At 56.2% G+C, this 57,671-nt stretch carries 41 protein-coding genes and 1 tRNA gene (1 of these 42 running past the window's edge); 2 read left to right on the forward strand and 40 right to left on the reverse strand.

The window, feature by feature from the left end; genetic code table 11:
• Window positions 1-396: 396 nt before the first annotated feature.
• From lysS to DQG13_RS21220, 10 genes are all read right to left on the reverse strand, one after another.
• Window positions 397-1,899, reverse strand: a complete 1,503-nt coding sequence (lysS, locus tag DQG13_RS21175) for a lysine--tRNA ligase (protein ID WP_113021907.1) — start codon at window positions 1,897-1,899, stop codon at window positions 397-399.
• 108 nt (window positions 1,900-2,007) lie between these two features.
• Window positions 2,008-2,484, reverse strand: a complete 477-nt coding sequence (greA, locus tag DQG13_RS21180; RefSeq protein ID WP_113021909.1) for a transcription elongation factor GreA — start codon at window positions 2,482-2,484, stop codon at window positions 2,008-2,010.
• Window positions 2,485-2,902: 418 nt separating this feature from the next.
• The gene (dusB, locus tag DQG13_RS21185) at window positions 2,903-3,919 is read right to left on the reverse strand and encodes a tRNA dihydrouridine synthase DusB (protein WP_113021911.1); all 1,017 of its coding nucleotides are present in this window, start codon (window positions 3,917-3,919) and stop codon (window positions 2,903-2,905) included.
• The gene (locus DQG13_RS21190) at window positions 3,919-4,146 is read right to left on the reverse strand and encodes a helix-turn-helix domain-containing protein (RefSeq protein ID WP_113021913.1); all 228 of its coding nucleotides are present in this window, start codon (window positions 4,144-4,146) and stop codon (window positions 3,919-3,921) included. The genes dusB and DQG13_RS21190 overlap by 1 nt, the downstream gene beginning before the upstream one ends.
• Window positions 4,128-4,640, reverse strand: a complete 513-nt coding sequence (gene folK / locus DQG13_RS21195; protein WP_113021915.1) for a 2-amino-4-hydroxy-6-hydroxymethyldihydropteridine diphosphokinase — start codon at window positions 4,638-4,640, stop codon at window positions 4,128-4,130. Before folK ends, DQG13_RS21190 begins: the two co-directional genes overlap by 19 nt.
• Window positions 4,641-4,647: 7 nt before the next feature.
• Window positions 4,648-5,010: a dihydroneopterin aldolase gene (folB, locus tag DQG13_RS21200; RefSeq protein ID WP_113021917.1), complete on the reverse strand. Its 363-nt coding sequence runs from the start codon at window positions 5,008-5,010 to the stop codon at window positions 4,648-4,650.
• A 112-nt stretch (window positions 5,011-5,122) separates the two neighbouring features.
• Complete coding sequence (folP, locus tag DQG13_RS21205) at window positions 5,123-5,962, reverse strand: dihydropteroate synthase (protein WP_113021919.1); 840 nt, start codon at window positions 5,960-5,962, stop codon at window positions 5,123-5,125.
• The gene (locus tag DQG13_RS21210) at window positions 5,959-6,849 is read right to left on the reverse strand and encodes an aminotransferase class IV (protein WP_113021921.1); all 891 of its coding nucleotides are present in this window, start codon (window positions 6,847-6,849) and stop codon (window positions 5,959-5,961) included. Before DQG13_RS21210 ends, folP begins: the two co-directional genes overlap by 4 nt.
• Entirely contained in the window at window positions 6,850-7,434 is a 585-nt protein-coding gene (gene pabA / locus DQG13_RS21215; protein ID WP_113021923.1) for an aminodeoxychorismate/anthranilate synthase component II, read from the reverse strand.
• Window positions 7,431-9,029 carry an anthranilate synthase component I family protein gene (locus DQG13_RS21220; protein WP_113021924.1) on the reverse strand — a complete coding sequence of 533 codons (1,599 nt, stop codon included), beginning with the start codon at window positions 9,027-9,029 and terminating at the stop codon, window positions 7,431-7,433. Before DQG13_RS21220 ends, pabA begins: the two co-directional genes overlap by 4 nt.
• A 158-nt stretch (window positions 9,030-9,187) precedes the next feature.
• Here DQG13_RS21220 and DQG13_RS21225 point away from each other — a divergent pair, with 158 nt between their 5' ends.
• Complete coding sequence (locus DQG13_RS21225) at window positions 9,188-10,972, forward strand: methyl-accepting chemotaxis protein (RefSeq protein ID WP_113021926.1); 1,785 nt, start codon at window positions 9,188-9,190, stop codon at window positions 10,970-10,972.
• Between the two features lie 85 nt (window positions 10,973-11,057).
• Here DQG13_RS21225 and cysK read toward each other — a convergent pair whose 3' ends face one another.
• The 24 genes from cysK to spoVT all read right to left on the reverse strand — a co-directional run bounded on the left by cysK (window position 11,058) and on the right by spoVT (window position 37,735).
• Complete coding sequence (gene cysK, locus DQG13_RS21230) at window positions 11,058-11,996, reverse strand: cysteine synthase A (RefSeq protein WP_113021929.1); 939 nt, start codon at window positions 11,994-11,996, stop codon at window positions 11,058-11,060.
• 147 nt (window positions 11,997-12,143) lie between these two features.
• Window positions 12,144-13,082, reverse strand: a complete 939-nt coding sequence (locus DQG13_RS21235; RefSeq protein ID WP_113021931.1) for a peptidylprolyl isomerase — start codon at window positions 13,080-13,082, stop codon at window positions 12,144-12,146.
• 122 nt (window positions 13,083-13,204) lie between these two features.
• Window positions 13,205-14,095 carry an Hsp33 family molecular chaperone HslO gene (hslO, locus tag DQG13_RS21240; protein ID WP_113021933.1) on the reverse strand — a complete coding sequence of 297 codons (891 nt, stop codon included), beginning with the start codon at window positions 14,093-14,095 and terminating at the stop codon, window positions 13,205-13,207.
• 50 nt (window positions 14,096-14,145) lie between these two features.
• Window positions 14,146-14,913 carry a type III pantothenate kinase gene (locus tag DQG13_RS21245; RefSeq protein WP_113021935.1) on the reverse strand — a complete coding sequence of 256 codons (768 nt, stop codon included), beginning with the start codon at window positions 14,911-14,913 and terminating at the stop codon, window positions 14,146-14,148.
• 3 nt (window positions 14,914-14,916) lie between these two features.
• Window positions 14,917-15,783, reverse strand: a complete 867-nt coding sequence (gene nadC, locus DQG13_RS21250; RefSeq protein WP_113021937.1) for a carboxylating nicotinate-nucleotide diphosphorylase — start codon at window positions 15,781-15,783, stop codon at window positions 14,917-14,919.
• Window positions 15,776-17,389, reverse strand: coding sequence for an L-aspartate oxidase (gene nadB / locus DQG13_RS21255; protein ID WP_113021939.1), 1,614 nt, complete (start codon window positions 17,387-17,389; stop codon window positions 15,776-15,778). The genes nadC and nadB overlap by 8 nt, the downstream gene beginning before the upstream one ends.
• A gap of 36 nt (window positions 17,390-17,425) precedes the next feature.
• Window positions 17,426-18,364, reverse strand: a complete 939-nt coding sequence (gene nadA, locus DQG13_RS21260) for a quinolinate synthase NadA (protein WP_113021941.1) — start codon at window positions 18,362-18,364, stop codon at window positions 17,426-17,428.
• Window positions 18,365-18,564: 200 nt separating this feature from the next.
• Window positions 18,565-20,538: an ATP-dependent zinc metalloprotease FtsH gene (gene ftsH, locus DQG13_RS21265; RefSeq protein ID WP_113021942.1), complete on the reverse strand. Its 1,974-nt coding sequence runs from the start codon at window positions 20,536-20,538 to the stop codon at window positions 18,565-18,567.
• 93 nt (window positions 20,539-20,631) lie between these two features.
• A complete protein-coding gene (gene hpt / locus DQG13_RS21270; RefSeq protein WP_113021944.1) occupies window positions 20,632-21,171 on the reverse strand; it encodes a hypoxanthine phosphoribosyltransferase in 540 nt (179 codons plus the stop codon).
• 96 nt (window positions 21,172-21,267) lie between these two features.
• Window positions 21,268-22,686 carry a tRNA lysidine(34) synthetase TilS gene (tilS, locus tag DQG13_RS21275; RefSeq protein ID WP_181592901.1) on the reverse strand — a complete coding sequence of 473 codons (1,419 nt, stop codon included), beginning with the start codon at window positions 22,684-22,686 and terminating at the stop codon, window positions 21,268-21,270.
• A gap of 63 nt (window positions 22,687-22,749) precedes the next feature.
• Window positions 22,750-23,655: a protein kinase domain-containing protein gene (locus DQG13_RS21280; RefSeq protein ID WP_258525801.1), complete on the reverse strand. Its 906-nt coding sequence runs from the start codon at window positions 23,653-23,655 to the stop codon at window positions 22,750-22,752.
• Window positions 23,645-24,367, reverse strand: a complete 723-nt coding sequence (locus tag DQG13_RS21285; RefSeq protein ID WP_113021950.1) for a vWA domain-containing protein — start codon at window positions 24,365-24,367, stop codon at window positions 23,645-23,647. The genes DQG13_RS21280 and DQG13_RS21285 overlap by 11 nt, the downstream gene beginning before the upstream one ends.
• A 193-nt stretch (window positions 24,368-24,560) precedes the next feature.
• Entirely contained in the window at window positions 24,561-27,053 is a 2,493-nt protein-coding gene (gene spoIIE, locus DQG13_RS21290) for a stage II sporulation protein E (protein WP_113022034.1), read from the reverse strand.
• 844 nt (window positions 27,054-27,897) lie between these two features.
• Window positions 27,898-30,558, reverse strand: a complete 2,661-nt coding sequence (locus DQG13_RS21295; RefSeq protein ID WP_113021951.1) for a MerR family transcriptional regulator — start codon at window positions 30,556-30,558, stop codon at window positions 27,898-27,900.
• A gap of 141 nt (window positions 30,559-30,699) precedes the next feature.
• Window positions 30,700-30,773 (reverse strand) — tRNA-Met (locus DQG13_RS21300).
• Between the two features lie 107 nt (window positions 30,774-30,880).
• A complete protein-coding gene (locus DQG13_RS21305) occupies window positions 30,881-31,390 on the reverse strand; it encodes a S1 domain-containing RNA-binding protein (protein ID WP_113021953.1) in 510 nt (169 codons plus the stop codon).
• 117 nt (window positions 31,391-31,507) lie between these two features.
• Complete coding sequence (locus DQG13_RS21310) at window positions 31,508-31,849, reverse strand: FtsB family cell division protein (RefSeq protein WP_113021954.1); 342 nt, start codon at window positions 31,847-31,849, stop codon at window positions 31,508-31,510.
• Between the two features lie 27 nt (window positions 31,850-31,876).
• The gene (yabQ, locus tag DQG13_RS21315; protein WP_113021956.1) at window positions 31,877-32,440 is read right to left on the reverse strand and encodes a spore cortex biosynthesis protein YabQ; all 564 of its coding nucleotides are present in this window, start codon (window positions 32,438-32,440) and stop codon (window positions 31,877-31,879) included.
• Window positions 32,437-32,721 (reverse strand): sporulation protein YabP, encoded by a 285-nt coding sequence (gene yabP, locus DQG13_RS21320; protein WP_113021958.1) that lies wholly within the window; start codon window positions 32,719-32,721, stop codon window positions 32,437-32,439. The genes yabQ and yabP overlap by 4 nt, the downstream gene beginning before the upstream one ends.
• A gap of 190 nt (window positions 32,722-32,911) precedes the next feature.
• On the reverse strand, window positions 32,912-33,172 hold the full coding sequence (locus tag DQG13_RS21325) for an RNA-binding S4 domain-containing protein (RefSeq protein WP_113021960.1): 261 nt from the start codon (window positions 33,170-33,172) through the stop codon (window positions 32,912-32,914).
• Window positions 33,172-33,444 carry an HU family DNA-binding protein gene (locus DQG13_RS21330; RefSeq protein ID WP_113021961.1) on the reverse strand — a complete coding sequence of 91 codons (273 nt, stop codon included), beginning with the start codon at window positions 33,442-33,444 and terminating at the stop codon, window positions 33,172-33,174. Before DQG13_RS21330 ends, DQG13_RS21325 begins: the two co-directional genes overlap by 1 nt.
• Window positions 33,445-33,676: 232 nt before the next feature.
• Complete coding sequence (yabN, locus tag DQG13_RS21335; RefSeq protein WP_113021963.1) at window positions 33,677-35,206, reverse strand: bifunctional methyltransferase/pyrophosphohydrolase YabN; 1,530 nt, start codon at window positions 35,204-35,206, stop codon at window positions 33,677-33,679.
• Between the two features lie 6 nt (window positions 35,207-35,212).
• The gene (locus DQG13_RS21340; RefSeq protein WP_113021965.1) at window positions 35,213-36,949 is read right to left on the reverse strand and encodes a putative polysaccharide biosynthesis protein; all 1,737 of its coding nucleotides are present in this window, start codon (window positions 36,947-36,949) and stop codon (window positions 35,213-35,215) included.
• A gap of 243 nt (window positions 36,950-37,192) precedes the next feature.
• A complete protein-coding gene (gene spoVT / locus DQG13_RS21345) occupies window positions 37,193-37,735 on the reverse strand; it encodes a stage V sporulation protein T (RefSeq protein WP_113021967.1) in 543 nt (180 codons plus the stop codon).
• Window positions 37,736-38,103: 368 nt separating this feature from the next.
• Between spoVT and DQG13_RS21350 the strand changes: the two genes are divergently transcribed.
• The gene (locus tag DQG13_RS21350; RefSeq protein ID WP_113021969.1) at window positions 38,104-41,337 is read left to right on the forward strand and encodes an S-layer homology domain-containing protein; all 3,234 of its coding nucleotides are present in this window, start codon (window positions 38,104-38,106) and stop codon (window positions 41,335-41,337) included.
• 61 nt (window positions 41,338-41,398) lie between these two features.
• On the opposite strand, the gene DQG13_RS21355 is transcribed toward DQG13_RS21350, so the two are convergent.
• From DQG13_RS21355 to pth, 6 genes are all read right to left on the reverse strand, one after another.
• Window positions 41,399-43,642, reverse strand: a complete 2,244-nt coding sequence (locus tag DQG13_RS21355; protein WP_181592902.1) for a carbohydrate-binding domain-containing protein — start codon at window positions 43,640-43,642, stop codon at window positions 41,399-41,401.
• A gap of 170 nt (window positions 43,643-43,812) precedes the next feature.
• Window positions 43,813-51,843, reverse strand: a complete 8,031-nt coding sequence (locus DQG13_RS21360; protein WP_258525799.1) for a glycosyl hydrolase 115 family protein — start codon at window positions 51,841-51,843, stop codon at window positions 43,813-43,815.
• Between the two features lie 208 nt (window positions 51,844-52,051).
• Window positions 52,052-53,119, reverse strand: a complete 1,068-nt coding sequence (locus DQG13_RS21365; protein WP_113021974.1) for a peptidylprolyl isomerase — start codon at window positions 53,117-53,119, stop codon at window positions 52,052-52,054.
• A complete protein-coding gene (mfd, locus tag DQG13_RS21370; protein WP_113022036.1) occupies window positions 53,103-56,627 on the reverse strand; it encodes a transcription-repair coupling factor in 3,525 nt (1,174 codons plus the stop codon). The genes DQG13_RS21365 and mfd overlap by 17 nt, the downstream gene beginning before the upstream one ends.
• 217 nt (window positions 56,628-56,844) lie before the next feature.
• Entirely contained in the window at window positions 56,845-57,075 is a 231-nt protein-coding gene (locus DQG13_RS21375; RefSeq protein ID WP_113021976.1) for an anti-sigma-F factor Fin family protein, read from the reverse strand.
• A 118-nt stretch (window positions 57,076-57,193) separates the two neighbouring features.
• Window positions 57,194-57,671, reverse strand: the 3' portion of a protein-coding gene (gene pth, locus DQG13_RS21380) for an aminoacyl-tRNA hydrolase (RefSeq protein WP_113021978.1). 86 nt of this gene lie beyond the right edge of the window; the window shows 478 of its 564 coding nt (coding positions 87-564); the start codon falls outside the window, past its right edge — the gene reads right to left on this strand; its stop codon occupies window positions 57,194-57,196.

A 57,671-nucleotide genomic window follows, 5' to 3' on the forward strand; every position in this document is an offset into this window, starting at 1 on the left:
AGCGTTCGTCCTGAGCCAGGATCAAACTCTCCATAAAAGTGGTCCCGAAGGACCCTTATGTTAGAGCCGATAGCTCAATGTTTCAAACGTTTGGCTTGTTTATTTTGCTGCTCGTTGTTCAGTTTTCAAGGAGCTCGTTTGTTTCCTTGTCGTTCTCTTCTTCAAGAGGCGACTTTTTTAATATACCACATTATCACCCATGAATGCAAGCTTTTTTTATTCTCGCATTTTGTTGATTTTTGTGGATTTCGCTCGATCCGGTTTCCCGTGGAAGCGAGCGAACACTAATGTATCATACTCCCGGGAGAAAAACAAGCCTTTATTTTCAAAAACCTGTGAAAGGAGCCAACAAGCAAAAAGAGGCGCCAACAGGCGCCCCCTCTCTTGTCTATGCTTTTATTCACCGGTACGATCCCGCATCAGCGGGAACAGCAGAACGTCCCGGATGGACGGGCTGTCGGTCAGAAGCATCACCAAACGGTCGATGCCGATGCCCAAACCGCCTGTCGGCGGCATGCCGTATTCTAACGCGCGGATGAAGTCCTCGTCCATCTCATGCGCTTCGTCGTTGCCGGCTTCACGCTCCAGGAGCTGCGCCTCAAAACGCTGCCGCTGGTCAATGGGATCATTCAGCTCCGTAAAGGCATTGGCATGCTCGCGGGCGACAATAAACAGCTCGAACCGGTCAGTAAACCGGGGGTCGGCGTCATTTTTCTTGGCAAGAGGCGAAATGGCCACAGGATGCCCGGTGACAAAGGTAGGCTGAATCAGCGTTTCCTCGCAGAACGTCTCGAAGAACTGGTTCACAATATGGCCGAAGGTCATATGCGGCTCAACCGGCACTTTATGCTCCTTGGCGATGGCATGAGCCTCTTCATCGGTCATCTCCACGCTGAAATCGACACCTGTCACTTCCTTGACCAGATCTACCATGGAAATCCGCTTCCACTGCGGAGTCAGATCCACCTCTTGGCCTTGATAGTTGATCTTGGTGCTGCCCAGCACCTCTTGGGCAATATGGGCAATCATATTTTCCACCAGGGACATAATGTCCTTGTAATCGGCGTAGGCTTCATACAATTCGATCATGGTGAATTCCGGATTATGGCGGGTAGAAATCCCCTCATTCCGGTATACCCGGCCGATTTCGTAGACCTTTTCCAGGCCGCCGACAATCAGCCGCTTCAGATGCAGCTCAATGGCAATCCGCATATACAGCTGCATGTCCAGCGCGTTGTGGTGGGTAATAAAGGGACGGGCAGCCGCGCCGCCGGCAATGGCGTGCAGGGTCGGCGTCTCCACTTCCAGATAACCCTTGGAATCCAAATAGGAGCGCATAGCGGTAATGATCCGGGAACGGGCCACAAAGGTGCGCTTTACGTCCTCGCTCATGATCAGATCCACGTAACGTTGGCGGTAGCGCATTTCTACATCCTTCAGACCGTGGAACTTGTCCGGCAGGGGATACAGAGACTTGGACAGGACAGTCAGCTCAGTGGCCTTGACGGAGGTTTCTCCGGTTTTGGTCTTGAAGACATGTCCCTTCACTCCAATAATATCGCCGATGTCCAGAATATCGAAGGCATTGTATTCGGTCTCACTGACGGCATCCTTGCGGACATAAATCTGGATGCGTCCGGTGAGATCGGTGATATGGGCGAAGGAAGCCTTGCCCATGCTGCGCTTTTGCATCAGGCGGCCGGCAATGACCACCTCGACATTCTTTTCATCCAGCTCCTCGGTGGACAGCTCGGAATAGGCAGCCAGAATATCGGCGGCATTGTGGGTGCGCTCAAATTTTTTGCCGAAGGGATCGATCCCCAAATTGCGAAGCTCGTCCAGCTTGTTGCGGCGGATAACCAATAGTTCATGCTCGTTTAATTCCAGTTCCTGACTCATTGACTTTCATTCACTCCCCTATGGATTCCAATCGTTCCCAATTGCCTCTATACGCTTCATAAGGCCGGTCCCTGTGACGGAATCGGCCTTGAATGAGGTAAGCCATGTTTATTTTTTGATGTCGATAATCTCGTATTGAATCGTCCCCGCGGGAACGCTCACTTCCACCAGCGAACCCTTCTGCTTGCCTAGGATGGCCTTGCCTACCGGGCTTTCATTGGAGATCTTGTTCTGGAAGGGGTCGGATTCCGCCGTGCCTACAATGGTATATTCCACCGTATCGCCGAATTCCATATCCTTCAGGGTGACAATGGAGCCAATGCTGACCGCATTCAAGTCCACATCCTCATTGTTGATGATGCGGGCGTTGCGAAGCATTTTTTCCAGGGTGATGATGCGTCCTTCCACAAAAGCCTGTTCGTTCTTGGCGTCGTCATACTCGGAGTTCTCGCTGATGTCGCCGTAGCCGATGGCCACCTTGATCCGCTCCGCAACCTCGCGGCGCTTGACGGACTTCAGATGCTCCAATTCCTCCTCCAGCTTCTTCAGACCTTCCGGAGTAAGGATAATTTCTTTCTCGCTCATTCCATCTGTTCTCCCGTCGTGTGAATATTATTCATACCTTGGAACGTGTTCCCTGTCCGTATGAACTCACTGGAGCCGCCTCGCCGTTTCGTAGCCAAACGGTTCAATATTATAACTATATTGTAAAGTCGCATGAAAATGACAAGGGGACAAACATGTCCAACCACGAAGAAAACCGGCTGTATGCGCCTTGATTATTGAATGATTATATTGCAACGGTTTCCAAATGTCAATGACAGGAAAAGAACGGTATTCCAGGGTGTGTGTGCAAATTCCGAGGGGAGCAGATTTCGCTGATTTTTCGTTCCAGGCAAGGCACTTTTGCGAAGGCGTACCGGGGGTACGTCGAGCGAAAGTAACGATAGCTCGGGGCGAAAAGGCGGTGAAAGCTGCCCTCAAGCGGGTTTGCATACACGCCCTAGTGGAGGATAACGTCTTCCCCATCCTTCGCGACCGCCGGATGTTCGCCCAGCTTGGACACAAATTCTTCCAATGCTGCCACCATTGGGTCCCGCTCCGTCAATTCCATAATGACATCCTTCACCCGGGCCGCGCCGGGAAGCCCTTTCAGATACCAAGCCAAATGCTTGCGCATTTCCTTCACCGCCACATGCTCGCCTTTCAGCGCCACAAGCCGGTCCATATGGAGGACGGCAATGCGGATTTTTTCCTCAGGAAGCGGTTCCGGCGGAAGTACGCCTTCCGTCAGGTAAGCCACCGTGCGGTAAAGCATCCACGGATTGCCCAAGGCTCCCCGGCCGATCATTACGCCGTCCACGCCGGTGTGGTCCAGCATCCGCTTGGCGTCCTCGGGCGTAAACACATCCCCGTTGCCGATGACGGGAATGGACACCGCCTGCTTCACCTGGCGGATAATGTCCCAGTCCGCATGGCCCGTGTACATCTGCACCCGGGTGCGCCCGTGAACGGATACAGCCTGGCCTCCGGCATTTTGCACCGCCTGGGCATTCCGTACGGCATAGATATGATCCTCATCCCAGCCGCTGCGCATCTTGACGGTCACCGGCTTGTCCACCACCTCAACCACAGCCGAGACCATCTCCTCAATCTTGGACGGGTCCAACAGCCATCTGGCTCCGGCGTCGCACTTGGTTACCTTGGGAACGGGGCAGCCCATATTGATATCAATGATATCCGCATCGGTATGCTGATCCACAAACCGCGCCGCTTCCACCAGCGTTTCCTTGTCACCGCCAAAAATCTGCAGGCTGAGAGGCTTCTCCCGCTCATCCACATACAGCATCTCCATAGTGCGCTTGTTGCCGTGGAGAATCGCCTTGTCGCTGACCATCTCGGCGCAGATCAGGCCGCAGCCGAATTCCTTGGCGATCAGCCGGAAAGCCGGATTGCATACACCGGCCATGGGAGCCAGCACCACATTGTTCTTTGCCGCCACATTGCCGATTTTGAGCATTATGCGTCTCCTTTCGTCGCGGAATTGGGAGGAAGCAGCTCATCGCTATCCACCTGCAGCGCTTCCGATATCCGGGCGAGCATCCGCTCGTCGACCCGGCGGGTTCCCCGCTCAATCGTGCCCACGATAGCCAACGATACTCCCAGCCGCTCCGCCAAATCCGATTGGGTTAACCCCTTTAATTTGCGAAATGCGCGTATCCGGTATGCTAAAGCCTGTCTTTCCATCGTTTGACGCCCTCCTTTCCTTCCAGCGTGTCCAGTGTCTCACGAATCAGCTTTGCCTGGAGGCTTGGTTCGGGCAAAAGCACCTCCTGCAGCGGGACCAGGACAAACGCCCGTTCCAGCATCCGGGGATGGGGCAAGGTTAAGGCGGGGGAATCCATGCGGCAGTCCCCATACAGAAGCATATCCAGATCAATCGTCCGGGGACCCCAGCGAACCTCGCGCTTGCGTTCCAGCTGCCGCTCCACGTCCATCATGAAAGCCAGCAGCTGTTCCGGCGGAAGCCGCGTTTCCACACGCAGCGCCATATTCAAAAAAACCGGCTGGTCCACATAGCCAACCGGTTCGGTCTCGTATATGGCGGAGCTTGCGGCCAGCCTGACCCCGGGATGTCCGTCCAAAAGGCGAACCGCCCCGGCCAGCCAGGCTTCCCGGTCTCCCAAATTGGAGCCTAGTCCAATGTATGCCGTTGTCCACTCCTGTTGCGCCTGATTCATACAGCGTCTATGCCCGCTTTCTATGGATGTGTACCGTGACCCCGTCGAAATGGGTTTCAAACGGAGGATGGGGCTTGGTCACCCGCACGGCAATTTCATAAATACAAGTATAAGTATGCAGGAGATCAGATGCAACCTGTTCGGCCAAAGCCTCAATCAGGCGGAAGGGCGGCCCTTCGGCGATTCCCTTCACCGTCCCGTAGACCTCCGCATAGTTCACGGTCAGGGAAAGATCGTCGCTCTTGCCCGCCTCCTGCAAATCCAGGATCATTTCCACATCGATATAAAACCGCTGCCCCAGCTTGTTTTCCTCCGGAAATACGCCGTGATAGCCGAAAAACTCCATGCCGTTCAATACAATCTTGTCCATGCCTGGCCGCCTCCTGTACCCTTCCATAACATCGGTCCAAGCCGCAGGCCGGAGGGTGTTATGGAAGCCTCGAAACCGGCATAGCCGGTTTGAGGGTCTCTGACTCGTCTGTTTAATCGGTATTCTTCAAATCCGCATGCAGGATGGCATCGGTCATCCGGGCCACCCGGGCCATGCCCAGCACATCATGGACTCTCATTATATTCATACCCTGGGCAATTCCCCATGCAACAGTGGCCGCCGTACCCGCATCGGCCTCATCCGTTCCCACATTCAGGACGTTGCGGATCACCCGCTTGCGGGAGGTGCCCAATAGCACCGGGTATCCCAGCGCAGCGATCTCTCCCAAATGGCGGAGCAGATACAGGTTTTCCGCCTGATTTTTGGCAAAGCCGATGCCAGGGTCAAGAATAATCCGCGACGGGTCCACTCCCGCATCACGGGCAATGGTCACCGATTCCAGCAAATCCCGCTTCACATCAGCGAGAAAATCCGTATAAACCGGCACCTCCCGGTTGTGCATCAGAATCACGGGACAGCCGTATGCAGCGGCTACTTCGGCCATCCGCGGGTCGCGGCGGAAGCCCCAGATGTCATTGATGATGGAGGCTCCGGCCTCCAAGGCCAGCTTGGCCGCCTCCGGCTTATAGGTATCCACGGAAATAGGCGTGTCCAGCTCACGGAAGACCGCTTCAATAACCGGAATAATCCGCTGCAGCTCCTCCTCCAACGAAACAGCCGCCGACCCGGGACGGGTGGATTCCCCGCCGATGTCCAGAATGTCCGCTCCGTCCGCCACCAGCTTGCGGGCCTGGGCCACCGCCGCCTCCACCGTATGATACCGCCCCCCGTCCGAGAAGGAATCCGGCGTCACATTCAATATGCCCATAATCAGGGTCCGCTCTCCCAGGGGAAGCTTCCTGCCGCAGCAATCCAGAATACGTGGGCTCATTGTCCGTCCCCTCCCGCTTCCGCTGCGCGGCGGTACCGGGCTGCCAGCTCCGCCGTCCGCTCCCCGGCTGTTCCCCCGCCAATAACCAGCTCATTGCCTTCCGGATCGTACAGGCGGGTTACCGGCATAATTTCCTGTATGGAGTTGGTCAAAAAGATTTCATCCGCCGCAAGCAGCATTTCCCAGGTATAGAAGCCCTCTTCTGCTTCCATACCGGCCTCGGCCGCATGGCGGAGCACCCATTCCCGGGTAATCCCCTCCAGGATGCAGGTTTCCGCAGCAGGGGTATACAGCGTGTCCCCCTGTATGAAGAACAGATTGCTGACCGTGCCCTCCGAGATAAAGCCGCAATCGTCCAGGAACACGCCTTCCGCCCCTTTTGCCCAGGGATAGCGGGACAGCTCTCTTTTGCCGACAATGGAGTTCATATAATGAAAGGATTTCAACCGGCGCTCGCCCTCCGGCGTATTCCTGCGGGTTTCCAGCAGCTGAAGCGGACGACCCGCCCGCCACTCCACAGCATCGCGCTCCGGCGGCAAGGGCTTCACATACAGAATCTCCGCCGGGCGGCTATAGCTGTTCCCGGGCAAACCCAGGGGCTCCTCACCGGCGGACACGCTTAAACGGAAATAAGCGTCGGTCAGTCCGTTGGCCTGAAGAAGCTCCGATACCAGCGCGGCGAGACGTTCTTCATCCGGCTCATACGGAATTCCCAGCTCGCAGGCTCCGGCGGCCAGCCGCGCCAGATGCTCCGTCCACAAAAAAGGCCGTCCGCCATAGGTGCGGAAGGTTTCAAAAACACCCATTCCATACAGAAAACCGTGATCGTAAACGGAGATCACGGCCTTATCCGAGGCGCACAGGGCGCCGTTCAGCGCGATTATCATCTACTTGGCTCCTTGCGATGCCGGGTTTCCGAGGAAATTGGCCAGCATCTTATGCCCGTTCTGGGTGATGATGGATTCGGGATGGAACTGGACGCCTTCGATGGCATATTCCTTATGCCGCAAGCCCATAATCTCCCCCTCTTCCGTCCAGGCGGTGATCTCCAGACAATCGGGAAGAGTTTCCCGCTTCACAATCAGCGAATGGTAACGGGTAGCCGTAAACGGATTGGGCAAATCCCGGAACACTCCCTTGCCGTCATGATGAATCTCCGAGGTTTTGCCGTGCATCAGCCGCTCGGCGCGGATCACGTCGCCGCCGAAGGCCTGGCCGATGGATTGATGCCCCAAACAAACGCCGAGAATCGGGATTTCCCCCTTAAACCGCTCAATCAGCGCCAGGCTGATTCCCGCCTCATTGGGCGTGCACGGGCCCGGCGAGATGAGAATATGATCCGGCTTCAATGCGGCAATGCCCTCCAGATCAATTTCGTCATTGCGGCGCACCTGCACCTCCTTGCCCAGCTCTCCCAGGTATTGCACCAGATTGTACGTAAAAGAATCATAATTATCAATCACCAGAATCATTGTATGTCCGCCCCCTTTTTTATTTGGCCCTCATCCCACAAGCGGTACTGCTCGCTGTACTCCACCGCCTTCCAAAGCGCCTTGGCCTTGGAGAGGGCTTCCTTGTATTCCCGTTCCGGCACCGAGTCAATCACAATCCCCGCCCCGGCCTGCACATATGCCTGACCCTCCAGGGCCAGCAGCGTGCGGATAACTATATTAAATTCCATGTTGCCGTTGTAGTCAATCCACCCGATGGCTCCGGTGTACGGCCCCCGCCGCACCGGCTCCAGCTCCTCGATGATCTCCATGGTGCGCACCTTGGGCGCTCCGGTTATGGTGCCTCCCGGGAATGCCGCGGCGATAACATCATAAGCATCCTTCCCTTCCGCCAGCTCCCCCGTCACCTCGGAGACAATGTGCATCACGTGGGAGTAATATTCGATTCCCATCAGCTCCGTCACCTTCACCGTACCGTAGCGGGAAATCCGCCCCAGATCATTGCGCTCCAGATCCACCAACATAATATGCTCGGCCCGTTCCTTCTCATTGGCCAGAAGCTCATCCCGCATCCGCCGGTCCTCCTCCTGAGAGGTGCCCCGGCGGCGGGTTCCGGCAATGGGCCGGGTGCGAACGGCGTTCCCCTCCAGCTGCACCAGCAATTCCGGCGAGGCCGATACCAGCTCGAAGCCGGGCAGCCGCAGATAGCCCATATACGGCGAAGGATTCATGACCCGCAGCCATTCGTAGATATGGGCGGGGCGGGAGGAGAGCGGACGGCGCTGGCGGACCGCCAGATTCACCTGGAACACATCGCCTGCGGCAATGTAGTCGCGGATTTTCTCCACGGCCCCCATAAACGCATCCTTGCTGAAATCCCGCCTGAGTCCCTCCATCCTGTCCAGATCAATGGACAAGTCCTGCTGACCCACAATATCCCGCATCCTTGCCGCGCGCTGACGGGCCTCTTCCTCCTCCGCAGCACCGGCAAGCCGGTCCCACTCCGCTTTTAAGACAGAAGCCCGCTCCGCAGCCCTCCGGTGCCGCCGCTCCATTTCCGCGACCTCCGCCGGTAACGTGTTCGGGACATGGACGCAGCAGTAGAGCTTTCGCTCCTGCAAATCCGCCACCCACAGCTCCTCGAAGCGGAGCATGACATAATCGGGAATGCCCAAGTCATCCACAGCCCGCTCCGGCAGCTTCTCCAGATGGCGGACCACATCGTAGCTCAGGTATCCCACGGCTCCGCCGCATATTTTTGGCGCTCCCGGTATGGCCGGAGACCGGAACGGGCTCATCCATTCCCGGATCAGCGAAAGCGGGCTGCCCTTCCGCCGCTCCTTCCGCACGCCGGCGCCGGACCAGTCCGTCACGGCAGCATCCGTTCCTTTGCCCTCAATCATGGATACGGCCGAGCAGCCGGCAATGGTATAGCGGCCTCCTTTGCCGCTTTCCAGCACAAACGCCGGTTGGCCGGAGCAGCCCCACAGCCCATCCCATTGGGCGGGCAACCCGTCCAGGGGGTGGACCTCAATATACGGCAGCATGGTATACGCCGGCGCCCAGCGCAGCCAATCCTGCAGCGCGGTTACAATCAACAGGTTGTCCTCCTTCATGTGTGGCAAGCTTTCTCCCATTTTAACAAATGCCCAATAGTCACACAATTCTTAAAGTCTGCTTCTCCGCCCGATTTAAAAGAAGGAATGATTACTCTATAATTAAGCTTAAATTCATTTTGTGAAAATTATTACATAAGAGCGGGGAGTGTTTACAGGTGGGGCGAATCAGGTTTAAAATCCTTCTGCCATTTGTCTTAAGCTGCGTGATCCTTACCGGTTTGTTCGGTTGGTACAACATTGCTATGCTGCAGAGAAACACTGACCGTGAGCTGGCGCATTATGAAACGGAGCTGTTCCAGCAATACGATACCATGATCAAAAACCAGGTAGACACCGCTTATACTCTGTTGGAGTTCTATGACCGTCAGGCCGCCAGCAGCACCATGACCCGGGAGGAGGCCCAAATTTCCGCCCGCGAAGCGCTGAAAAGCCTGCGTTACGGGGAAACCGGCTATTTCTGGATTGACCGGACCGACGGCATTCTCATTGCCCATCCCATATCGCCGGAACAGGAGGGCACCAACCGCCTGGAGCTGAAGGATGCGGAGGGCACCGCCCTGATTCAAGGCATTATCAGCGCCGCCACAACCGGCAAGGATGGCGGCTACACCCAGTACCTGTGGGAAAAGCCCTTGACCGAAGGGGGAGCCAAGGTCACCTTGAAACGGGCCTATTCCCGCTATTTTGAACCGTACAAGTGGGTGATCAGCACAGGCAACTATGTGGATGACCTGCAGGGCATGGTGGAGTCCAAACGGAACCAGCTGAATGACGACCGCGATGCCAGCATGAAGGCAACCCTTATCTTCATTGCGGGGATTTGCGCGGTTGTGGCCATGATCGGATATTGGGTCAGCTTCCGCATCTCCAAGCCGCTCCTGGCGATTGCCCGGGCCTTCCGCAAGGACGAGCAAAACCGCTATACCATTCGGGAGATTCCGGTGACCACCCGGGATGAAACCGGACAGGTGGCCGGCGCGTTGAACGAATGGACCGGACAGGTGCGCAGCTTTGTGCAGGAGGCCAGTGCCGCTACAGACCGGATAGCCGTACATATCGGCGAGATGGATGATCTCACCGACGAAGTAAAGGGCATCGCCCAGGATACCGACGCACAAACCCGGGAGATGACGGAGACTATGGAGTTTGTCGCCCAGGCCTCCGACCAGATCGCAGTAGCCATGACTCAGGTGGAGCAGGCCATCGGGTCCATTGCCTTGCGGACGGAAAATGCGGCCTCCCTGGCCAACGAGTTCAGCCACCGGGCCCAATTGCTTCAGGAGCACTCCGCCGCCTCCATCCAACAGACCAAGGAAGTGTACGAAGCCACCCAGAATGATATGGACGAGGCCATGCTCCACTTGGAGAAGGTGAAGGAAATCGAGGCCTTGTCCCAGGAAATCTCCGGCATTGCCAGCCAGATTAATCTCCTGTCCCTGAATGCGGCCATCGAGAGCGCACGGGCCGGGGAAGCGGGCCGCGGCTTTGCGGTGGTGGCTTCGGAAATCCGTAAGCTGGCGGAGCATACGGAATCCACGGTCAAGCGGATAGAGGGGCTCACTGGGGTCATCACCGGCTCCGTGGAAACCCTGGTACAATCCTCTTTGGGGATTAGCTTCTTTATTGGGAACGATGTCCTGGAGAGCTACGGATCGCTGATGGAGCATAGTGAAAAGTACCTGGAGGATGCCGGGCACATTCAAAATGTGATCATGGAGCTGTCCGCCACCTCCCAGGAAATCAGCGCCTCCTCCGTGGAGGTTACCCGGCAGACTGCGGATGTGGCGGAGCGGATTGCATTAAGCGCCCAATCCCTGGAGGGGATCAGCGCCCAATCCGGCGTCATCCTTCAAGATCTGAACCGGATGAAGGAAAGCTCCCGGGCCAATTTGGACAACATGATGCGGCTGAAGACGTTTGTGGATACGTTTAAGGCGTAAAAGCGGAGGCCGGAATGCCTTTTATACATAACCTAAAAAAGCTTGCCTGGACATAAAGCCCGGGCAAGCTTTTTTTATAGGCGGATTAGTCTTCAAAGCTGTACAGCGGCGTGCTCAGGTAACGCTCGCCGTTGGAAGGCAATACGGCAATGACGCGTTTGCCTTTGCCCAATTGCTTGGCAACCTGCAGCGCGGCGAAGATGGCCGCCCCGGAGGAGATCCCGCCCAGAATGCCTTCCTCCTTGGCTACGCGGCGGGAGGTTTCGAAAGCGTCGTCGTTATCTACGGGAATGATCTGATCATAAATTTCGGTATTCAGAATATCCGGAACGAAGCCTGCGCCGATGCCTTGAATCTTGTGGGGGCCGGGTTTGCCGCCGGACAATACCGGAGACGCGCTGGGCTCCACGGCAATGATCTTGATGCCCGGGAAATTCTGCTTCAGCACTTCGCCTGTGCCGGTGATGGTGCCGCCGGTGCCGATGCCCGCAACGAAGGCATCCAGCTTGCCGTCAAAGCTCTTGATGGCTTCCACGATTTCCGGCCCTGTGGTTTCCCGGTGGACCTTAACGTTGGCCGGGTTCTTGAATTGTTGGGGAATAAAATAGGACGGGTTCTCCGCAGCAAGCTCTTCGGCTTTGCGGATCGCGCCCTTCATGCCTTCGGCTCCGGGAGTCAGCACCAGTTGGGCGCCGTAAGCGCGGAGCAGGTTCCGGCGCTCCAAGGACATGGTCTCCGGCATAACCAGGATGGCCTTGTAGCCCTTGGCTGCGGCCACCATGGCCAAGCCGATGCCCGTATTGCCCGAGGTGGGCTCCACAATGGTATCGCCGGGCTTCAGCTTGCCTTCCTTCTCGGCAACCTCCACCATGCTGATGGCAATCCGGTCCTTGACGCTGGAGCCGGGGTTTTGGTATTCCAGCTTCACATAGATCTCCGCGCTGTCCTCGGGTACAATCCTGTTCAACCGCACAAGCGGTGTATCGCCGATCAAATCCGTAATATTCTGAACCAATCTAGCCATGTCCAAATCCCTCCTGAGCTGGTATGGGTATTCCGAGTAATCTACTAGGTATTATCTGTCTACATATTATCAAGCCAGGCTCAAATTGTCAACTGGATTTCATCAGAAAATGGATTTCATCAGAAAAACCAAAAAGGACCCCCAGGCTCAAAGAGCCAGTTCGGAGTCCTCAATCACCGTTTTGTATTTCGCACGCAGCATCTGGGTAATGTCCGCAAACGGCGGAGCCTTTTGGAGAGCCAGAATCCGGTGCACATTGGCCTTGATCTCCTCCGGCGTTCCCTTGCTGACCTCTTTTTTGTCCCTCAGCTTGATCACCGTGTAGCCTTCAGCCGTTTTAATGGGACCGGATATATCCCCCACCTTCATCTTGCATGCCGCCTTCAGCAGTTCCTGGGGGACAAACGGGTCATTGTCCTCCAGCCAGCCCAAATCCCCGCCATCCGATGCAGTGGAGGTATCCAGAGAACGCTCTTTGGCCAGAAGCCCAAAGTCCTTGCCGGAGAGCGCCAGCTCCAGCGTCCGTTTGGCTTGCTCCTCCGTCTGGCTGACGATTTTCTGAATCCGCAGCTGGGAGGAGACAGCAAACTCTTCCGGGTGCTCTTTGATGTACTGGTTAATTTCCTGATCGCTTACTACAACTGCAGCCGTCGCAATTTTCTCCAAAATCAGCTTGTAGTACACGTCCTCGCGGATGTCTTCCTTGGACATGCCCAATTGGCTCTTCATGGAATCGTAGAACTGCTCCTCGCTGTCATACCCCTGGCTCATACGGGTCAATTCCGCATCCAGCTCTTCCCGGCTGATCTTGATCTTCTGCTCCTCCGCCTCCAGCCGCAGAACCTCCTGGTCCAGCAGTTGGCTGAGCAGCTCCGCTCCATATTTCTGAAGCAGCTGCTGCTCCAGAATGCCCAGCTTGAACTCCTTGCTGCCGACTCTGGCTACTACCCGCTCTCCCGCAGCGGGGTCAGGCGGAGCCACCTCATCGCTGCCGGCCATCCCGTCCCTTGCAACCATTAGGCCCAGCACCAGCACCGCGGCCCCCAGACAGCCGACAAGCCCCCATAACAGCTTGATGTTTCTCATCCCATTCTCCTCTTTACATCCCGAGAGCTTTCCGAAGGAAAGCTGGCTTCGTAAGCATTCCCTGGCGCTTCAATGTCCCGGATGTCTTTCTCTCTGCTCCTGCCCTTGGTGGCCGTTGTCCTTTAATAATCCCCCGTGCTTCTGATGTGCTCAATCACGCCGCGCAGTTCCGGCTCCTGAAATAAATACGCTTCATTGCAGTAATGGCAGCGAAGCTCCACCTGGCCGTCTTCCTCCACCAGACGCTCCAGCTCCTTTGTCCCCAGGCTGATGAGGGTGCCCATCACCTTTTCCCGGGAGCACTTGCAGGTGAGGGAGAGCTCCATAGTATCCAAGATCCTGACGGAGCCCAGGACCGTTGCCAAAATTTCATCCAGCTCCAGCCCCTGCTCCAAGAGGGTGGTAATGGGCGGCAAGGCCGAGAGCTTTTCTTCAATTTCATCGATCTCTTCGTCAGACAGTCCCGGAAGAAGCTGAATAATGAAACCTCCGGCGGCGTTCACCTTATAATCGCCTTTGCCGAATAGAACACCCAGCGCCACAGCGGAGGGGGTCTGCTCCGATTTGGCGAAATAATAGGTGAAGTCCTCCGCCAGCTCACCGGACACAATAGGTACACTGCCGCGGTAAGGCTCCTTCAAGCCCAGATCCTTGGTCACATACAGAAAGCCGTCCGTACCCACGGCTGCGGCAACGTCCAGCTTGCCTACAGCGTTGGGCCCCACATCCACCTGCGGTTCGTCAACATACCCCCTGACCTCCCCCCGGGCATTGGCGTCCACCACAATCTGTCCGATGGGCCCGCCGCCCTTCACCTGCACCACCAGCCGTTCCTCGCCCTTCAGCATGGCGCCCATCATGGCAGCGGCCGTAATGGAACGACCCAAGGCCGCTACAGCGGTCGGCGAAGCCTGATGACGCTCTTTCCATTCCTCCACCATTTGCGTTGTTCTGGCTGCGAAGGCGCGAACCTGGCCGTTCCAGGCCGTCGCCCTGATCAATACGTTATCCATGGTACCTCCTGAGGGCTTTCCGTGAGGAAAGCCTGCATCGTAAGCTTAAACTAAGGGCGGTTGCGTTCGTATATGAGCCGCAAACCCTGCAGCGTGAGAATGGGATTAATCACGTCAATGCTCCGGGCTTCCTCGGCAATCAGCTCCGCCAAACCTCCGGTGGCCACCACAGTGGGTTTGGTGCCGAACTCTTCCTTGATCCGCCGGACGATGCCGTCCACCTGGCCGGCATAGCCGAAGATAATTCCTGCCTGCATGGATGTAACGGTATTACGCCCTACCGTGCTTTTCGGTTTCACCAGTTCAATCCGCGGCAGCTTGGCGGCCCGCTGATACAGGGCTTCCGTAGAGATGGCGATGCCGGGAGCAATGGCGCCTCCGATATATTGGGACTTTTCATCGATATAGCAAAAGGTGGTGGCTGTGCCGAAATCCACGATGACCAGGGGCGGGCCGTATATCTCCAGCGCCGCCACCGCGTTTACAATCCGGTCGGCGCCGACCTCCCGGGGATTTTCATAACGGACGCTTAATCCCGTCTTAATGCCGGGGCCTACAATAAGCGGCTCGCAGCCGATATATTTGCGGCACATGCTCTCCAAAGCAAACATCAAGGGCGGCACAACGGAGGAAATGATGACTCCCTCCACCGACTCCAGCGCCAAGCCCTTATGATTGAAAAGGCCGAAGAGAGCCATGCCGTATTCATCCGCCGTAGCCTGGCGGTTGGTGCTGATCCGCCAGTTGTGGACAAGGGTTTTGCCTTTAAAAAGCCCAAGCACAATATTGGTATTGCCTACATCCACAACGAGAATCATGGGTCAGGCCTTCCTTTCATTCAAATCCAGGCTGATATCCAGCGCTTGCACCGAATAGGTCAGCCGGCCCACGGAAATCACATCCACACCCGTCTCGGCAATGCCGCGGATGGTGGACAGATTCACATTCCCGGAGGCCTCTACCAGAATATGCGGCATTTTTGCTTTCAGAATGCCCACAGCCTGGCTCATATCCGCCGGTTTCATATTATCCAGCATAATGATGTCCGGACCTGCCGCCATGGCTTCCTCCAGTTGGGCGAAACCCTCCACCTCCACCTCGATTTTCATGGTGTGGGGAATTTGGCTTCTGGCGGCGGCAACCGCTTGAGCGATGCCTCCGGCGCCTTTGATGTGGTTGTCCTTGATCATCACCGCGTCATACAGGCCGAAGCGGTGATTATGCCCGCCGCCCACACGGACAGCGTATTTCTCCAGCATCCGGTGCCCGGGTGTGGTTTTGCGGGTATCCACAAGCCGCGTCGGCAGCCCCTCCAATGCATCCACGTATTCCCGGGTGCGGGTGGCAATGCCGGACAAACGCTGCATCAGATTCAAGGCAAGGCGCTCGCCCAAGAGAATGCTGCGGATGCTGCCGTAAACCTCCGCCAGAACGTCGCCCTTGGCGATTCGTTCCCCGTCTTGCCGGACGGGGCGGAACGTCAGGGAGGGGTCCACTACACGGAACACGGCTTCGGCTACGGGAATACCCGCCAGAACGCCGTCCTCCTTCACATGGATGATGCCCTTGCCCTCCCGGTCCTCCGGTATGGTCGTCAATGTGGTAATATCTCCGGAGCCGATATCCTCCTCCAGCCATAGACGAATCTGGCCTTCCAGGGCCCGCATGTTCAAGAATGGGTTAGACATCGGAAATTCGCTCCTCTATTACACCTTTTTCACGGTTGAAAACCACATGCTTGCGCCACACCAGATCATCCCGTTCCGGGAAATCATCCCGGTAGTGGCCGCCTCTGCTCTCCTCGCGGATCTCTGCCGCACGGGTGATGAGAAGAGCGCAGGTGAGCATGTTGGCGAACTCCAGCTCCTCCCGCTTGGTCAGGGCGGACTCGAAGATGGGCATCTGCCGCTTCAGCTCTTCGTAGCCCTTTTGCAAGCCTTTGGCATTGCGCTTCAGGCCGGCATAACGGACCAGGATTTTCTGCAGCTTCAGGCGCTTCTCCACAATCGCCTGGTGGACAGGCTCCTTGCGCTGGAGGTTCTCCAGCTCGTCGGGAAGCGGAACCTTATCCGTGAGCTGCAGCACTTTGTTTACAATCCGCCGTCCAAAGACGATGGCTTCGGACAGGCTGTTGCTGGCCAGACGGTTAGCCCCATGCACACCGGTGGAGGAAACCTCCCCACAGGCAAACAACCGCTTAAGGGTAGTTTCCCCAAAGAGATCCGTTTCCACCCCGCCCATCATATAGTGGGCCGCAGGCGCCACGGGAATCCAGTCCGTAGCCAGATCAAGGCCGAATTGCATGCAGGTTTCATAAATGGTGGGGAAGCGGTTTTTGACCATTTCTGCCGATTCATGGGTAATGTCCAGATATACAAAGGTGGATTTGGTGAGTTCCATTTCGCTGACGATGGCCCGGGCCACGATGTCCCGCGGCGCCAGCTCCAGCTGGGGATGGTATTTCTCCATAAAGCGTTCGCCGCGGATATTCCGGAGCACGGCCCCTTCACCGCGGACCGCCTCTGAAATGAGGAACCGGGGAGCCCCGGGATAACAAAGAGAGGTAGGGTGGAACTGGATGAATTCCACATCCCGCACGGAAGCGCCCGCGCGGTACGCAATGGCCATGCCGTCGCTGGTGGCCACCTCCGGGTTGGTGGTGTAGCGGTAGAGCTGGCCTGCTCCGCCGGAGCACAATACGGTAGCGGAGCCGTGAACGATGACTTTCTCCCCGGTGGGTTTGATGACCAGGGCGCCGCAGCATTCACCGTGGTTAGTGATCAGGTCGACGACAAAATGATCATGCCATATTTCGATATTCGGATGCCTCAAGGCCTTCTCCGACAACGCTCTGACAATCTCCGCGCCGGTAGCGTCGCCGTGGGCATGGAGAATGCGCCGCATGCTGTGGGCCCCTTCCTGGGTCAGGGCCAGCTCCCCGTTCTCCAGGTCAAACTGGGTGCCCAGCCTGATCAGATCACGGACGCCATGGGGGCCCTCCTGAACCAGCACATCCACTGCGGCATGGTCGCACAGGCCGGCTCCGGCAATCAGCGTGTCCTGGCGGTGATACGCAAAGGAATCCTCATCGGAAATAACGGCCGCAATGCCGCCCTGGGCATAGCGGGTATTGCTCTCAGTGAGCGCCTTCTTGGTGATCATCAGCACCTTGCGCTCTTTTGCCGCCTTAATGGCGGCGAACAAGCCGGCAATACCGGCTCCGATGATAATCACATCCGCCTCCACACGGGGCAACTGGTTGACATCCACATCCATCAAATAACGGGGGATCATCTTATTCACCTGTCTCTAACAAGGAAGTAGCGCATGCTACTTAACCAGTAGCATGCGCTCTAATGACAATCGTGCTTGATCAGCAATATGAGGCGGAACATAAATCTGAGGCGACAGCGTCTCCAGACATTTGGCGACCTTCTTCAGATTGTTCACCTTCATGTTGGGGCATACCAGATATTTGGTTGCGAAGTGAAAGGTTTTGTGGGGGCTGTCCAGGCGCAGCTGATAGCCTGTCCCATCCTCGGTGCCTACAATAAACTCCTGGCAATCGGACTCCTTGCAATATTTGATAATGGCGGTAGTGCTGCCGACAAAATCCCCCAGCTTCACCACCTCCGGCCGGCACTCGGGGTGCACGACGAACTGGGCGTGAGGGTATTGGGCCTTCATCTCCTCTACATCCCGGACGGTGAGCATGTCATGGGTGTTGCAATAGCCTTCCCAGATAATCAGCTTCTTGTCGGTATGCTTCTGCACATAGTCGCCGAGATTCTTGTCCGGCACCCAGATCACTTCCTCGGCGTCCACGGACTCAATCACCTTGATGGCATTGGCGGAGGTGCAGCAGATATCCGTTTCCGCCTTCACCTCGGCGGAGGTGTTGATATACGCCACCACCTTGGCGTTAGGATGCTGGGCCTTGAGCTTCTTCAAGCCGTCCACATTCACCATATCGGCCATGGGACAGCCGGCCCGTTCGTCAGGGATCACCACCGTCTTATTGGGGGCCAGAATCTTGGCGGATTCACCCATAAAATGGACGCCGCAAAATACGATGACATCCGCATCGGTGGAGGCGGCCTTCTGCGCCAGCAGGAAGGAATCGCCCCGGAAATCGGCAATTTCTTGTATCTCATCCCGTTGGTAATAATGGGCAAGGATTATCGCGTTGCGCTCCTTCTTCAATTGAAGAATGCGCTCCTTCAAGAGCCGGTCCTGCTCAGCTTTGTGTGCACGGGCCTGAGCTTCCATCGTATTGAAAGACCTCCTTCGCATGTTGCCTGCACTGGTGACGGAGATTAAGAGGCGAAAAAAACCGCTTTGCGCATTCGCCTAAGAATAGTTTACACCTACTGTACACAACCGGATTCCGCGTGTCAATGTGAAACTGGACTTATTCGGAGGCAAAAAAATAAAAACCGGCAGCCTGTGGAGGCTGCCGGTCAGACTCGTTATTCCTTAGGCGGTTCCCGGTCATCCAGCACCGGCTTGATGGCAGGAGCACTCTCTTCCGGCTGCTTCTGGATGTTGATCTTCAGATCGGCATTCTCTGCAGCAGGTGCTGAGCTGCCGCTGTCCGGAGCGGCATCCAGATGGCCGTTTTCGATCAGCTGGATAATCTCATCCTTGTCCAGGGTCTCCTTGTTCAGCAGGGTTTGGGCAATCAGATGCACCTTCTCCGCATGCTCGTTCAGAATTTCCTTGGCCCGGGCGTAGCACCGCATGACGATGCTGCGGATTTCCAGGTCAATCTCATAGGCAATGGCGTCGCTGTAGTTCTGCTCATGGCCGAAATCCCGGCCCAGGAAAACCTGGCCGCCTTGGCTATGGCCGAACTGCATCGGCCCAAGCTTATCGCTCATGCCGTAATCCACAATCATCCTGCGGGCGATTTCCGTAGATTTGCGGAAGTCGTCATAAGCGCCGGTGCCGATTTCGCCGATAAACAGCTCCTCGGACACCCGCCCGCCAAGCAGGCCGGTAATTTGGTCAAGCAGCTCCGCTTTGGTTACCACCAGCGGGTCTTCCGCATCCTTGGGCAGCATCATGACATAGCCGCCGGCGCGTCCGCGGGGAACGATGGTCACCTTGTGGATCATTTGGGCATTGCGTTCAAAATACCCGATAATGGCGTGGCCGGATTCGTGATAGGCAACGGTTTTTTTGTCCCGCTCGCTGATCACCCTGCTCTTCTTCTGGGTACCGACAATCACCCGGTCGAAGGCCTCCTCCACCTCGGACATGGAGATGTCCTTGCGGTTGCGTCTTGCCGCGATCAAGGCGGCTTCGTTAAGCAGGTTCTCCAGATCCGCGCCGGTAAAGCCGGTGGTGTAACGGGCCAGGGAGTCCAGCTTCACGTCCTTGTTCAGCGGCTTGTTGCGGGCATGCACCTTCAGCACCGCTTCACGGCCCTTCACATCGGGACGGTCCACTGTGATCTGGCGGTCAAAACGTCCGGGACGCAAGAGCGCCGGGTCCAGAATATCCGGACGGTTGGTGGCGGCTACGATAATAATGCCTTCATTGGCGCCGAAGCCGTCCATCTCGACCAGCAGCTGGTTCAGGGTTTGCTCGCGCTCGTCGTGTCCGCCGCCCAGGCCTGCGCCCCGCTGGCGTCCGACAGCGTCAATTTCGTCGATAAAGATAATACAAGGAGCGTTCTTCTTGGCATTCTCGAACAGATCGCGGACACGGGATGCGCCGACACCGACGAACATTTCCACGAAGTCCGAACCGCTGATGCTGAAGAAGGGCACTCCCGCCTCACCGGCTACCGCTCTGGCAAGCAGAGTTTTACCTGTACCCGGAGGGCCCACCAGAAGCACACCCTTGGGAATCCGGGCGCCTACGGCGGCGAACTTGCGGGGGTCCTTCAGGAACTCGACAACCTCAACAAGCTCCTGCTTTTCTTCATCCGCTCCGGCCACATCCTCGAATGTGACCTTCTTCTTCTCTTCATTATATAGGCGCGCCCGGCTTTTGCCGAAATTCATGACCTTGCCGCCGCCGCCCTGGGCTTGATTCATCAGGAAGAAGAAAAGAATGAAGATGATGACGAACGGAATGATGGAGGTCAGAAAGGAAATCCAGATGCTGTCGCCTTCCATCTTCAGATGCTCTTCGTCAATGCCGCTTTGCTCCACCAGCTCGATTACGCGGTCGCTTAAGGGAGCGCGGGTCTTGAACTGCCTGCCGTCTTCATACTGACCCCTGATCAAATACGTGATGCCATCCGGCTTCATCGTAATCGACTTGATTTTATTGCCTGTTGCATTGGGCTTCGCCGTTTCTTCCAGCTGCTGGCGGAATTGACTGTAGTGAATGGTCTGCTCCAGTTCATTCTGCGAGCTGATAAAGCGGACGATCCCGATCACAACCAAAAAGATTAGTAAATAAAATCCTGTATTGCGGAGGATCCGATTCATCCCCTACCTCCTCTCATGCGGCACACTTGTTTTATTTTACCACAGCAAGACTTTCTATCACAACCGAACCCAAGGAGACCCGGGAGGATGCAATCAGGTGGTGTAAATCTCCGGTTTGAGGATGCCGACAAAGGGGAGATTGCGGTATTTTTCGGCATAATCCAGCCCGTAGCCCACCACAAAGGCGTCGGGGATGGTGAAGCCCTTCCAGTCCGGCTCCAGGTCCACCGTACGGCGTCCCGGCTTGTCAAACAGAGCCACCACGGAGATGGAATTGGCATTGCGGCGCTCCAGCACATCAATCAGGTAGGACAAGGTCAGGCCGCTGTCGATAATGTCCTCGACGATGACCACATTCCGGCCTTCTACCGGCACATCCAGATCCTTGATAATCTTAACCACGCCGGAGGACTTGGTGGACGCTCCATAGCTGGAAACGGCCATAAAATCCACTTCGCAATGGACAGTAATGTTCTTGAACAGATCGGCCATAAAAATAAAGGCGCCTTTCAGCACACAGACCAAAAGCGGATTCCGTCCCTCATATTCCTTGCTGATAATTTCCCCCAGTTCCTTTACCTTCGCCTGAATCTCTTCCTCGGTGTACAATACTTCTTCAATGTCGTTACGCAAAGTTGGCCCTCCTACGTTACATACTATGTTTCAATCCACACTCCTTATGAGAAGGAGCAACAGCTAGAAAGCTGCAAATCATGCATTGGAATGCTTTTACCCATCCGGGGGCGGGCTGTAGCGGAGGCGGAGGATTTGTTTGGTGTTCTCCGTCACCTTGGCAGCCCCGGCGCGGCGGATTCCCGGTATCCAAAGAATAACGCCGCCGGCATCCGTTACCACCGGCGTGTGTTCGCGGCGGAAACGGGGCACCTTGTCATCAATGAAGATATCTTTTACTTTTTTGGAGCCGTTTAAACCATCGACTTGCATTCGGTCCCCCGGCCTGCGGTTGCGGAGCTGCAGGGGAAAAAGCAGTTCCTCCGCATCAAACCGGGCTTCATGGGAACAGGCGGTCTCCGACGCCATGTCCGCTGCCGGCGCCAGGGCAATCTCCAGCCGCCCTCCCGTTTCCGCCAGAGCAAACTGTCCCGACGCCGCCGGGAGCGGATAAACATAGTCCCGCGGGGCAGCGGAACCCGGCGACCTTCCCAGCCGGACAGCATCGTATTCCCGGTCCAGACAGATCTTGCCGGAGACCGTCATGCGCCGGTTGGGAGCCCCTTCCTCCAGAAGCGCCAGGCGGATCTGCTCCACCGCCGCAAAATCAAGATTTTCCGTGGTTCCAAAGAGATAATTTAATATTAGTTTAATGAAACGCCTTTGTAAAGCAACATGGAGACAGGCGAAGTCCGGTCTGGAAAATCGAACCTCTTCCGGTCCTTGACGAGCCAGCTGCGCAACCGCCCGAACCGCTTCCCCCTCCAAAAAGTCATCGTCTGCGGCGGCTGTCTCCGCCAGTCTGTTCAAGGCCTGCACCACCGAGGGATTATGCTTCGACAGAAACGGCAGCGTTTCCAACCGGATGCGGTTGCGGGTATACTTGGCGCAAGCGTTGCTGGAATCCGTCACATAGTCTTCCTGCAGCCGCTCCAGCTCCCGGAGGAGCCGGTTCTTGTCCATACGCAGCAAAGGCCGCACCAGCTTCAATCCATCCCGCTCCTGCACAAAAGACATGCCCCCCAAGCCGGAGACTCCCGTTCCCCGCAGGATGCGCATCAGAACCGTCTCCGCCTGATCATCGGCGTGATGGGCCAGGGCGATCTTTTCCGCTTGCCAGACTCTGGCCGTGTCGGCAAGAAAGTCATAGCGCAGCCGGCGCGCCGCATCCTGGGAATTGCCACCGTGCTGCTTCAGATATCCGGGGACATCCAGCTCCCGGTAATAAAAAGGAAGTTCCAGCCGCTCCGCCTGCCGCCGGACAAACTCCGCTTCCCGGGCGGATTCGTCAGGACGGAAGCCGTGGTTGGCATGGGCCACCGCAAGCCGCCACCCGGCTTCGCCGGAAAGCAAAAAAAGGAGATGCAGAAGCGCAGTGGAGTCGGGTCCGCCCGAAGCCGCCACCACGATCCGGTCTCCCGGCTCGAAGAGCTTATATTTCACAATGGTCTGCCGTAACTCGCCTGTTACATCCATGGAGAATGATCCTTTCGCTCTGCAGAAAGAAGTTCGCCTTGCCTCCGCCATATCCGGCGGTGCTTACCAATAATACCAGACCGTTGCCGCAAAAAGCAACAAGGACGCGGCAAAACCCACCTTGATCCACGTGTCCTTGGCCGGTTTGCTGACGGGCTTTGCGCCTCTGCGGCGGAGAACCAGCCTGCGCCAATCCGCTACCGCCTCGCCGGAGCCGGCGTATCCGCCCCGCAGAGCTTTTTTCAGAAAAGGAAGATATTCCGCACATCCCGGATCTGCGGCGGCTTGCTCCAAAAGCTCCTCGACGCTGCGGTTCTGCGGCAATATTTCCCGGGAAAACGCCGCTTTGGGGCCTCCGCAAACATGGATGCAAAGGACGGCAAAGGAAAACAGATCATAAGCCGCATCCCCCGTCCTGTCCCCCGCATTCCAATAGCAGCGGTCATAAATTTCCGTAAACTGCTTGACCGCCTTGCCCAGGGGAGTGACTCCCCCGAAGTCCACCAGCTCCACCATGCCATATCCGGACACCAGCACATTTTCCTTCTTCAAGTCTCCGAATAAATAGCCCGTACGGTGCAGCTCCGCCAGCTTTTCCAAGAGCCGCAAGCCAATCAGGGGAAACCAGTCCCCTCCTTTGAGGGACAGGTACTTCTGCAGCTGCTGTCCCTCCACGAACCGCATCACATAGAAGGGAACCGTTCTGCCCTGCTCCTCCCAATCATCCACATCCACAAGGAAGCTGCGGAAAGAGCCCTCCACGCCGGAGAGAATTTTCAGAGTATTGACTTCCGATTGCAGGTCCAGGGTATCGGAGCCTACCTTCATGGCCAATCTTTCCTGGCCTCTTCTGACCAAATATACTTTGCCGTTGGCGCCCTCGCCCAACACCCGTTCCACCGCATATTCGGTTTTGTTCCACCTGCCGGCAATCCGCTTCCCCACGGGGAAAACAGGGTTAGACGACATACTCACTTAAACATCCGTCCTTGTCCTCCATCGGCGGCACTGCCGGTTTGCCCGCCATATAGCGGATGGTTTCCAGAAGCGCCGGTCCGGTTGGGGTAGTACCTCTCATGTTTATTTTATAGAACAAGTTCCGCGCTTTTGCAAGATCGGAAGTGAAGCCCAGCTCCATCTGGCATTCCTGCCCCTGCAGGCCGGGGAAGCGGAACACAGCCAGCCGGCTTTGCCCGCCGCGGGCCTTGAGGCTGGCCATCAGGTCATGCGCCGTCTCCTGAACCGCCAGAAGCTTCGGCTTCATGCTGGCGCTGGCATCCACCAAAAGCGCCACCTCCAGCTCCATCTGGTCGGACATATCCTCCACCGCCTGCACCACCAAGCCGCGCTTCTCCGGCTCCAGCTCCGTCAGCCGTCCGCTGCCCCCCAGGATTTGGCGGAGCTCCTGCTCCACTACCTGCTGAATAGTGCCTGTTACCGTCTTGCGGGTCATCATCTGCACGGTCCCGGACAGCTGCGCAGACGGAACGATCCGGCTCATGCCGCCGCTCGCCCGAGCAATCTCGGCAATTTCAGTCGCTCCCAATTCGCCGATTTCCCCTTGGTCGATAACCCCCACCACATGGACCACAATGCCCTCCTGCCTGGCCTGGGCGGCGGCAATCACCGGATCTACCCCCACATTGGAGCACCCGTCTGTAATCAGGATAATCTGCTTCATGTCCCAATCCCCCGTTTCCTCGGTCGCTTTAACTCTACTGTCTCTAGTATGTCCGATTAATAGAGTGTTTAGACGGAAAGAAGCGGGTTGTTCCAAAAAATTCTTGCCAACTGCGCTGCGCCGCAAAAAAACAGGACCCGGACCGGGCCCTGTTGCGGTATACGGACACAATAGACCGGCAATGGCAAGAATGTCAGCTTACTGTTTTGGGCCGTTCAATCCGGTTGATGCCGGGCCAGCGGAAGGTAGACCACTCCGGGCGGTAGCGTTCGATCCGGGCCACAATCACCGTCATATCGTCGGAAATTTCTCCCTGCTGCTGTCTGACAATCCGCTCCAGCAGGCAATCGGCAATATCCTGGGGGCTTTCGGCGGCGATTTCCCCAATGATCCGCTTCATCCACAGCTCCTTGTTCACCGCATAACCCGGCGCATCATAGATGCCGTCGGTCATCATAATCAGCACATCGCCGGGCTTCAACTGGGTGCTGATCAGATCCACGTCGATTTCCTGCAATATCCCTACGGGCAGGTTGTTCCCGGTAATCTGGATCACCTCATTGCCGCGTTTGATAAAGCTGGGGGTGGAGCCGATTTTCATAAAAGTGGTGTCGGCGCTGTACAGGTCGATCAGAGCCATATCCACCGTGGCGTACATTTCATCGGGTGACCGAAGCAAAAGCACCGAGTTGACGGATTTAATCGCCAGCTTCTCATCCATGCCGGATTGAAGCAGCTGCTGCAGAATAGTCAGTGCGGTGCTGCTTTCCGCCCGGGCCCGCTCGCCGTTGCCCATGCCGTCGGACAGCGCCACCACAAATTTGCCGTTGCCCAGCTCCGCCGTGCTGAAGCTGTCGCCGGAGAGCAGGTCGCCGCCCTTGGCTGCCCCGGCAATGCCTGTCTCCACCTCGTACTCCTTGGCCGAGCCGAAGGTAACGGTGCAGGAGCCGTCTCCCTTTTCCGAGGAAACCTCCTTTTTAACGGCGATATTCTCACCCAATATGTCAGATAATAGCGGAGCAATAATTTTGCGGCACTCATCGAAGCCCTTGGTATACTGGTGGACAATCTCGATTTCCACATTGCCCTCTTCCAGATTGATCACATCGATGGTCAGAATGGACAGCCCCAGCCCCTCCAGGGCATTGCGGATTTGCTCCTCCTGAAGGTACAGCTCCTGCCCTTCCCGCTTAATCTCCCGGGCCAGGTCCTCCATCACCTGGGATACGCCCACCAGCTGCTCCGAAACCAATTGGCGGCTCTCGAGAATCTGCTTTTTCCACCGCAGATCATGACGGTACAGGGTATATTGCTGCTTCATTACCTCCAGCACCTGGTCCGGCCGCTGGCAGGCCTTGCGCCATTCCTGCTGAATATCCTTGCGGGAGAAATGCTCGTTCTGCTCCACGGCCGTCATCATTTCCGTCATGAACTTGTAGGTGTCGTAGAACTGCCGGTCCCAGCATTGCTGCTTCTTCCAGCAGAACATGCAGCTTTTGTTGGCCACCGCGTTCATGAAATGGCTGACCTCTTCCTCCTTTTTCCGCTCTGTGCCTTCCTCCGTCAGCTGGCGGAAGCTTTTGGACAGCTGCTGGAACACCTGGGAAAACTGCTCCACCCGCCCGGCGGTAATGTCCCGCACCCGCTTGGCGTATTCGTAATGGCTTTTGATGTTCTCCTGGGTGCCGGGCACGTATTTGGCCAGCACCTTCACCGCCTCCTTGGGCGTCAGCAGGAACAGTCCCAAGGCCACCAGCGTTTCCCAAGTGGATGCCAGGATAACGGATTGATCTCCCACATAGACCGTGAGAATGGAGCATCCCAGCAGCATCCCCAGAGCCGCCGCCCACTTGCCGCCTTCCCTTAGCAGCCCCGCCAGCAAACCGGCAAACGCCAGCAGGCTCATTTGGTAGATGGCGTTCATATCCGCCAGGCTCAGGATCAATCCGGTAATCACGCCTACGGAGGCGCCCAGCGGCGCGCCGCCCACCAACGCGAAGAGGAGAATCAGATAGCGGGAGAACACATGCTCCACGGAGACGCCGCCTACCAGCCACCCTACCGTGCCGGTCATCACTGAAGCCAGCAGAATGATCAGGCAGATGATTTCCTCGTGCTTCAAATTGGTCTTTTTGCGGGATTGGGTCAGCACCGGCACCGCCTGGATAAAAATCAGCGTCAGCACCAGGGACAGCAGCGCCTCCACACCGGTTAACATAAAGCTATACCATGAAAGGTCAGCATTCATCACATAGGACAGAAGCTGCACCACAAATACCGAGGCAAAGGACATCAGGGGAAGCAGGGAAATATCTGAACGTTCAAATTTTTCCACACCCTTCTGAATCAGGACAAATACCAACAGCTCCGTGATCACGTAGCCGGGATGGGCGGCGGGAGAAAAGATGCTTCCCGCTGCCAGAGCCAAACCTACCCAGGGCACCAGCTCCCGGCGCACAAACAAAATGACGGCAAAATAAGCAATGGCAAAGGGCGACAGCCTGTCCAAAATAGTGGCGCGGCCCAGCAGAAACGCAACCGCTACCAGCAATATGGCCCACTTGCGGATGACCCAGGCTTGTGTCAGACGGTTTTCCAGGAGGAGGGTTTTCAAGCCCTGGGTCATCTTGCGCGCCTGGGCGGGGATCACTTGTTCCATTCCAATCATCTTGTTTGGCTTTTGCATAATGATCAATTGCACCACCTTAATCAGTTTTCATTGGCAAGCGGCCGCCGGCTGACAGCGTCTACAAGGGCAACATAGACAATCCCTGGTCGGGAAAGTCGTTAAGTGAACCCTATTATAGAGTGAATCTATCAGAAAGTTTGTCAGATTCGGTTGCTAGACCGGAAAAAGTTTCCGACAGCCCGCGCGAAAGAGCGCTATCCTTTACGGGGTAACGGATTGGGGGAATTGGAGGGCCGGTTGGCTGCCGCCCTTTCCCCAGCAATCCGCAAAACGTGAGCGCGCGCCGCCGAAAAATGATGTCGATGTAAATCAGTCCGGCTGACGGAACGCCAAGAACTGCAAAAAAATCATTTTGGCGGGACTGTTGAGGGACTGTTGATCTGCTCAGACAGCCTCTTCTTCCGCATGAAATAACAGGGCTGTCCGAAAAGTACGCCAAGGTGAATCCATATTCGGCAGAAAGGACCGGGAGATAACGGGTTTTCTGCAGGAAAACCCGCTTCGGAAGCATACGTCTTAGGACAAGCCGAATCTGGCTAACGAATCTCTCTCACGCTATTTCGCGAAAACGGGCATGATAAAAAATCTAACGAATCTATATCACGTTATTCGCCGGTTTGAACGCCTTTCGGCGCACATTCGGACAAATAGCGATCCTACGATTCGTTAGATTTAAAATATGCTCACATATAGTCAAATAGCGATACCTAGATTCGTTAGAGTTTTCCCATTTTTGAAGCTCTCAAGACAGCCTTTTTCCGGGAGAGATTGTAGCTTGCTGAATATTTATTCCTCCCATTTGGCTTTTCGGACAGCCTGCGTTATAACGGTAAACCTCTCTCTATTCATGTAAATTCTCATTCAGTATTTCAAGAACCTTATCCATGCACAGCGCCGCTTCTCTGATTCTCGCCGCGATTTTGCTGCGCTTGTCCTTGTCCTGCAAGTTGATCAGCGTCACATTGAAGCCCCCGCCCAAGGCCTCCAGGTCGTTGCCGTTGTCACGGTTCCAGATTTCCGCCGTGCGCCGGTAGAGCTTGCCGATCTCCTCAAGGAAGGCAAAGTCGGGGTTCAACGCCTGAGCCCGTTCCAAGAAGGCAAAGACGCAGCTCCCGTTTGTCGCCATGTTGCATATGTTGCTCGTATGCATGGCCCATCCGTCATCGAATTCCTCGGGCATCATGCCGTCAAACTTTCCGTTCTCGATACCGTTGGCCCAAGCGCGAAAGGCCTCCGGACCGAAGCAAAACGCATCGGTCTTTACGGTGAACAGCCTGGGCATATCGAGTATCACATCCCGATATATCTGCTTTAGATCCACCGGCCGCTTCTTTTCGCCGACGAAAAGCCATCCCTTGGCGGCATGGGTTGAGGCTGCATGCTCATCAATGACCTGCTCAAGAGGTACACGGTCGGGTTCGGTTTTGTCGCCCGTCAGGTACAGCAGCGTTTTGCCATGCTCCTCATAGCCGACGTAGATACCCCAAGGAGGGCCGTTGCGCGTTACGGCGATGACGGGCACCCCCTTGTCGATGTAAGCGATCATGGTCTGCACGTACATTTCCTTGTTGGCAAGAAGCTGTTTTTCCGTCACAAAAGTGCTGGCATATCCGCATTTTTCAAAGATGCTTTCCAAATAGCCGCCGCCTTCGCGGACAAACCTGCACGACGATACCGCCTCGCCCATGTATTCGCCATAGGAATACACCTGGGCCAGAATGTCGCCCGTCAGCCCGGCGAAAAACCAATAGCCGAAATCCGGCTCATCGATATATTCGCCAAGACATTCCATCACATACCGGGCACAGCCGTTAAACCAGTAATTTTCACCGTATTCGCTGGTGATAAATCTGTGGAGATTGGGAATGGTGTTATTGCTCTGTTTCATGTTCACGGTAAGCGCGCCCTCCTTGATTTTGGATTTTGGCACCTGTACAAGCTGAGAAACGCGGATGGAACGGAAATATTTTTTGATGGAGCTGTTGGAGCCCAGAATAATGGGGCGAGCCGGCTCACGGCTGATGTCAGCCGCCATGTAGGGGAAATTCACGCCGCAATAGCGGACCTCGCCGTTGAGGATAACTGCGAAATGCTTTGGACCCGCAATCCATGTCAAATGATTGTATATATTCGGGTTGATTCCGCCGCGCTTAGGGAAGCTGAAATAGTCGCCGAATACCGGCTGGTGGAAGCAGATCGCTTCCTGAGATAACCTTTCGTCAGGATTGTTGTTCATATTGACGCCAAACAGGTAATTCAGGTCCTCGCCGTGATGGAAACGGATGCTGCCATCGTTTTTCCCATGGCCCCAGCCGCCGCTCTCGTCTCCGACCAAGAACTCCATGTCCACGCGAAAGGGCAGCCTGACCGCCACATGGGTCGATAATACCCGCGTCGCTATCCAGGAAATAAACTCCGCTTCCCCTTGCTCGGTAACACGATAATGCGGGCGATTGATCGGGATCAGCTGGTCCATTGCTACATCTTGCGTCCATAGAATCGGATTGGCATTTTCGATTTCCTCAACCGTGATAGATCCGTGATCCATTTCTTCCGGCTTGCGGAAAAGTTTCGAGTCGGGCAAACGCTTTTTAACGGGTACGAGCAAGGACACCAGACTCCTTTGACCGTCCGGGGAGATCAAGTCCTCCAGCATCACCTCGTGGCGCAAACGGCCGTCGTGCGTATAGTCGATTTCGTAGTACGGGTTGCCGTCGAAGCCAGACACGAGGGAGCGGAAGCGCTCGCTCATGTCCTCGTCCAAATATACATTGGCAGCCGCGAACAGGCCTCCCTCGAATCTGTAGTCTGCATAAGGGCCTTTATTTTCAAAGTCGTCAGCGATTTTTATAACGGTGATGTCGCCTGCGTCTGTTTGGAACTCAAAGCGCTCATGCGCTCCCGGCGCACCGGGGGCGAGACCGTGGGTCTGCACCCACCGCCAGAACCCCTCCGGATCGGACGTTTGCTCGCTTCCTTTCAGACATGATGATAAAACCCGCATGGGCGGCAGTGCCACAATGGAGGGTTCGATAGGCTTTGACAATCTGTCCGATATAGCGGAAAGTTCATCATAGCTCATGGTTCTACTCCTCTCCAACGTGTCGAGCTGCTTCTCCATCTTCTCATACAGAATGGGCAATGCCGAAATCTTGGTGATTCCATTTTGCATCATGGCCAGCAAAAACTCATTCACAATACGGCGGAGCTCTGTTAATGCGTTCACCTCTTCGTCGATGGCGCGTATGCGGTTCACAAACGTTTCCACCACGACGCTCATATCCGCGCTTCCGTAAATGCGAATGATGTCCTTGATGGGAATCTTCATCTTCCGAAGCACCATGATCTGCTTCAATCGCTCGATATTCGCCGCGTCATAGCATCTGTATTTTCCGGAATACGACCGGGCGCTTTGGATCAACCCTTCCTGCTCATAATAGCGAAGACTGCGGGATGTGATCCCAAGCATGTTTGTCAGATCGGTTATTTTTACCAAACCCATGTTTTCTGCTCCCTTTAGCAGGATTACAAAATAAACATATCACTTGACCGTGCGTCAATGTCAATAAATATCAAGAAATACCTGGGAGCCCGCAAAAAAAATCCCCTGCCTCCGGGGCAAGGGATTGCGGTAAACCATATATAGCGGCGAAGGGAATCGAACCCCTGACCTTTCGGGTATGAACCGAACGCTCTAGCCAGCTGAGCTACGCCGCCGCGTATAGACAAGCATGAGTATACCCGATGAATCGGGAGGCCGTCAAGACGCAAAAAAAGCCGTACGGATTCACGAGGTCCGCACGGCTCTATGGGTGTCGGGTGGCTTAGTCGCGGCGCGCGCCTCGGCCTCCCCGCTTGCCTTCCGTATTCTTCTTCAGAGAGGACATCCGCTCCTCGCTGTCCTTCAAGAACTTGGACATCTTGTCTTCAAAGGACGGCTTGCCCATGGGGGCCTTGTGGAAGGAACGTCCGCCGCGATCGCCGCGTCCGCCTCCTCCAAATCCTCCGCCACCACCACCGCCGCCAAATCCGCCTTCACTGCGTTCGCGGGGAGGAAAGCTGCGGCGTTCAGGTCTGGCCGGGGTCTCACCTGGAGGTTTGTCGACGGCTTGCTTGATTGAAAGGCCGATCTTTCCGTCCTTGTCCACGTTGATCACCTTGACGAGAACCTTATCCGCCAGCTTCAGATGATCATTAACATCTTTCACGTAATTGTCCGCAATTTCCGAGATGTGAACAAGGCCTGTCTGTCCTTCCGGAAGTTCCACGAACGCCCCGAAATGAGTGATGCCTGTCACCTTTCCCTCAAGCTTGCTGCCTACTTCAATTGCCATAAAGGTAATTGTTCCTCCCTTGACATAATAAAGCCGATCCGAATGATCCAAAAGAACGGGCTACGAGAATTATACCCGAAGGGTCAAAATCGGTCAACAAAAGCCGGACATCTCCCTTTACGGAGTTGTCCGCGGCACGTCGAACACCGTTTCCCCTTGTTTAAACATATGATTATCCTTGCGGATGCGTTCCTCCCGATATTCCGGATCGGACATCCGCTCCACCTCGCGCTTGAGCTTTTCGTTCACCTGCACCGTGTCGTTCAGCTTGCTCCCGAGCGCTTCCAGACGGATTGCAATCTCGTCCGTTCTCTGCATCTGGCTCCACACCGTGGCGCCGGCCCATAAGGTCAACGCCAGCACACCTATGGTCAGAAGACGGATACGCTTGCGGCTTGCGCCAGTTTTGAGGCTGGCGGAGGTTTTGCTCCCAACACTGCCGGCGCGTTCCCTGGACATGAGCTTTCCTCCCGTTCATGAAGCGTCTTACCGCTTGAGCCACCGGCGAAAAGCCTGCCAGGGCCCTTTCACCCAACGCGGCAGCTTGGCATAAGGCCGCACTGCCCGTCCTACAAAACGGAGCAAAAGACGCAAAGGATAGAGCAATTGTATCACAACTTTATACAGGAACATAGCGACTGCAGTCACGATTCCCAGCAGGAAACGGACTATTCGGACCAATAATCGGAAGGGCCGAATAATAAGTATCTCTACACAGCGTATCACAAATCGGATCAGGGCTTCAATTCCGCGGAGCAATAACCGGATCATTTTGACGGAAGTTCGGCTTAATCCCAAAAAATAAACGGTGTATCCGGCAGCCAGTCCCAGAAACACAAAAATCCGGACTTGTCCGAAATTGCCGATAAATAACATGCGGAATACAAAAATCGTGGCGATTGCCCAATAGGCCAGGTCAAAGAGAGGGATCAGCCATCGGGGAATCCGGAGCTCATGGGCCAGGACCCGGTACAGGTCGAACAGGAGGCCGATCCCCATTCCGCTGGCCAGCATAAGCCCCATGGTGGCAAATTGCACAGACAGACTCACTTAAACAGCTTCCCCAAAAAACCCTTGGATTTGCTTCCGCTTCCCCCGTCCACATAGGCCAGTTCGTTCACCAATCCCTCGATGGCGACCAATCCCTGCTCCAGGCTCAGGTTCTTGATATGGAGATTGGAGCCCTTAATCATCAGGTACCCCATCTCTGTCTCCAACAAAAACTCCTCGTTGTCGAAGCTCTCCACATTCAATACCCCGGACAGCTCCAAAAGCTTCCGGTTCAGCATTTTGACTTCCTGGCGCTTGATTTTGCCCGTTTCCACCACCATGGCATGTCCCTCCCTACGTTCGCGCGGACTTAAGGCAACTGCCAACAACTGCGTGTCCACGCCTGCTTTACCATAAGGGTATGGGAGATTGTTCGGGTTTAGAACCAGGGGCTTGGTTTTTTTCAAATCCGACAAAAACTGCAGATAACGAAAACACCGGCCGGGAGATCCCCGGGCCGGTGCATACCGTTTATTCCTTATGGCTCTCCTCGCGGAGCACCGTGTACATACCGGCTGCTTCATCCTTGCGGGAGGTTTCGGCGACGCTCTCCACCCGCACGGTCACGCTTTTTTGGCCAAAGCGGATGGTCAGCTCATCCCCCACCTTAACCTCGCTGCTCTTCTTCGCCTCGCGGCCGTTCAGATACACCCGCCCCTGGTCCGAGACCTCTTGGGCCACAGTACGCCTCTTGATCAGACGGGAAACCTTCAGATATTTGTCCAGCCTCATTATTTAACAGCGTCTCTCAGCTTATTGCCTGCCTTGAAGGCGGGAATCACCGATTCCGGGATGGCGATGGGATCGCCGTTCTGGGGATTGCGGCCGGTGCGGCCGGAGCGCTTGCGGGTTTCAAAGGTGCCGAAGCCAACCAGCTGAACCTTGTCGCCGGCAGACAGCGCTTCCGTCACTTCACCGACGAAGCTGTTCAGAACCACTTCTACATCGCGCTTGGTCAAGCCGCTTTTTTCCGAAATTTTGTTTACAAGATCCGTTTTATTCATTCTGGATAATCCTCCCCAAAAAATGGTTTCAAGCTGCCGGCGAATCCGGCGTCTGAATTGTTAGGTTAAGCTCTTGCTGCCTGCAAACGAGACATACAAAGCCTGTTTATCGTCTACTTATTCTGGATGCTGCCGGAAAATCCTGCTAACAAAGGGCGATTAAGCAAAACTTTTTTCTGTGAAGCCTCCCTTTATCCTGCCTCCTCCTGCCTCCGGCCCGGACCAAATGAATTCAGAGGGCCTCTTCCGGAGAAAGTGTTTTGGCCTCCTGCCAATAGCGCTCCATCTCCTCCAGAGTGGCATCCGCCGGTTTTAGGCCCCGTTCTCTCAGCTTCTCCTCCACGTAGGTGAACCGCCGGACAAACTTGCGGTTGGTCCGGGAGAGGGCCTCCTCGGGATCACAGGACAGGAAACGGGCCAGATTGACAAGGGCAAACAGCAGGTCCCCCAGCTCCTCCACCTGGCGTTCGGGAGCGACCGCCGCCGAAGGGGAAGCGCCCGCTTCCGCCGGCAAACCCAGCTCGGCCTTCAGCTCCGCCAGCTCCTCCTCCACCTTGGCCAGCACATCCTCCATGCGGTCCCAGTCAAAACCCACCTTGGCCGCTTTCTTCTGGAGCTTGTAGGCCTTCATCAGGCCGGGAAGGTCGCGGGGCACTCCATGAAGCGCAGAGAGAGCCTCGGGCTTCAGACCTTTTTGGCGTTTTTCCTCCGCCTTCACCTCTTCCCAGCGGGCCAGCGCTTCTTCGGAATTGTCCGCATCGCGGCTGCCGAACACATGGGGATGGCGGCGGAGCAGCTTCTCGTTCAGCCCGGCGATGACATCATAGGCCGTGAAGCTGCCTGTCTCCTCCTCCATTTGGGCGTGGAGCATAATCTGCAGAAGGAGATCGCCCATCTCCTCGCACATGGCGTCCGGGTCATCATCATCCAGTGTTTCCAAAACCTCGTAGGTTTCTTCAATCAGGTTTTTGCGGATGCTCTGATGGGTCTGCTCCCGGTCCCAGGGGCAGCCCTCCGGACTGCGGAGAATGCGCACAATTTCGTGCAGCCGGGGAAAAGTCTTGTTGATTACGGCGTCTGCCTGAGTAGGCGGCACATAAATCAGCGACAGGTTGCCGTACCCTGTGAGCCGGTCCAGCTCATACAGGGGCACCGCCGTCATGGACTCGCTGCCCGCTACCCCCAAGGCATGGCCCACCCATACGGTATGCTCATCGGGGTACAGCTCCATCAGGGCCAGCTTGGCATCGGAGGCGGTATACATGTCGTACACCTGGCCGATCACCGTGTGCAGCCGGGGGTTCAGCACGGACATGGACAGGCTGGAGGCGTCCAGCAGCTGAAAGCCCTCAATGGGGTCGAATCCGAAGCGGGCAAAGGCCTGATCCAGGAAGCTTTCCCCGCCTACCGCCTCGAAGGAAATCCCTGCCGCGGCGCACCGTTCCCGAAGAAGCAGGGTGGTCCGCTCCGCCACAAAGGGATGGCCCGGCACGGCATACACCACCTGCTTGTCCGTTTCCGCCGCCAGCCGGAGCAGTTCGGCGGCAATGGCCTCATATACGTCCTCAAAGCTGGACTGAGCTTCATAGATATGATCAAAGCTGCTGCAGGCGATGCCCTGTCCCTTCAGATAGGGGACCACCGGATGGTCCTCTGTCCGCAGATAGACAGCATCCGCCGCCGTGAGCCGCCGCAGCACCCCCAGGGTCAGCTGGTTTTCGTCTCCCGAGCCCAATCCCACTACTGTTATTGCCTTCGCCATGCGCGATCAGCCTTCTTTCGATATGGAGTGCGGCGTCTCCCGCAGGAGGCGCCACCGCAACAGGAGCGGCTTCCACCTACTGTGGAAGCCGGGGACCAGGGCCAGCTCCGCTTCGGTGAGCGCCCTGGTCTTGAGCAGCGCCGCCCCGTACACGGCGGCGCCGGCCGCAACCGCGGCCAGGCTGGCGGCAGTATGCCGCAGCCGGAAGTGGCCCTGGCCCCAGGGCAGGTGGAGGATGCTCCACTCCACCGCCAGCACCGCCAGGGCCATGATGCACGCTGCCGCCACGGGCCGGCGCAGCGAGCGGAGCGGCGCCAGGGTCTCCGGCGCCACCGCTTTAAGCGTCCGCAGGTTCAGCGCGGACGCCAGCCCATAAGCGAGGACGGCGCTGGCCGCGGCGCCCTCGATGCCCCAGGCGGGCACCAGAAGCAGGTTGCCCGCTGTTTTGGCCGCCGCAGCCAGGAACAGGCTACGGGCCGGAACCCGCACCGCGCCAAGGCCCTGCAGCACGCAGCCGCTGACAATGTGCAGCGTGGCGAACAGCGCGGTGAAGGACACCAGCGCCATGGCGGGCCAGCCCTCCGGCGACGCGAAGAGCATCACGTTCACCGGCAGGGCCGTGGCCGCCAGGCCGAAGGCGGCGGCCAATCCGGCCAACCAGGTGAACCGCAGCACCGGCCGCACCCGGGCGGCCAGGAGCCCAGGGTCCCGGGCCGCCTTGGCCTGGGCCACCGCCGGCACCAGCGCCGCGGCCATGGAGGTGGCCACCATGGTCACCAGCTGCACCAGCGGCAGGCCGTGGTTGTACAGGCCGAACAGGCGGCTGGCCTCCGGGGCGCTCCATCCGGCAGCCATAAGCTGCCGGGGGATGGTGAAGGTGTCCACCAGCGTCAGCACAGGCATGGCCAGCGAGCCCAGGCACACCGGCACCGCGTAAGCGGCGAAGCGCCGCAGGAACGCTCCCGCAGGCTCTGCCGGGACGGAAGCAGCCGCCACCGCCTCTGCCGCAGTCTCGGCCTTGCTCCTCTCGCGGCGGCCGCCCTGTGCCGCTCCTTGCCGCCACCGCCGGCGCCAGAACAGCCAGGCCGCCGCCAATCCGGCAACCGCTCCGGCGGCCGAACCAAAAACAGCCCCGGCGGCGATCCGGTCGGCCCCTTCCTGCCGTCCTGTCAGCCAGAACAGGAGAAGCAGCATAACAGCCACCCGCACAACCTGCTCAATTACCTGGGTGACCGCCGTGGGCACCATGTCCTGAAGCCCCTGGAAATACCCCCGCACCGCCGCCATCAACGGCGCAGCCAGCAGCGCAAAGGATACGCTCCGGATGCCGGTGGCGGCTGTTTCGACGCCCATCAGGGCGGCGATCCCATCCGCGGCCGCGTACAGCACGGCGAACCCGGCCGTGCCGGTCAAAGCCAGAATCCAGGCCGCCCGCCGGAAAATCAGCCTTGTCTCCGCCAAGCTCCCCCGCCCGGCCGCCTCCGCCACAAACCGGGATACGGCAATGGGGAAGCCCGCCGAGGCCAAGGTAAGAATGAACAAATACAACGGATATACCGCGTTATAAATGCCGAATACTTCATCGCCTGCAATATTTTGCAGCGGAATTTTCTGGAGCGTCCCCAGAACCTTGGAGATAACCGTGGCTATCCCCAGTATAGCCGCCCCCTTCAGGAAAGAAACGCCCGCATCCGAAGCCGGCTTTCCCTCCCACCCGTCCTTCCGCTTCCCTGTCTTGTCCATATGTAAGCTGTCCTTTTCGCGACGGCAAATTATTCCTCTTCATCGGGGGCTCCCCCAAAAGTAATCGGAATTGGCCCCGAAGCATCACGTCACTTTTGGGGGATTGTTATCGTTTCCGCTCCCTTAACTATACCGAATCCGGCTGCCGCACGCCAGTCCCGCTCCGGTTTCCCCCCACGACAAAAAGCTTCCCCCACAGGCCTGGGCCTGTAAAGGAAGCTGGACAGGATTCACACATACCGGTTATTGCTCCATTTGCTTGGCCAGAAACCCTGCTGCAGTTTCCGCCATTTTGACTTCCATTTGACCCATCTTGACGCCGTCTTCCTTGCTGAACAGAATGACTGCTCCGATGGGGTCTCCGCCGGCTACAATCGGGGAAACCGTCACCGAGCTGTAGTTCTCTTGCACATCCTTGCAGATTTCGTAGCTGCCCGGATTCAGCTCCTGCACCGCTTTGCGCTGGTCCATGCAGGCTTCCACCAGGGAGCCGATCTGCTTCTCCAAATAATCCTTCTTGGAGCCGCCGGAGATGGCGATAATGTTGTCCCGGTCGGAGATCATGGTGATATGGCCAGTGCTTTCAAACAGGGACTCGGCATATTCCTTGGCGAAATCGCCAAGCTCGCCAATGGGCGAATACTTCTTCAGAATCACTTCCCCGTCGCGGTCTACGAATATCTCGAGGGGATCTCCCTCACGGATTCTCAAGGTTCTGCGGATTTCCTTCGGAATAACAACTCTTCCCAAATCATCAATGCGGCGTACGATCCCAGTTGCTTTCATGCTCTTGATGCCTCACTTTCCGCGAAAAGTAGTTGATCTCCTGTGTCGCTTTATCACTTTGTGGATGGGAGCTCGTGTACTGTCCATAGTATTCATCTGTTGCCATTGTCTTATGCAAATTCCTGCATTCTATAGCGGGAAGTCGGCTTTGGCGGCCTGGGTCTCTCTCCCGGTGATTACATTATGTCCTAAACCCTCCTGAGCCATCCTTCAACTTTTTTTGCCATTCGACAAAATACTCCAAAGTTCTGTATCTGAAGGGGCTATAATGTTCTCACAAGCTGGAATAGCAGGAAGCAGTCTGGAAAATCACCTGTTTGACGGCTCCATTTCATCATTATTTAATAAAAAATAGGAGGACAGAAAACATGCTCCACCATGCCAACAGGCGCGCACTTCAAGCGGCGCAGCGGCTGATCGCCAAGGTGGCGATTGCAGCAGTCGCGCTTTCATCAGCCTTCACCGGCTTCACTGCCGCGGAAGGAGCGCAAGGTCCATTCACAGACATCTCCGGTTCATATGCAGGAAAGGAAATTGAAGCACTTGCCCAAGCAGGCATTATTTCAGGATATGAAGAAGGACGGTTCTTCCCCGGCCAGCCAATTACCCGCGCAGAATTAGCGAAAATATTGGTGTTGGCTACCGGAAGAACGGAAAGCCCCAATCCCCCCGCAGCTTTTGGGGATGTAGCGCCAGACAGCTGGTACCGGGGCTATGTAGCGGCTTTGGTGGAAGCCAGCATTACGGAAGGAACCTCCGCCGCCACCTTTTCACCGGATGCCTTAGTCACCCGGGAGGAGCTTGCGGTGTTATTCATCCGGGCCATGGGCTTAAGTGAAAAAGCGGACCGGCTTGCCGCAGACGCTCCCTTTACCGATTTGCAGCAGGTGGCGGACTGGGCCAAACCCAGTGTGGCGTTAGCCCATAAATTGGGCTTCATTAGCGGCATAGAGAATGGGGACGGCTCCATACGGTTTGCCCCCAAGGAGTATGCGCAGCGGCAAGCCTTGGCTTTATTGGCTTATTCCTGCTGGACCCGCCAGGCGGAATTCGCAGCCAAAGCGGAGGAGCTGCTGAATCCCGCCCTTGCGCCATCCCCATCTCCCGATTCTGCCTCCGGCGGGAAGCAGACTGACAACAATCCTTTGGCTCAAGCCTTCCGGGTTATCAAAGCCGAGGCTTTTGACCGGAACACAGTGGTGGTCACCCTGGACAAAAACATTGCGGACCCCGCTTATGTAAAGTCCTTCTCATTTGCCGACGGGCTGGAGGTAACGGGAACAGCGGTAAAAACCGGCACTCCTACCGTGGTGCTGACCACCGGCCAGCAAACCCCGGAAGCTTTGTACCGGCTTTATTACGATGAAGGCAACACCTTTATCGATGTAACGGGCACCCCGGATTTTCTGCCTGCGGCCGATGGGGATCTAACCGGGATCTTCAAGCTAACCCAGGCCGACACCGTTTACGGGCCCTTGACAGACCCCATTGTTATCAACGGCAGCCTGTACATAGACGCCCCCCGGGTGAAGCTGCGCAAGGTGAAAGTGACCGGCAGCCTGATCATAACCGAAAAGGTCGACAGCGAAGCGGTTTACCTTGAGGACGTGCAAGTGGATGGGGAAACCCTGGTGCTGGGAAGCGGGAGGGGCGGACTGCATTTGACCGACACATCCCTGGCTTCTCTTGTAGTGAACAATCCGGGGGAAACCGTGGATATTGTTGCAGAAAAAGGCGTCCGCGTGCAGCAAACCACACTCTTCTCCTCCGCTGTGGTGAAGCAAATTCTCACAAGAGAGCCTGCTCCGGTGTTTGAGAAGGTGACGATTTCCGCCGAGACGCCGACCCAAAGCTACGTTTCGCTGCAAGGCCGGTTTGAGACTGTGGATGTCCATGCTCCCGTCTTCCTCCAGTTCCCGGAGGGAAGCATCGGAACACTGAACGATAATGTTTCCTTAACACACGCAAAAGCTATGCCCCTTTTGGAAAAAGCGGTCATTTCCAACGGCAGCATTACCCTTGGATTCTCCCAAAAGCCGGAGACGTTGACCATCGCCGATTTTGCCATTGACGCCAAGCTGGGCGGGAAGCCATTCAATACTGAGGACTGGACCTATGATGCAAAAACCGGAGTCATCGGGTTTCCGGCCCTTCCCGCAGATTCCGCCGAGTTGCTGGAGGTTTGGATCAAGGCAAAGAATGACGCCTTTGGTGGCCATCTCCGCCTGCTGTTGTCCGGCTTCTCCGGCCGAGTTGTTGATGTTAACGGACATCCGGCAGAAGGGATTCGGATCACCTTCCGTAGGAAAACAGAAAAGCCGGTAGACGGCGCGGCGCCTTCCGGGGAAGCAGTGACAGATAAAAACGGCGTTTATGCCATTCGCTTGGCCGCAGGCGCATATACCGGAGAACTGAAGGGGGAAAGCTTTCTCCCTGCCTTTATGGAAGCCTCTGCTGAGGCCGGCAGCTATAACCGCGACCAGGACGCCTCCGTCCTCCCCGCCGCCCAGGACAACGAAGTCCGCATTGTGTTGTCGTGGGGAATCGAGCCGCGGGACCTGGATGCCCACTTCATTGGGGCGAGCAAGATGGGGAGCAATTTTCATACCTGGTACAAAGAGCGGTTTAACTGGGGCAGCGCATTCAGGGAAGTGGAATTGGACGTGGATGATACAACGGCCTTTGGACCGGAAACCACAATTATCCGGAAACCGGCAGACGGTCATTATTTATTTTATGTGCATCAATACTCGGGCACGGGCCCGCTGGGCTCCCTTGCAACGGTAAAGGTCTACCAAGGTTCGCAAACAGATCCGGCCCAAACCTACGCCATGCCTTTAATCCCCAGCAGCAAACCGTATTGGGTTGTATTTAAAATGACTGTGAAAGATGGCGGCATCTCCTTCACGCCCATGAATGAATTCACAGACTCCGACCCGGTGAACACTGTCGGCCAGTTAGGCAACAGCACAGAGCTGCGTTCGGGCTCCTACTCCATTAACGACGGGACGAAACGGATTGAAAAGGTTCCCCAGGGGACAACTGTGGAGGCCTTCAAGCAAGCATTGACCACCGCAGACCCGGCGGCGCGTTACGAATTGTATGGTCCTGACGGGTCCACCGTCCGCACCGGCATTGTGGAGAACTCCGATATTGTAGTCGTGACCGGCTCCAACGGCATCTCCCGGCGGCAGTTTGAGATTCGTATAGAAGCGGTGAGCCCTTCGTCTCCCGGCCCTGCAGCCGGCATTGCCGGGCTGTATGCATCGCCTGACCATTCCGTCACCAACGCTGTCTACAGTCAGCCAATTGGACCGGGCGTCAATACAGAGAACGCACCCTTCCATATCCCGTCATCGGCCAACTACCTGCTAATCCAGTTTAACCAGGAGCTTGCAGCTTCCTCAGAAGGACTGCAGGTATATGCCAATGGCAGCCTTGTTTCCGCCGATTCCGTCCGGCTGCTGCCGGAGCGACTATTGGCGCTGAATGTGGCAGGACTTCCTTTAGACCAGGATACTGTCATCAGAATCTCCGGGTTGAAAAAAGCCACCGGCAATATTCCCGTTGATCCGTTTACGGTGTACATCTCCATTCCTTAGGCAATAAAACACCCTGCCCACTGTTGAAGTGGCGCAGGGTGTTTTATTGCTCGGGCGAACTCTACTGCAGAGAAGCAAGAATGGCGGCAAATTCCCCGCGGGTCAGCGGCTGGGAGCCGCCTGTTGCTTTTTCGTAGGTTTGACCGCTCAGGGCGATATAGCGCTCCATAATCAGATTCATTTGCTCTGCAGTTATGATGCCGCCTGGAAAAAATTGGCCGTTGCCGACACCCTCCACCAAGCCGGCCTGAGCCGCCCAGCCCACATAGCCGCTGTACCAGCTGCCTTGCTCCACATCGCTGAACAAGCCGGTTTCCTCAGGCGTTACACCCAGCAGCCGGCCAAAAACGGTAACTGCTGCGGCGCGGGACAACCCTTCCCCAGGAGAAAAGGCATTGTCCGCAGTTCCCTCCATCACGCCTTTCTCATAAAGCGCCTTGATGGCCTCATATGCTGCGTCCCCAGGCTTCACATCCGTAAAGGGCAGTCCGCCAATGGTAAACTGCAGGCTGGTTGCGCCTGTGTATGCCCCGTTGCCGGACACCACCGCAACAGTCAGCCGGTAAGTGCCGTCGTCCTTGGGCAGGATGGCCGAGACGGCCTCCATTCCCTCCGACAGCAGAGCTGTCTCGGAATAATTTTCGGAAGGGACATCCGTAACTGTAATTTGTATATCCGTTGCCGGCACGGCGGCGCTTGCCGTGATGCTGTCCAGAACAATGGTGCCGCCGGATGCTGCGTTGGTTATGCCTTTGCCGTCATTGATGGAGAAGGTTACCTTCTGCTTGCCGGAGGCATCGGTGGAATCCGTAATGGCGGAGAAGCTGTGCACGGAGTCGGTCAGCACAAATGCAGCGGAGGCTTCTCCGGTGGTTTCCTGCTGCCAGGGCTGGGCCCCGTCCATACCCGAAGGCATCATGTTCGGGGGCGTCATGCCCTCCGGCATCGCAGGCCTTTCCCCGGAGGGAGGTTCAGACGGATTCCCGTTTCCGGCGGGGGGAGTACCCTGTCCTTGCCCGGGAGGCGTACCCTCCAGACGTCCGCCGCCTCCGGGAGGACCTCCGGCCATCATGCCGAAGGAATTGCCGCTGTATTGCTGCTGTATCCCATTTACATACACATGATATTCCGTATTCAAAGTCAGTTCAGCCGACGTAAAGGTCAAGCTCTGGAACGCCTTTTCCGCCGTATGGCTGAGAAGCTTATTGCCGGTCGTGTCCGTAATTTCGATGGTGCCTCCCGCTGCTTGGGTGGAGGCGAACATCAGCTCCATAAGCGGTTGCTTTGAACTGCTGCTTGCCGCATCGTTGCGGGTGCCCAATGCGACAACCGTTCCGCCATTCAGGAGAATATCCTTATCCGCATCAATTCCGCCATCCGGGCTGCGCTCATTGGACATGGTAACGATGCTTCCGCCATTGATGGTCAGATAGCCGTTGGAATCGATGCCGTCTCCCTCTGCTCCCAAACCGGCATTGACGTGCAGATAGCCGCCGTTAACGGTGGTTACGGAGATGCCGTCTTCATTGGTATTGATGCCGTCATCCTGCGACTCAATGTAGATATTGCCTCCGTTCAGGGTCAGATGCAGCTCCGAGCCCAGCCCCTCATTATCCGAGACAATGGTCAGCTTACCGGTTCCGGCAGACTCTCCACTAATATTCATGGACATTTTGGAGTAGAAGGCCGCATCGTATTTATGGAGCTTTTTGGTGGTGCCCTCCTTGTAGATTCTGGCCACATGGGAGCCGCTCACATGGTTGTCCGAACCATCGGCGATGACTACTTGCGCACCGGCTGACGACAGATCGGTTACGCCTTTTGTATCCTCGCTGGAGCTGTAGGGCTCGTACACATTGTAGAAAATAACGGCAGGCGCCACGGTGGACGTAATATTGACCCCATCGAGAATCAGCTTCACTACCGCTCCGGAATCCTCCGCGGCATCCTCGCCAAGATCAATAGCCAACTGGCCGGTCGACAGGGTACCGGATACACGGTACGTGCCCGGCTCTGTAATCGTCACCACCGTATGCGCCTCGGCTTCACCGGCTTCGTGTTCATCGGCAGCGGTTCCTTCCCCGTAAGCGGAGCCTTGTCCCGCTTTGTAGTAAATAATCTCCGCCCCCGTATAGACGGCTGAGGAGGAGTCCGTGGAAGCCGTTTGACCATCCACTGTAATGCCGCTATCGGATAGCTGGATGACCGTTTCCGGAGTCTCCGCGGCACTGGCAGCCGGGGAAAACATTATGGAGGAAAAAGCCAATAACGCCGCCAGCAATAATGATGTGGAACGCATTCGCATGGGCTTGCACATCCTTTCAGGTATGTTTGGGATATAAGAGCAGTTTATAGCTTTTTCCTGAAATTTCCCTGAATGTGAACCAAGCATTCCCTGAAAACAGATACCAAAAAGCCCAGCAGGAACAACCCGCCGGACTCCTTGGTTTTTTTCCTTCTATCCGATCAATATTCTTAGTTGCTGCTCCAAGCTATAAAGCGCGCGAGAATGGCGGATACTTCGGCCCGGAAGACTACACTGGCAGGCTCAAGAAGGTTCCCTGGTTTGCCGTTCAGAATACCCGTTTGCACGGCCCAATCCATGGCTCCGCTGGCCCAGACGGAAATTTCGCCGCTGTCCGCAAAGCTCTTGCTAGTGTTGCCCGCGGCAGGCTGTCCGGCGTACCGGTGCAGGATCGTAATCAGTTGCTCCCGGGTAATGGCCGCTTCAGGGGCACTGCCGTCGCTGATTCCGGAGTCGATGGCCCAGTCCTGCGCTTTGCTGTACCAGGATGCTCCGCCCCCGGTCTCCACGCCGTGGAAGCGGGCCAGCACCGTGTAGAGCATGGCGCGGCTCAACGCTTCATCCGGGGCGAAGATTCCTTCACCCGTTCCAAGGAATAGCTCGCGGCTGGCGGTGAAGGCAATTGCTTCCGCAGCCCAATGGCTGGCGGGCACATCCTGGAACACAATCTTATTATCCATCAGCTTCACCGTCATATCGCTTTTGGCTGTGAAGCTCAATCCGTTCTCCGTCCGTACAGCAGTTTTGATCACTTCCCTGGTTCCGTCCTTATGAACCATAACAACCACTGTAGAAGCGGAGGCGGCCTTGACGGGAATCGTAATCTTCGCCTGTGCCATTCCTTCCGGCAGATGGATGTTGGCCGTTATCTCCCCAAGGGAAGTGGTGCTGGTCTCCACCTTGACTCCCTTCGTATCGGTGACCACAGAATGGCTGCTTCCATCAGGCTTGGTCACAGTTTCCTGTTTGCTTCCGTTGGCCCCCGTGATCGTGGTGGTTACGGTGCCATCCCGTTCAGTCTTCACGACTTCACGGTCGCCGTTAGGCCAATTGGTAGTTTCGGTCACCGTTCCGGTGGTCTGGTCGGTGACAGTAGTGGTGGTGCTGCCGTCCTCGTTCTTGATTGTAGTGGCAGGCGCGGTGGGAACGGTGGGATTGCCACCGCCACTCTGGTCATCTCCGTCGCTTTCATTACTGTCGTCAGATTCATATACACCCACAGTCACAACACAAGACGCTGTGTAACTGCCGTCTGCCGTAGTCGCCGTAATCACAGCGGTACCGGCGGCGCGGGCACTCACAAGACCGTTTTCGTTTACAGTCGCTACAGCCGGATTTGAGGTGCTCCATACCACCGTCTTGTCAGACGCATCGGCAGGCTCCACATTTGCGGTAAGCTGGAGAGTGGAATCTCCATAGTTGGTATACAGTTGGACGCCGGTCTTATTCAGGCTCACACCGGTGACAGGAACCGGTGTGCCAGGATCGCTGTACACACTTACGGTCACGGTGCAGGTATCGGAATAACCGCCATCAACAGTGGTTACTTTGATTACGGCCGTGCCTGCGGAGTGAGCGGTTACAAGACCGTCGTATACGGAAGCGACAACGGAATTGGAGGTAGCCCATGTTACCGCCTTGTTGATGGCGTCAGCGGGCTCGATCCATGCCGTAAGCTGAACAGCAGGGCTTCCATAGTTGGTATACAGTTGGGCGCTGGTTTTGTCCAGGCTTACGCCCGTGACATTGCCCGGCAGACTAAAACGCAGGATGTTCAGCTCCATATGGGGACTGGCTTTATGGGTATCGGTCTCCCGGTATCGGACCCAATATGCCCCCGGAGCCAGATTTGCAATGGTATCCCCTTCTGCGCTTGACCATGTGCTCCCATTGTCCGAAGACCATTCCATGGAGGCAGCTACGCCAAGGATACGCCCATCATTGGCGCCTGCCGCTGTTTCATTGATTGTACCAAGTCCCTCGGGCGCGGCCTGTTCGGCTTTTTCCTGTCCTCCTGCAACCATAACCTTGATATTATCGAAGTCCACTTGCCCGTTGGCGAAGTTGTCGATGCCGAAGACATGGCCCGTTAGAACGGTACTGCCCGCCGTTCGGAAGGCAAAGTTTTCCGCGATAGCCTTGTTATCCATATAGACGCTGTAGGCTTGCGCATCCATATCGGCAATGATTTTGAAATGATGCCAGGTGTCATAGCTGAAGGGCTGCACATTTTTCCTGACGGATGCCTCAGCCACTTTAATCCATGGATCATTGCCAACATTCTCAAAAGCTACGGTCATGGCGAAGGCGCCTGTCTGGTTTTTCGGCTGGAAGGCATTTGCGTACTGAAGTCCCGCTTTAAACCGTGCGGAATACTCGACAACGACTCTTTGGTCGCCGGTTGCGGATACCTGGCCTATATACGGAAGGAACATATTGGCATATCCCCTCCCGGTTCCGGTGGTAAGCCGCAAAAACTTATTCCCGGCTTCCTCCGCAATCTGCGCCGCGCCGCCGCTCTGGATTTTGGTGGCTTCAATTCCAAAGGGCAGCTTGCCCGTTATGTCATTCTCGAAATCCCGGTGCGCGTTATACGTGACACCATTCTCTGTCAGCTGGAGTGAGGCAGTCAGTGCGGCCTCCGCCTGAGCAAGCGCATTCCGCGCCTGGTTAAACTGCTCTTCCGTCATATTTCCGTCTGCGGACAATTCCTCCGCATGGACCAGCGCAGCCAAGAGGGCATTATACGCGGACAGACTATAGCTGCCCACCCCTTCGCCCAAGGGGATTGAAAGCTCCGTCGTCCTGCTGCGGACTTCATCCACTATTTCATCAAGACCCCACCCCGGGATAACCTCTACGGCAGCGGCGGCATTGATCTCAAGACCCTTCAGTTTGCCGGGCACCTGAACAATGCCGGGCGAATTGAACGTCAGTCCTTCCAGATTCCAGCTAACCTCAGCAACTCCGGTATTCCCATCCGCATAGACCACCGGAGCATACAGGGGCAGCTTCGGTGTCTGACCGGAAGGCGACTTCAGCTCCACTGGATGAACCTGAGTAATCCCGGACGCCTTAGGCGCCGGTTCCGCCGTCATACCGGCGTGAATGGCATTGGCAATCCATGTGTAGCCGGCGGCATTGCCGTGTACATAATCCGGGAACTGCTCCAGTGTGGCATTCTTCGTTGCATCATGTACGTCAATAAAACCACTGTCGGCAATGAGAGCGATCTGCTTCTGGAGCGGAACAATCTCGTTATGCAGCACATCGGCCTGGATGCCATACCGGTTGGCCCCGGGTACGACGGTAGGCGAGGTAGCCAGGTACACAACGGGATGGGAGTCCAAATCACGGTAGCTCTTGATGAGCTCCAGCGCATTATCCACATACTCCGCTTTGTACGGCTCCCAGTTCAGCGCCTTGGAGTCATTGGTTCCCAGCATAATGATAACAACATCGGGCTGGAAGGCCTTGCTCTCCGTGTATTTTCCCTGGTGCACATAGCCCTTTTGGGCGCCGCCGGTATCGGTTCCCTTATCCAGCATGGAGGCGCCGCTTACGCCAAAGTTCCCCACCTCATAATTTGCCCCCAACAGGCTTTGCAGCTTGGCGGGATATTTATCCTCAGGCTTGATGGGACCTGCCGAGTCAGAGCCAAAGGTAATGCTGTCGCCGACAGCAGCAACCTTGATCCTTGGCATATCCGGCTTGGTTGGATCTATGATGCTAACCTTAAAGTCATCAAAGTCGATGGAGCCGTTGGGCATGTTATCGATTCCGAAACGCTGGCCAGTCAGCTTGGTGCCGCCTGTGTGGCGGAAGCTGAAGTCGGTGGCTACCGGTACAGGATCATTGTCCATATAGACGGTATACGTCCGGGCATCCCAGTTGGCCACCATCTTGAAGGTGTGCCATTGATTGTAATCGAAGGATTTGACGCTGACCTTATCCGCATTGGATGTGCCCTTATGCACTTTAATCTGGTGTACGCCACTTGCATTTTCAAAGGCAGTAACCATGGAATAATTGCCTGTACCGCTGTCGTTTCTCACCATGGCGCCGTTGGCATATTGGAAGCTCCCGTTGAATCTGGCGCGGTATTCGACGACGATCCGCTGATTTCCGGCGGCCTTTACCTCCCCTGCATACGGCAGGAACAGATCGGATTTGCCTGAAGTAGAGGTGGTAGTCAGACGCAGGAAGCGGTTCCCGTCCTCCTCTTGCACAGAGGCCGCAGCGCCGTTGGTCATTCCTTCAATGTTAAAGCCATAAGGAAACTTGCCCACCTCATCACCGGAAAAATCCCTGTACGCGTTATAGGCTTTGCCGTCCCGTTCAAGGACAAGAGCGTCGGGCAGAGCGGCTTCGGCGGCAGTAATGGCATTCAGGGCTTCGTCGGCTTGCTGCTCTGTAGCCGTACCGCTTTTGGCCAAGGCATCCGCTGCATTCAGCGCACTCATCAAGGAGTCATAGGCGGACTGACGGTAATGGCCAAGAGCATCACCCAATGGATAAGAGATCCCGGACATCGCGGCGCGCTTTGCGTTCACCGCTGCCTGGAGCCTCTGTCCTACCGTACTCTCCGTCCGGAGAGAGGGATTCCAGATTGCGTCGGTTGGGGTTTCGCTGCTCTTCGTCAGGTAGATGCGGTCGACATACAGACCGTCCTCGCGCATCCACAGGTTGAAGGAATGCTCTCCGGCTGTGGCGACGCTAACCTTGCCCACGTTTTTCCAATGCCATTTCTCATCCAAATTATTGCTGAAGAAAACATCTGTCGAGAAGTTTCCAAGACTGCCATCCAAACCGCCGCGAATGGAGTCGGAAGCGTTGTCCACATACCGCCAGCGCAGCCAGACATTATACGTACCCGTATTGCCAAAATTGATTTTGTACGTCAATTCCGGACTATACACAGGGAATTCGGCATTCTCCGACCACTGTCCGCCCAGATCGGGAAGACGCATGGCCATGCCGGTGTCCGATTGGGTGAGGCGCCAGCCATTGGGAATCTTTCCTGGTACCTGGGCAGCCTTATCCCGCTTGGAAACGGTGTACGCCTTCATATCAGCCGTAATCTGGCTTTCCGATTCCAGCACATGCTCCATGGCGTACTCGGCCTCAAGGCTTACCTTTCCATCCGCTTCAACAAAAGCGCCTTTCCCCCAGCCGGCCGGGATGTTTTTCGGTTCAGCCGCCTTTGAGGTCCAAGGCAGAGGCTCGGTGCCGGGGCTAAACTCTGTATTGTATTCATGATGGTAGCTCTCGTCAGGGCCAAGCTCGCTGGGAACCACGCCCTCCGGACCGGTGTACAGCACCATCTTGTCAATCATGATGAAGCTGTCCACCATCCATAGCTTAACGGTGTGCTTTCCGGCTGACAGAGCGGGCAGAGTCACCACATGCTTCTCAATCATGTGGAAGAGATTGCTCACCCAGATGGTGCCTTGTCCCTCGTCGGCCGCAGCGGATTCCACTACAATCGGGACTCCGTCGTCCACCGATACGGCAAAACGCACCTTTCCCTTAGAGTTCAGCGTGGGAATCCGGTATACCTCCAACGGGAACTGGCCGGAGGAGGTCAGGTTGATGTCATACTCCAGGCTGGGGGCAGCCGCAGTAATCGCACTCTCCTCCACAGCTCCCAGATCGGGCGCATAAGCGCGTACTACATCATGGCCAAAAGCGCGGCCCGCGTCATGAATGATTTGCCAGGTCTTATCCCCGTTGGTGTTCAAGCGGCTGTAATGCTCGGCTTCCATGGAAACATAGCCGTCAGCCTCCGCGTAGCCGGTGATTGCGGATAAGGCGGCTGCGGGACTCTCAATTGCTGCCTGAATGGTCTTGGTTGCGCCGGTGGCAGTATCGGTAATTGTAATCGCTGCAGTAGCGCCTTTGTGGGCTTCCATCTGATCAATCGCAACCCAGAGGCGGGTCTCGTCATGGACAGTTCCGGATGCGGAGGAAAGCTGCACCCATGGCTCATTGGCACTGGCAGTCCAACTGACACTGCCCGCTCCCTTATTGAAGACATCGATGAATTTACCGTCCTGGTTGTAAGGGGAGAAGACCAGCCTGGAGTTCTCCTGAGGTGCCGTCTCGCCCTGCACAACCACGCCCATGGACGGTTCTCCCAGCACCAGCGCCGGCGTGCCGGGGGGAAGCTGGTTAATGACGGGAGGCGCCGCATTCTCCGGATCAATGAATCCCTTCCACTTGCCGTCTGCCATCGTGCTGTAACGCTCAATTTCCGCTTTCTTCGCCAAGTCGGCTTCCTGCGAAAGCCTGAGCATCGCGTCGGCGGAGGCCATCCTGCCCTGATCGAAGGCCAGATTGCTTTTATCCGCATAATAGTAAGCCTTATTGACATAGTACGCCCAGTTAATTTTCGATTGCACCAGTTCATAGAAGGCCAGCTTCTGCTCCTCGGGCAGCGCATTATAGATAGCCGCAGTGCGGTCGAACAAATCCTGATACACGGCCACCCGCTTGGAGCTCTCATCTCCATAATGAGTCTGGTTAAACAGGCCATCCTTCATATGCTCAAGCTTGCGGACAATAGTATGCTGGTAGAAGGCAGTGAGAATGTCAGCTGCCTCGTCGCTATACTGGCTGCCAAAGTGCTCCCCAATCCAGTCCTTCAAAAATTGATCCGCCTGATTCTTGTACCTCTCTACGTCCCATCCGTAACGGATAAAGAAGGTCATCTCGGCTTCCTGCGGCTTGATATCGCCCACATTCAGAATCCAGGACTTCCGGATATTATGCTCCCAGGACTTGCTGAGCTCCTCCCCCATCAAGGCAAGGGGAATTGAGCTGAGCCACAAATAGCTTTGGTCCACCGGAGCCCAGTAGGAAACGTGGTAGTATAACCCGTGTCCACCCTCACGCGCCCGTTCTGCAGCGTCAGGCATCCTCCGCATCATGCCGTGATTATCATCGCACCATATCACCGTCACATTTTCCGGCAGATCAAAGGTCGGGTTATTATAGATCGGCAGGACTTCCTTGTACGGAATAAGCGCCTGGAAGGACTTTGCATATTTGTCCTGATCCAGCACTTCCTTAAGCAGCTGCTGCTGATCCCGGATAATCTCATTCATAAGACCGGCTTTCCGGTCCTCCAGATTATTGCCCAGGTGCTGGTATTCATCGGACATGAGATTCTCCGCATTGAAGGCCTCGTCATGCAGCCCCCGCATACCCAGTGTCCATTGAGCGTCGGTGTTTTTATGGCGTTCAATGTTTTCACGCCAATATTGGAGCAATGCTTCCTTGCTTACTGTATAGTCATATTTGATATCGTTGGCGTTAAGGCCATTCTTTTGGGCATAGTCGCTTTTCCACCTATCCCACTCGTGGACGTTGGTCCGCAGGAGCATATCGGGGTGGCTGGAGCCCAGCACGATGCCGTATTCCTGCACCAAATCGATATTACCCGGCACATTGTTAATCGAATTGACGTGCATGGCGGCCCAGATGTAGTTGCCCTTCAGCCGCAAAATAAGCTCGAAGATTTTGGCATACGTTTTCGGTCCCATGGTGTCGGGGTCTTTAAACACTTCGGTTGCCCAGCGGCTAAGCTTCTCCTCATCATTGAGGAAAACTCCGCGGTACTGCACATCGGGCATGTCAATGATTGACGTATTGGCCGTTACATAGACTGCATTCTTGGTTTGGATCGCTGCGTCGGCGAAAAAATACCATGGGCTTACGCCCATCCGTTCCGATATCTCGTATACGCCAAAAACAGCGCCGCGGGAATCCGAGCCTGCTATAACCAGGGTATTTTCATCCACCACCTTGATTAGATAGGCTTCCCATTTATCTTTGATAGCGCTTACTTCGCTGGCAGCAATTTTCCCCTCGTCAACCAGCGTCTTGATTTGGCCGCTTCCATCCAACGTACCCACGATCACTACAGGACCTGCGGGAAGGACAGCGGCACTGCTCACATTGGCGTCCAGATCGGCGACCCGTTTGATATCCTCCTTGAAGTCGTTCACCACTCGTCTGACCGGAGCATTCTCCCCGGCGTCAACCCAGATGGTTGCTGCAGTCCCGTTGGCCGCCAATGGAAAATCTCCGGGGTTGCCCGCTTCCGCCATAAATCCGCCGTTCTCTGTGGGAGGATTGTCTGCTGCATATACAGGCGTCATGCCGGCAAAAAGCGTCATCGTGATCAATACTGCAATCATACGTCTTATACTTCTAAACACTTAAGTCCACCCCATTTCATATTGATTGCGCTTACATTTCGTCTTGTCCCCATTCTACCTTCTGAGGAAAATTATAAAAATGTACTATCTTAAATTGTTTTTGTAACCGTTTTAGAAAGAACTCCCATAACGGCAAAAAAAGCGGCACAGAGCTTTCGCTCCATACCGCTTGCTTGAAAAGCTGTTTTTACTTCGCCGCCGGACTGGCGCTGGCTGCTGCGCTTGCCGCGGGGCTGACGCTTGCCGCAGGAGACGCCGAGGCGTCTGCGGACGCTGCAGGGGAGGCTTCCGCACTGGCTGCAGGAAGGGTGATGGTGAACTCCAGCTTGGGCAGCTCATTATCGACGAATTCGCCGATCATCTTGTCGGCAATTTCGGTCCGCAGGTCCTCCTTCACAGCGTCCATGGATTCAACCTCACGCTTGTCCACCCGAAGAATGTGGTAGCCGAAGGAGCTTTCGAAGGGCTGCCCGATCTGGCCTACAGGCTGGGTAATGGCCGCTTCCTTGAAGGCCGGGTCCCAGACGGCGGGGTTTTGGTTTTCATACTTGCCGCCGTTGTCCTTGGAGCCGGGGTCATCGGAATATTCCTTGGCCAGAGCCGCGAAGTCGCCTCCGCTCGCCAGCTTGGCCTTCACTTCATTGATCCGGACCAGCGCTTCATCCTTGGTCCGCAGATCCTTGGTGGAGTCGTTGGGGTCCTTCAGCGAAACCAGAATATGAGCCACGGACGCCAGATCGTAAACATGGGGATCTTCCTTCAGCTTGGCATCATAGCTGGCTTTGATTTCGTCGTCAGTCACCTTGCCGCTGGTATCCTTCAGCACGGTTGTGCTTAGAGTCACGTATTTTTCCAGATCCTTTTTGCTTACCTTCAGGGCATCCAGCTGTTTGTTGAAGGCGCCTTTTTCCTGGGAGTTATAGTAGTCCTCCATTTGCTTGATCTGATCCTTGGCTTCCTTCTCCGCTTCCTTCTTGGTGTCGTCGGAGGCTTTCCCGGCCATAATCTTCAAGGTGGCCAGCTGCTTCAGCAGATACTCCTGCATTTCCGGACTGCCTGTCATATCCCCGTACTGGGAGAAGAAAATACTGTGGAACTGGGTCAGCTCCGTTTGGGTAATTTCTCCGCCTGTATAGGTAGCGACAACCGTCTTGTCGCCTTCCTTCTTGCCGCAGCCTGTTACGGCCAATGCCGCTCCCAGCACTACTGCCAAAGCCGCTTTGGGCAAGCGGGCGTTCTTACGAATTCGAAACATTTTCCAGTTCCCCTTTCGGTTTTAGAGCTTCCTTATATTGTACCAGAAACCGTTCCAACATACCGATGGACTGCTCCGGCGTCAAACCCTTGCCCTTCATAATCATCATGTTCGTGGAACCGGGCACCGGCCGAATCCGGTTCTCGAAGGCCTGCTGGCATACCGCCAGCTTCTTCTGGTCCACCTGCTCGGCCAGATTGCCCGAGAAGAGAATCTCCACATCGTCCCCCCGCTGCCGGATGGTTTCAACGCGGTACTCCGAGCCGTATATCCGCAGACGGGCCACAGTAAGCAGATGCTTGACGGCTTCAGGAATGTCCCCGAACCGGTCAATCAGCTCCTCTTCAATATCCGCCACCTCGTCCAGGCTGACGGCTGTAGCCACCTTCTTGTAGATTTCTATTTTTTGCATACTGTCATAAATATAATCCGACGGTAAATAAGCGTCAAGCTGCATCTCGATCTGTGTCGAAAAGGCGCGCTTCTCCTCCGGCTCTTCTCCCAGCTCCACCTTGCGCTTCTTGATTTCCTCGGCCAGCATCTGGGAATACAGGTCGAAGCCCACGGAAGCGATAAAGCCGTGCTGCTCCGCCCCGAGAAGATTGCCTGCGCCGCGGATGGACAAGTCCCGCATGGCGATCTTGAAGCCGGAGCCCAGCTCGGTAAACTCCTTGATGGCCTGAAGCCGCTTTTCGGCTACCTCCGTAAGCATTTTATCCCGCTGGTAGGTGAAATAGGCATAAGCGATCCGGTTGGAGCGGCCTACCCGGCCCCGCAGCTGATACAGCTGGGACAGGCCCATTTTGTCGGCGTCGTGGACGATCAGGGTGTTGACATTGGGGATGTCCACACCGGTTTCAATGATGCTGGTGCTGACCAGCACATCGAATTCCCCGTCCAGGAAGTCCAGGATGGTTTTCTCCAGCTCCTGCTCGCCCATCTGGCCATGGGCCACCGCCACTCTCGCGTCCGGAACCAGCATGGTAATCTGGTCAGCGATCTGCTGGATGCCCTGAACCCGGTTGTACAGATAATACACCTGGCCCTCCCGGGCTAATTCCCGCTCTATGGCTTCACGTGTAAGAGAATTGCTGTGCTCCACCACGTAGGTCTGCACGGGGAAACGGTTCTCCGGCGGCGTCTCGATAACCGACAGGTCGCGTACGCCCAGCATGGACATATGGAGCGTCCGGGGAATGGGAGTCGCCGTCAGCGTCAGCACATCCACATTGGATTTCAGCCGCTTCAGCTTCTCCTTGTGGGCTACGCCGAAGCGCTGCTCCTCGTCCACGATCAGAAGCCCCAAATCCTTGAACACCATATCCGCGGACAGCAGCCGATGGGTGCCGATGACAATATCCACGGTGCCGTTTTTAATGCCCTTTATCGTTTCGTTCTGCTCTTTTTTGGAGCGGAAGCGGGAGAGCACCTGAATATGGAAGGGGAAGCCGGAAAACCGCTCCCGGAAGGTCTCATAATGCTGCTGGGCCAGAATCGTGGTGGGCACCAGCACTGCCACCTGCTTGCCGTCAATGGCCGCCTTGAAGGCCGCCCGGATGGCCACCTCGGTTTTGCCGTAGCCCACGTCGCCGCACAGCAGGCGGTCCATGGGGCGGGGGCGCTCCATGTCCTGCTTGATTTCGTCAATGGCCCGGGCCTGGTCCCGCGTCTCCTCGTAGGGGAACATCCCTTCAAAGTCCTTCTGGTACGGCGTATCCTTGCTGAAGCCGTAGCCCGGCCGCGCCTGGCGGTCGGCATACAGCTTGATCAGATCATCGGCAATATCCTGGACGGCAGAGCGGGCCTTGGTCTTGACTTTGTTCCAATCGGTGCCGCCCAGCTTGTAAATCTTCGGCTCCTTGCCCTCGTCCGCGCCGATATATTTCTGAATCAGGTCAATCTGCTCGATGGGAACGGACAGCTTGTCGCCCCCGGCATATAAAATGTGAATATAATCCTTATGGATTCCGTTGATTTCCAGCGTCCCGATGCCCACATATTTGCCGATGCCGTGATTGACATGGACAACATAATCGCCGACCTTCAGCTCCTGATAGCTCTTGATGCGCTCGGCGTTTTCCAGCTTTTTGTCGATTTTGCGGACCTTCCGCTGCTTCTGGGTAAACAGCTCGCCTTCGGTGATCACCACCAGCTTCACCGCCGGCAGCTCGAAGCCTGCCTGCAGGTTGCCGTCCAGAAGCTGCGGCTCCTCGATATGGTAATCCTGGAGCACCCGGCGCACCCGGTCCAGCCGTTCCTGTCCCTGGGCCAGAAGAATGACCCGGGCCCCAGTCTTCTTCCAGCGCTCCATTTCGGACTTGAGCACATTCATCTGGCCGTGGAAGCTCTGCATGGAGCGGCACACCATATTGACAATGTTCTGGGGCTGGATGCCGTGGACCTGGCGCAGGAACAAGCTCAGATACACGGTGGGAAAAGGCTTGCGGAACAGCAGCGAGTCATAGGGTTTGGACATGACGAAGGCAGGCAGGCATTTGCCCTCCTGCAGCATGCTGGTCATCCATTCGGCCTCGTCCCGCTCCAGCTGCTTGGCGGTTTCCACAATGCGGCCCGGTTCGTCCACAACCAGAATGGTATCCTTGGGCAGCTGATCCAATAGTGTCTCCCGCTCGGGATACAGAAGGGCGATATATTTGCCGATCCCGGGGAAAAACTGCTCCTGGCGCAGCTGCTCAATTTCGTGCATCAGCTCTTCCTGGAGCTTTTGCTTGGCGCTTCTGTCATTCATTTTGCCCAATTGCGCTTGCAGAAGCTCGTAGGCGTGTTGGGAGGCGCTCTGCAACCGCTTACTGTCCGCCAGAATTTCGCGGCACGGCACGATCTCCACCTGCTCCAGCTTCTCCAGGGAGCGCTGCTCGGCGGCGTCGAAGGTGCGGATGGAATCTACCTCGTCATCGAAGAACTCCACCCGGAATGGGTTGGGCGCCGTCATCGGGAAGAAATCCAAAATACCGCCCCGGACGCTCATTTCCCCCTTATTCTCCACCTTGTCATTGCGCTCATAGCCCATGGCGGAGAGCCGCTGCAGGAGTCCCTCCAGCTGCACCTTGTCGCCGACCCTTAAGGTTACCCGCGCCTCTGCAAAAACCGCCTGCGGAGGCAGAATCTTGCGCAGCCCCGCGTAGGGCACCACCAATACGCCGCGGAAGCCCGAGGCAAGGCGCATCAGGGCGTCAATGCGGCGGGCCAGCATCTCCGGACTCTGCGCCGCCATCTCCGCCACAAGCAGCTCCTGGACGGGAAACAGCGCCACCTGGTCAGGGGAGAGGCATTCCGCCAGATCCTCGGTAATCTTTTGGGCGGCATACATGTTATGGGTTAAAACTACAATTGGCCGCTTCATCTCCTCGGAGAGAGCGGCAATCGCCATTTGGCGGGCGGAGCCGGACAGACCGGAAATAATCTGCTCGTGCAGCCCGTTTTCCAATCCGGCCACAACCGACCGGAAATCCGTGTCTTGCGAAAAAGCATTCATCAAAGCCTGCAACACCGAACCAACTCCTTATCACCATGCCAAGAGCCGCCTATGTCAAAACGCATGGGCAGCGGATGGATACACAACTAACGGCGTTTGTTGAACGCCGTTCCTTTTGCCGGATAACCGGATTTTGTCGTAAGCTATTCTATTGGCAAGACCCCAGGCCTTCTGCACCGGTAAAAAAAGCCTTGGGCTTAACCACCAAGGCCTCTTCAAATCGCATGACTTATTGCAGCGGATTGGCAACCAGCATCAGCTCCGGATGCGTCTCCAGAGCCTGCTTGCAGTAATCGCATGTCACTTTGACCGTTACCTCACCGTTAGGGCTATAAGCTATTATATCGCTCCGCTCCTCGAGGGTCAAGGAATGGAAGCCCAACTGCACTTCCGTGAGATGACTGCCGCTTAACCGGCCAACCTCCATGCCGCAATGCGGGCACACATATCGAACGTCCATAACACCAGACTCCCCCTTCCAGAAATACCGGATCAGCGCCAAAAATAACGCGATACCTTCCAGTATGCCCGGAATGGGGCCGTTTTATGAGAGGCCCTCCAGGGATTTCGGCTTTGCCTTATCCGTTGAATTTGGCCATGGTCTGCTCGAAGGTGGCCGTGAAGGTATGGGTCATGGCCTGGCCAACCCGCTCCAGAACCGCCGGGAGTTCCTTCACCTCTTCCTTGCGGAAGCCGGCCAGCACATACTGGACGATATCATAGCCGGCAGGCGGCCGGGAAATGCCGATGCGGATACGGTTGAAGGTTTGGGTGCCGGTATGGGCGATGACGGATTTAATCCCGTTGTGGCCTCCCGCGCTTCCCTGATACCGAAGCCGGATTTGTCCGAAGGGGGTATCCATATCGTCATAGAGCAGAACCATATCTGCCAGATTCGCTTTATAAAAGTCCATAAATCCGCGCACGGATTCCCCGGACAGGTTCATATAGGTTTGCGGCTTGAGCAGCGCCACCTTCTCCCCCTGCACCATTCCCTCCGCCACCAAACCCTTGCACTTGGAGACGGATTTCCAGGAAAAGCCCCACTCCGCCGCC

It is taken from the genome of Paenibacillus sp. YN15, from assembly GCF_003285005.1.
Classification (GTDB): domain Bacteria; phylum Bacillota; class Bacilli; order Paenibacillales; family NBRC-103111; genus Paenibacillus_AR.

Coding starts and splice junctions, on each gene's coding strand:
- DQG13_RS21235 (WP_113021931.1), bottom strand. CDS start 13,082: ATGAGAAACATCAAGCTGTTATGGGGGCTTGTCGGCTGTCTGGGGGCC.
- tilS (WP_181592901.1), bottom strand. CDS start 22,686: ATGGATGTAACAGGCGAGTTACGGCAGACCATTGTGAAATATAAGCTC.
- DQG13_RS21285 (WP_113021950.1), bottom strand. CDS start 24,367: ATGAAGCAGATTATCCTGATTACAGACGGGTGCTCCAATGTGGGGGTA.
- DQG13_RS21330 (WP_113021961.1), bottom strand. CDS start 33,444: ATGAATAAAACGGATCTTGTAAACAAAATTTCGGAAAAAAGCGGCTTG.
- folB (WP_113021917.1), bottom strand. CDS start 5,010: ATGGACAAGATTGTATTGAACGGCATGGAGTTTTTCGGCTATCACGGC.
- DQG13_RS21360 (WP_258525799.1), bottom strand. CDS start 51,843: ATGATTGCAGTATTGATCACGATGACGCTTTTTGCCGGCATGACGCCT.
- nadC (WP_113021937.1), bottom strand. CDS start 15,783: ATGTCTAACCCATTCTTGAACATGCGGGCCCTGGAAGGCCAGATTCGT.
- DQG13_RS21190 (WP_113021913.1), bottom strand. CDS start 4,146: ATGGAAAGACAGGCTTTAGCATACCGGATACGCGCATTTCGCAAATTA.
- spoIIE (WP_113022034.1), bottom strand. CDS start 27,053: ATGCAAAAGCCAAACAAGATGATTGGAATGGAACAAGTGATCCCCGCC.
- DQG13_RS21210 (WP_113021921.1), bottom strand. CDS start 6,849: ATGATAATCGCGCTGAACGGCGCCCTGTGCGCCTCGGATAAGGCCGTG.
- nadB (WP_113021939.1), bottom strand. CDS start 17,389: ATGATCCCCCGTTATTTGATGGATGTGGATGTCAACCAGTTGCCCCGT.
- DQG13_RS21310 (WP_113021954.1), bottom strand. CDS start 31,849: ATGTCCAGGGAACGCGCCGGCAGTGTTGGGAGCAAAACCTCCGCCAGC.
- DQG13_RS21295 (WP_113021951.1), bottom strand. CDS start 30,558: ATGGGTTTGGTAAAAATAACCGATCTGACAAACATGCTTGGGATCACA.
- folK (WP_113021915.1), bottom strand. CDS start 4,640: ATGAATCAGGCGCAACAGGAGTGGACAACGGCATACATTGGACTAGGC.
- DQG13_RS21245 (WP_113021935.1), bottom strand. CDS start 14,913: ATGATTCTCGTTGTGGATGTAGGCAATACCAATATTGTGCTTGGGCTT.
- DQG13_RS21340 (WP_113021965.1), bottom strand. CDS start 36,949: ATGGACAAGACAGGGAAGCGGAAGGACGGGTGGGAGGGAAAGCCGGCT.
- spoVT (WP_113021967.1), bottom strand. CDS start 37,735: ATGAAAGCAACTGGGATCGTACGCCGCATTGATGATTTGGGAAGAGTT.
- DQG13_RS21280 (WP_258525801.1), bottom strand. CDS start 23,655: ATGTCGTCTAACCCTGTTTTCCCCGTGGGGAAGCGGATTGCCGGCAGG.
- DQG13_RS21355 (WP_181592902.1), bottom strand. CDS start 43,642: ATGCGAATGCGTTCCACATCATTATTGCTGGCGGCGTTATTGGCTTTT.
- DQG13_RS21350 (WP_113021969.1), top strand. CDS start 38,104: ATGCTCCACCATGCCAACAGGCGCGCACTTCAAGCGGCGCAGCGGCTG.
- lysS (WP_113021907.1), bottom strand. CDS start 1,899: ATGAGTCAGGAACTGGAATTAAACGAGCATGAACTATTGGTTATCCGC.
- DQG13_RS21305 (WP_113021953.1), bottom strand. CDS start 31,390: ATGGCAATTGAAGTAGGCAGCAAGCTTGAGGGAAAGGTGACAGGCATC.
- dusB (WP_113021911.1), bottom strand. CDS start 3,919: ATGCTCAAAATCGGCAATGTGGCGGCAAAGAACAATGTGGTGCTGGCT.
- DQG13_RS21325 (WP_113021960.1), bottom strand. CDS start 33,172: ATGAGGCTGGACAAATATCTGAAGGTTTCCCGTCTGATCAAGAGGCGT.
- DQG13_RS21365 (WP_113021974.1), bottom strand. CDS start 53,119: ATGTTTCGAATTCGTAAGAACGCCCGCTTGCCCAAAGCGGCTTTGGCA.
- folP (WP_113021919.1), bottom strand. CDS start 5,962: ATGAGCCCACGTATTCTGGATTGCTGCGGCAGGAAGCTTCCCCTGGGA.
- yabP (WP_113021958.1), bottom strand. CDS start 32,721: ATGGTGGTGGAAACGGGCAAAATCAAGCGCCAGGAAGTCAAAATGCTG.
- pabA (WP_113021923.1), bottom strand. CDS start 7,434: ATGATTCTGGTGATTGATAATTATGATTCTTTTACGTACAATCTGGTG.
- hslO (WP_113021933.1), bottom strand. CDS start 14,095: ATGGATAACGTATTGATCAGGGCGACGGCCTGGAACGGCCAGGTTCGC.
- ftsH (WP_113021942.1), bottom strand. CDS start 20,538: ATGAATCGGATCCTCCGCAATACAGGATTTTATTTACTAATCTTTTTG.
- DQG13_RS21375 (WP_113021976.1), bottom strand. CDS start 57,075: ATGGACGTTCGATATGTGTGCCCGCATTGCGGCATGGAGGTTGGCCGG.
- nadA (WP_113021941.1), bottom strand. CDS start 18,364: ATGGAAGCTCAGGCCCGTGCACACAAAGCTGAGCAGGACCGGCTCTTG.
- yabN (WP_113021963.1), bottom strand. CDS start 35,206: ATGGCGAAGGCAATAACAGTAGTGGGATTGGGCTCGGGAGACGAAAAC.
- greA (WP_113021909.1), bottom strand. CDS start 2,484: ATGAGCGAGAAAGAAATTATCCTTACTCCGGAAGGTCTGAAGAAGCTG.
- cysK (WP_113021929.1), bottom strand. CDS start 11,996: ATGGCTAGATTGGTTCAGAATATTACGGATTTGATCGGCGATACACCG.
- DQG13_RS21220 (WP_113021924.1), bottom strand. CDS start 9,029: ATGAAGGAGGACAACCTGTTGATTGTAACCGCGCTGCAGGATTGGCTG.